This is a genomic window from Mesomycoplasma ovipneumoniae (assembly GCF_033343935.1).
Classification (GTDB): domain Bacteria; phylum Bacillota_I; class Bacilli_A; order Mycoplasmatales; family Metamycoplasmataceae; genus Mesomycoplasma; species Mesomycoplasma ovipneumoniae_G.
Genome location: NZ_JAWPGQ010000007.1, coordinates 1 through 56,111, shown reverse-complemented (window position 1 = coordinate 56,111; position 56,111 = coordinate 1). Strand labels below are relative to the sequence as shown.

Sequence of the window (56,111 nt, the reverse complement as noted above, 5' to 3'; positions counted from 1 at the left end):
GTTTTCTATTTGCATTGAGTTTAAATAGTAGTTGTATTTTTTATGATTTTTGTTAGTGTTTTAAACTAAAAAAGTAGTTTAAAAATTCCATAATTTTACTTTTTAAGCAAAATTTTAGCTTTTTTAGTTTGATTAATAAGTAGATTTTGTATTCATGAGTGTTAGATTTAGAATTCAGTGTTTTTCTTTGATAGTTATTTTTCCTGGGTTTGTCAGTTTGATAGCAAAAATTAAGACAAAGTGTTGAATTTAACAGTTCAAATTTAAAGAAAAGCACTCCAAGTCAGAGTGCTTTTCTTTAAATTATTTATAATTAAATTAATAATATGAGAGGTATACTATATTTGGTGGCTCATATCGGACTCGAACCGATACGCATTGCTGCAGCAGGTTTTGAGTCTGCCGTGTCTACCATTCCACCAATGAGCCGTAAAAAGTTTTTAAAATTTATTGTTTTAAAGATAATTATAATATAATTATATCAATCATGGCAAAAAAACAAAATAAATCTTTGAAAAAAATACTAATTAAAATTCTCCCGCTAGTTGGAATTTCAACTACATTTTTTATCGCATCTTGCACACCACTTGGTGCGGTTGAAAGAGTTCTTAAGGGTACACTGGAAATAGGCCAACCAAACCCTTGAGATCAAGAACTTAATCTAAAGACCCCTTTAGATTCAATAATTTCAGGTAAAGTGGCTTTAGGTAGCAAACTTAAGGCATCTGATTTTTTAAAAGAGTATTCAACCTTAGATTTAGATGATAATTTGAATGGAATAACTCGTCGCGTGTTTAACAATAGAAGTTCATTTTTAAATTCAGCAATTCTTTGAACTTTTATTCCAGGCGTTGATAATCATGACTTAAATTCAAAATTTGACTTAAAAATTACCCCAGTTACAAATTCTGCTAATGATTTTTACGGTTCAATTAAAGTTAAGATTGATTCCTATAATAAAGACTCAAAAACTTTGGTTCAATCAAAAGAGTTTGTTATTACCGGCTTTGAAACCAATCAAACCGGAATTTATGCTTATAAAGAAAGAATTCAAACCGCTTTTGAAAAAATAGAAACTTTACAACTAAAAAATCAAGAAACTTTTGATATTGACTCATTAAAATCTGACTCAGATATTTGAGACCATATAAATTTACCATCAAATTTTGAAAAAATTGACATAACTAAGCTTAGAAATTCAGATCAATTTGATGTTTCAAGCGAACAACAGTCAGTCCCAAACATTCAAGATATTGCCAAAAATCCTTATCGTTTAAAGGTTAAAAATTTCTATTATTTAAAAGCAACAATTTTAAAGGACTCATATGATGCCCAAACTGGAACTGTTGATGTTGTCTTGTCAATTTATCATGATACATACCATAATTTTGTTTCAAAAATTGTAAAATTAAAAGTTAAGTCAAATCACAATCTAAAAAAATTAACTGAAATTAAAAGTTTCAAACTTAAAGATGAGTATTCTAACTTTTTGCCATCTTTTTTAATAAATTCCTCTGAAAATTCAGGTGAGACATTATCTAAATATATCGATTTTGGTGATTTAAATCACTCAATGTATCACATCAAAAAAGTTCCCTCACTTTCAAATGATCAAAATGGTGATTTTTACCTAATTTTAACTCCAAAAGAAAACGACTTAACTTCAGGCCCAACAAGCCCTGGTCAAATTATTAAAGTTGAAGGGTTTAACTCATATAATAAGATATTTGCCTCAAGCGAATTTACAAGTCAAATAAATTTTAACTTTATTGATTCTTGATATAAATTACCTACTACAACAAATATTTCAGAAAAATTAAAAAATATTTCTCAAAGTTTAAACTCCTCAAGTGATGCACTTTTATGGCCACTTTTTGGTCAAGCAATCAAAAAAACACTATTAGAACCAACACTTTTTAAAAATACTGGTGAATTAAGCAATTTTGAAAAATTAAATTATAGTTTTGCTTCATTAGCTGATTTTAAAATTGATAAGTCAGGAGTTTCATTTCACTTTGGTAATTCAGTTCAAGACTATTACAAAATCAACGTAAAATTTACCAACACTAATGAAAGTAAAAATATTATTGAAGATTTTGGCGCAAAAGTTCTTGAAAAAAATATAATTAATGACTCATTGCGTTCAAGATCAATGGTAATTCAGTTACGTTCAAATGCTTTTGACCCAAGAACTAATTCAAATACAACCCGAATTACCTCAGGAACAGCTTGAGTTTTTGATCGAAAATTAAAACCTGACCCTGATAATGAAGGAAAATTTTTACCTACTAACACTTATTATCTTGCCACAAATTTACACGTTGTTTCAGATTTGATTAACAAGCCGGATCAAATTTATTCATTTTCCTATTTACTTGATGGAAATTTGGAAAAATTAAATGACATTAGTTTTGATGATACTAATTTATTCCGTCGTTTTGATCGAATTTCAAAAACTGAAGCAAACAGAGATTTTTTACCTCCTGAAGGATTTCAGTATATAAACTCTGAGTCAAAAAAATTCTGAAATAATTTAAAAATTAATCCAATTGGCCTAGATACGCCTGTAAAGGGAGAATTTCGCGATATTGCAATAATTGAAGTAACTTTTCCTGATGATGAACAGATAAAAAATCCATTTAATATTGGCATTCCTTTTCTAGATTTTAACCCTTTTGGTGAAGAACAATACATAAAAAATATTCCCGATGCTGTTCGACATTACAATGAGGCTCCACTTGATGTTTTAGTAACAAATAAATTTCTCCCTACTTTTACAAAAGGAAGCCAACTTAAGACCTCAAAAATTGAATCAGCTTTACCACTGCATGCTTATTTAGGTGGTTTTTTAGGTGGATTTGACTGAATTACTGACGATAAAAATTCATTTGTTACAGTGGACGAGCTAAAAAAAGACAATCAATTCAAGCAAGATAATTCGCCTAAATCTTTCCAAGGTGCAACTTCAATTTCACTTCCCGGACTTCGTGGTGGACGTGGAATGTCTGGTTCGCTCGTTGTAAATGAATATAACCAAGTTATCGGTATTTTTTGGGGAGGATATTTCCCGCAGACCACTCCGGGGAGAAGTCAACTTGTTAAAGGAATTGGCCAATTTGACCCAATTGGTGTAAAAATTGATAATAATCCAACAGTTTTAGCAAAATGACTTGCTCAAACAAAAGACATTCAAACTGATTTGGACAAAACTTCAGAAAAAGTTTTTTCCCTTGAGGATCCAGCCCAAATTGAAAGACTAGCTCACTCAGCGCGTTGGCTTAAATTTTCTAGCAATCAAAATCCTCAAGCAACCGCCGATATTTAACTTTTATTTTTAAAATTTATAAAAAAAATTTAAAATTTTAAAAATAAAAACGTAGGTTGAACTAACAATGGAAAAAAAATTTTTAGACTCTTTAGAAAAAATTCACAAAAAATATCAAGACTTAAGTCAGCTTTTGCTAACTGATGAAGTAATCAATAATCAAAAAAAATATTTAGAAATCGCAAAAGAAATTTCTTCAATTGAAGAAATTTCTTTGACATTTGATTTACTTTTAAAAAATCAGCAAACACTTGAAGATGCAAAAATACTTCTTAGTCAAGAAAAAGACCCAGAATTACAACATTTAGCAAAATCTGAAATTGCAACCGCCAACAAAAATATTGAAGCACTTGAGGAAAAACTCTTAATTTTAATGCTTCCAAAAGATGAAAATGACGATAAAGACGTAATTGTTGAAATTCGCGGAGCTGCTGGGGGTGACGAGGCTAACATTTTTGTTGGCGATCTTTTTCGTATGTACCAAAAATGAGCCGATTCCCAAAGGGCAAAAGTTAAAGTTCTTAGCTCATCACTTGCACTTGCTGGCGGTTTTTCACAGATTTTTTTCCAAATTTCTGGTCAAAATATATACTCAAAACTTAAATTTGAATCAGGTGTCCATCGTGTTCAACGAGTTCCTGAGACTGAAACAATGGGCAGAATTCACACCTCAACTGCCACAGTTACCGTGATGCCAAAAATTGACAGCAAAATTGAAGTCGAAATTAACCCTTCTGATCTTAAAATTGACACTTATCGCTCTTCAGGGGCAGGCGGTCAGTCTGTAAATACCACTGATTCGGCTGTTAGAATTACCCATATTCCCACTGGAATTGTCGTAACTTCTCAAGATGAAAGATCCCAAATTGGTAACAAAGAAATAGCCATGGGAATTTTGAGGTCAAAAATTTATAACTTGGAAGTTCAAAAAAGACTTGAAACACAAGCTAATTTTCGCAAACTCGCGGGATCAGGGGCTCGTTCTGAAAAAATTAGAACTTATAACTACCCTCAAGACAGGCTCACCGACCACCGAATAGGATTTTCTTGTTCTTTAAAACCGGTCATCCAAGGAAGTCTAAATCCAATAATTGAAGCCTTATTATCTCAAGAAAGAGCTGAGTTAATCTTGCAAAGCTATGGAGATAAATAGTCGAAAATTGGAACTTTTAAAGGAAAAACAACGTTATAATTTACCCTTAGAAGTCTCCAAACTTGAACTTTTAAAGTTGGAAATGAACTATCCAGTCCAAAAAATCATCGGATTTATCGAAATGGAAAATGTCCGAATTTTTTTAGATCAAAAAGTTTTTATTCCCCGTTATGAAACACAGGAATTACTGCAAAAAGTAAAAAAAGTCATAAAAAAAGACAGTTTTGTTCTTGATTTGTGTTGTGGCTCAGGATTTATTGGCCTTGCTCTTGCCAAATTTAGCGGAGCAAAAATTACCTTAGTTGACATTAGTGACGAGGCAATTTTGCAAACAAAATTAAACGCAAAATACAACAATTTAGATGTAAAAGTTGTAAAATCTGACCTTTTTAGCAAAATTATTGGCCAAAAATTTGATATCATTGTCTCAAATCCTCCCTATCTTAAAAGGCAAAAACTTGATGAGTCAGTTATTAATTTTGAACCTGAGGCTGCATTATTTTCTGAACCTGAGCCTTTTTCATTTTATCAAAAAATAATGGACCAAATCGATAATTTTCTGAATGATAAAGGTTGAATTTTTTTTGAAATTGACAAAGATAGTGTCAATTTTTTCAAAAAAAATTTTCCTGAATTCAAAATTGAAAATGATATAAATCAAAAACCAAGATTTGCCTATTGGCAAAAAAACTCAAATTATCCTATAAATTTATAGGATAATTTGAGTTTTGCAATCTAAAAATTGAAAGGAAAAAATGAAAATTAGAACACGCTATGCCCCTTCGCCAACTGGATTTTTGCACATTGGCGGAGCTCGGACTGCGCTTATTAATTATCTTTTTGCAAAACATCACGGTGGTGATTTTATTTTACGAATCGAAGACACTGATACTCAAAGAAATATCAAAGACGGTGAGCGCTCCCAGATTGAAAATTTAGAATGGCTTGGAATTTTTCCAGAAGAAAAACCAGGCACAATTTCAGAATATGGCCCATACCGTCAGTCAGAAAAAATTGACCGCTATCAAAAATTAGCCCAAGAACTTGTTCAAAAAGGTTTTGCATATTATGCCTTTGACAATGCCAGCGAACTTGAAGAGCAAAAAAAAGAGCAAGAAAAACAAGGTATTTTTAGTTTTCGCTATGACAAAAACTGACTTAAAATTTCTGACCAAGAAAAACAAAAACGTCTAGAAAATAACGAATTTGTTATCAGATTTGCTGTTGATAAAAACAAAAATTATTGCTGAAATGATTTAGTTCGCGGAAAAATTTGCTTTGAAGGTTCAGCCATTAGTGATTGAGTTATTATAAAATCTGACGGATTTCCAACATATAATTTTGCTGTTGTTGTGGATGACTATGACATGAAAATCACTCATATTTTCCGTGGAGAAGAGCATATTTCAAACACTCCGAAACAAATTGCACTTTATGAGGCCTTTTCATTTGAAAAACCAGAATTTGGTCACCTTACAATAATTACCGATAAAAATGGTAAAAAACTGTCAAAAAGAGACTCATCACTTTTCCAATTTATTGAGGACTATAAAAATCAAGGTTATCATAGTCATGCTGTTTTTAATTTTTTAGCACTTTTAGGTTGAACTAGCGCTGATTCTCGCGAATTTTTTGAGCACGAAGAATTAATTAAGGCATTTGATTTTAAAAGACTTTCAAAAGCCCCTTCATATTTTGACACTGAAAAATTAAACTGGTTTTCAAAATCTTACATTTCAAAAATGGAAACAGACCAAATTTTACCGCATTTAAATCTTGAAACAAACTCCGAATGAAATCGCTTTTTTGTTGAAACATTTCAAAAAAGTGCTGTAAAATACAGTGACTTTTTTGAAAATCTAGATTTTTTCACAAAACCCCAAGAATCAATGAGCCAAAAAATAATCGATTTACTTGAGCAGTCAAATCAGCAACCAATTCAACTTTTTGCACAAAAAATTGACTATGATGACTGACAATTTTCAAAAATTGAAAATTTAATCAAGGAAATTGGCCAAACCTTAAATATAAAAGGTAAAAATTTATTGTTACCTTTACGACTGGCAACAACATGAGCTGAATCTGGCCCTGAATTAGCAAGAGCAATTTGACTTTTAGGTCCACAAATAATTCAAAAAAGGCTTAAAAAATGAAAGTAAGATTTTCTCTTAGAACTATTATTGACGACCAAGACAAAAAAATGGTCGAATTTATCAACACAATTTACATTTCAAAGCAAATAATTAATAACACTGAAACTGATGTTTATGAAACGCAAAATCCTGAAAATAACATGATGATAAGATTTGAAATTTTTGACAAAAATTTAACAGTATTTTCTGGCGAAAACACATTATTTTTTGAATTAAATAACTATGTTGAAAATATGTTTATTACTAACGGAATGGAACTTATAGTCAATACTCTTTTAACAAAATTAGAAATAAATTCAGAATTTATTAAGATTGAATATGACCTTTTTCTCAAAAATAACGGCTCAGAAGATGCAAAAATTTCAACATATCTTACCACTTTGGAGTTTATAAATGATTAACATTGTGCTATTTCAGCCCGAAATAGGCCCGAATACAGGCAATATTATCCGTTCATGCTTTGTTTTAAATATGAAATTGCATATAATAAAGCCTATCGCATTTGATCTAGACCCAAAACACTTAAAAAGGCCAGCGGCTGGAATTCTTTTGTCAGAAATTGAGCACGAAATTCACAGTGATTGGCAAAATTTTGAAAAAAAATATAGCACAAAAAATTTTTATTTTATAACCCGTTATGGCCAAAAAGTTTATTCGCAAATAGATTTTAAAACCGAATTTAACAATAATAATGGCGAGATTTTCCTCATTTTTGGTAGAGAATCAACCGGAATTCCAATTGAAATTCTGAAATCAAACAAGGAAAAATGCTTGCGAATTCCAATGTCGCCTCATGCTAGATCGCTCAATTTAGCAAATTCTGTTGTTATCGTGGCATACGAAATTTATCGTCAACTTGATTTTAGCGGACTGTCTTGCTTTGAGGTTCAAAAAGGTAAAAATTATCTTGATTAATTGCCTTTCCTATATCTTTTAAAAAAATTCTAGATCTTTTATCAAAAGTTTAGAATTTTTGCCATTTTTTTTATTTTTCTTGAGTTTGGCAGTTTATGGCTAAAATTCACTTTTTAGCGAAAATAAATATGCAAAAATACCTGTAAATCCGGGTTTTTTTACGTTAAAATCTTAATTTTTATTATTTTAAAATTAAGATTTTGAAAAAAAAAAAAAAAAAAATGCTTGGTCAAAAATAAAATTATGTTATAATAGACATCAATTAAGAATAGTTAATAAATTTAGAAATTAGAATTAAGGGGGAATTACTTATGTTTTTGCCATAAAAAAATCAGAAAATTCGAATTATCCATTATGTTTTTAAATATAATGGAATGCCTTAAATTTACCCGTTTAGAAATCTTTAAATTTAGGGCTTTTGGTTATTGTTCTTTCAAAACTTCATATGTTTTTTAGGCTCGCTGCAAATAAAAACGAGTTTTCTATTTGCATTGAGTTTAAATAGTAGTTGTATTTTTTTTATGATTTTTGTCTGTGTTTTAAACTAAAAAAGTAGTTTAGAAATTTCATAATTTTGCTTTTTAAGCTAAATTTTAGCTTTTTTAGTTTGATAAATAAATAGATTTTTCTTTCGTGATGATTAGATTTAAAATTTAGTGTTTTTGCTTTGATAGTTATTTTCCCTGAGTTTGCCAAAAAAGTTAAAAAAGTTGCCAAAATTGGACACTTTTAAGATTATCTCATCAAACTGCGAAACTCGACTATCTTTTAAAAAAATTTTAAATCTTTTATCCAAAGTTTAGAATTTATTGCCATTTTTTTTACATTTTAATTTAAAAAATAAAAAAAATGGCAGAGGTGACAGGAGTCGAACCTGCAACATACGGGGTTGAAGCCCGTTGTTCTACCATTGAACTACACCTCTAGGCCGATTTAATTATACCACATTTTTAAAAAATAATATATTATTTTATAAAGTATGAATACAAAAAATATTAAAAATATGAAAATGAGAGATTTTTTAACACTTTTATGGTTTGTGGTAAAAATTTCTTTAATTTCTTTTGGCGGAGGAAATTCTTTAATGCCTATTATTTTTAGTCAGGCAGTTGTCAAAAAAGGATGAATTTCGAAAAGCGATTTTGATCAAGGTTTAATTTTGACCAATTTGCTCCCCGGACCTTCATCGCTTCAAATGATGGCATTAGTTTGCATTAAAAAATTAGGCGCTTTTTGGGGTGTTATAGCAACAGTTTTGGGAATTTTCCCGCATATTTTATTGTTTTTTACTTTATTTATTTTAGTAAAAAATTTACCTTCAAGATATTTAGTCACTTTTAACTTAGCAATTTTTTCAACAATTATCGGAATTTTACTTGGATTTTGTTATATTTATTGAAAAAAAGACAAAAATTCAATGAATAAATTAGTTTATTACACCGTTTTATTATTAAGTTTTGCATATTGTTTTTTTGTTCCAAGCCCGTATAATTTAGCGATTGTCCCAATTTTAGTAATTATCTTTATATATTCAGTTTTATTTTTGTTTAAAAAATGAAAGAAAAAACGTGATTTTACTAATTAGTTTAACAATTTTGGGGATAGCAGTTATTAGTTTAATTGTCTTTGGTGGCGGGCAAGTTTTTATGCCTGTTTTTAATTGGTTTTGATTACAACTTGGAGAGCTAGGTCTTGAAATTGATCAAGAACAAATTAATCAAATTTTCACTGTCGCAAATTCAACACCAGGTGTTTTTTCAATTAAATTGGCCGCAGTTACTGGATTTTTAATTGCAGATTTTGGAGTTTTAGGTTGATTTCTTTCATTTATTTTTTTAATGGCATTTATACTGCCAGCAATTTTTTTAGTTGTAATTTGACTAAAGGCTCTAAATAGAGTTTCGCAAAAAAATGGCTCAAATTTTATAAAAAAAGCACAAATTTTTCGGCCAGCAATTATTGGAATTATTTTAGCACTTGCTTTTCAACTTTTTATCAATTTAGTGCTTGTAAATTATGCTTTTAATTCTAATAATGGATATTTTGTCACAAAAGAAGTAAGTGATTTTATAAGCGGTTGAAGACTTTGAGTTTTTATTTTATTTGCAATTTTTTGGTCTATAACAGTTTTTATTTTGTATTTGCGAAAAGTAAATGTGTTTCTGATAATTATTATCGGAATTTCGCTCGCACTTATTAGTTTACAACCTTGACTTTAGGACACATATGTATACAAATCGTAAATTTTATAATAAAAAAGAATATTTTATTGACCATGAAAAACGGGTTTTAATTCTTAATCCTGCTTTTCATGAGAAATTACTTAACAAAAAGTTTGGTTTTAACACCGGTTTTAAAAAAATTGGTGGAACTTTAATTGGAGAAGTGCTCGGACTTGATAGTTTTAGCTCCCCTTTTCGAGCTTTTGTCAAAATTTCAAAATTGGATATGCCAATTTTAGACACTAAATATATTGACGCCGGAGTTGCAATTGAACCTCTTGTCATTAAAGCCATTTCTGAAAAATTAGATCTAGAAATTGAAACTTTTCCTCCCGAAAAATATAATTATGATTATTTTAGAGATGATCCAATTATTGGCGGAATTCCTGATGGTTTTATCAAAAAAACTAATATAATAATCGAAATTAAAACAACCGGCTTGAAAAATTTTGAAAGGTGAGGTAAAAAAGGGGAAAATTTACCGCAAAAATACATAAAACAAGCCCAATTATATGCATTTTTAAAAAATGCTGAAAAATATGCAATTGTAGCAACATTTTTAGAAGAAGATGACTACGAAAATCCCAAAGAATTTCCTATAAAAAAAAGACATATAAAATCTTATACTTTTGATGTTAATGAATCTCAAGTTATGGATGATATAGAAAAAATTAAAAAATGGTATAATTTTTATACAAAGTTAGGTATTTCGCCAAGTTTTGACCCTATAGTTGATGCTCAAATTCTTGAGTATTTAAGTTGTGAAAATGAACAAGAGTGAAAACAACTTTGAGAAAAATGAACAAATTCAATATCTAAACAAAATAAAAAAATATAATCATGCCATCATATTCTAAGATTTATTTGCACAAAAATATTCTGATAGTTGCCTCAGAAATGACTGAAATTGTTAATAAAGCGATTAATATTCACAAGTTAAGTAATATTAGTTCGCTTATTTTAGCAAGTTTTATTAATGTTTTTGGTCCACTCCCAACTTTGATTAAGGAAAAAACAACTGGATTTTCTGTTAAAATTAATTCTGAAACTGTTGAGTCATTAGTTCTTGAAACAAATAAGAAAGGTCAAATTCGTGCTAGTTTTTCAGCAAATAATTTTGAAATTCCGGCTCATGTTTTCAAAAATTACAGCACAAACCTACTTGTAAGTTCATATATTGGAACTTCTGGTTTTTTAAAAATTAACCAATTTACAAAAAAAACTAATTATTCAGGACAAGTTAAGCTTCAAAAAGGTGATTTTATCACTGATTTAGCGTATTATTTTCACCAATCTCAGCAAATTAATTCAGTAGTAAAAAATTTAATTGAACTTGATGAAAATACAAAAATAACAAAAGCCCAATCCTTAATTATTCAGCTTTTACCTAATCATTCTGAAGAAGAAATACAAGAGGTAGAAGGCTGACTAGAAAATGAAAAAATGACGGATTTCATGAGCTTTTTTTCAAATTTTAATCAGGTTGACTTCCAAAATTGGGATTATATTTGTAACTGTAAAAAGGCAAATTTTGAAGCAAATTTGAAACTTTTAAGTCAAGAAGATGTTTATTTTTTAATTGAAAAATATAAAAAAATTGAATTTAAATGTAATTTTTGCTCAACTAGCAAAACATTTAATAAAAAGGACTGATTAATGGCCAATAAACCATTTAGCATTGCTACGGTTGAATCTTTAACTGGAGGTGCTCTTGCTGCTGAAATTGTAAAAAAACCCGGTGCAAGTAAATTTTTTGCCGGCGGACTTGTTTGTTATCAAAATGAAATTAAGGAAAAAATCGGTATTGATACAAAAAACGGTGTAACTAATGCCAAAACAGCCCTAAAAATGGCTAAATACGGTCTTGATTTTTTTCAAACCAAATATGCAATTGCTTTGACCGGAAATGCTGGCCCTACAGTTCAAGATGGCAAACTCGGACAAGTATTTATTGCGATTAACGATGAAGTCTGAGAACTGAATTTTACCGGAAGTAGATCTGAAATTATACAAGCAAGTTTAGATTTTGCCATTGAAAAAATAAAAGAAATTTCAAAAAACAGCATAAAAATTTTTTAAATTTTGCAATAATAAATTATAATTTAAGTAAAAATAAAAACCTAGATAATAATAAATTATTACCCTTAGTTTTTAAATAAATAGATTTGCCTAAAAATCTAGGAGAAAAAGCTAAGTTTTTTATTATTTTTTTAAATTTTAAACAAATTTATATAATTTAAATTATAATTAGTTTTATTTTACTTTTATATAACAATTTAAGGATTATTATTAATGATAACACGTGAATTTTTACCTAATAGTGCCGAACTTAAAATTAAGTTAGTAGCTGATCCGCAAAAATGAGTTGAATATTACGATAAAGCTGAAAAAAGACAAGTTGCAAAAGTGTCATTACGCGGTTTTAGAAAAGGGAAAGTGCCATTAGAAAAAGCCCGCCCATATTTAAATCCACAGGCAGTTTTTGAATTAGCGCTTAGAATGTACTTACCAGAACTTGAAAAACAAGCTTTTTCTAATGTAATGGATAGTGATAATGTTATTGAATCGCCAGTCTTTAATATTGTTCAAATGGACAAAAACACCTTAGAAATCGAGTTTCTCTACCCTGTTTATCCTGAAATTAAGCTTCCTGAATACCAAAATCTTAAGACAAAATACGCTGTAAAACAAGTGACAAAAGATGACATTGAAATCCAAAAGCAAAAACTTTTAGAATCAAAAGGGAAATTTGTTAATGTAAATCGTCCTGTAAAAATGGGAGATATTATTAATTTTGATTTTAAAGGCTTTATTGATGATGAACCTTTTGAAGGTGGAGAAGCCCAAGACTTTGAGCTTCGAATTGGTTCAAATAGCTTTATTTCCGGTTTTGAAGAACAACTAGTTGGGTTAGAAATTGAAAAAGAAGCCGATATTCATGTGGTTTTTCCTGAAGATTACCACGTTCCAGCTTATGCAAGTAAAAAGGCAAGATTTCATGTAAAAATCAACAGAATCAAAGAAAGTCAACCTGCTAAATTGACTAATGATTTTGTTGCTTCATTAAAAATTCCAAATGTTGAAACAATTAGCCAACTTGAAGTTTATCTTGAAGATCTTACAAAACGTGAAAATACTGAAAAAGCACGAATTGAGTTTCAAAAAAATGCACTTATCGAAATTGTTGATCAAGTTGAAATTCCACTTGCAACTAAATTAGTTAATGCTGAAGTTAGTCGTTTAAATGAAACTTTTAATTCAACTTTAAAACAACAAGGATTTACTCTTGAGGAATATTGCCGAATTACAAAATTCACTGAGCAAGATATTCATAATCAGCTTGAGGCCGAAGCGAGAAAATTACTTAAAAATTCCTTTATTTTTGCCGAAATTGCAAAACTTGAGGGATTAGTTCCAACTCAGCAAGATTATGACGAGCAAATTGCTCTCTTGTCAAAATTCACAGGTAAATCTGTCGAAGAACTGAACGAAACAATTCCGCATAGCGAAATTCAAATTAACATAACAAACAAAAAAGTTGTTGACAAGTTAATTGAATATAACAGCGAAAAAACAGAAGAAAAAACAGAAGAAAAAACAGAAGAAAAAATTGAAGAAAAAGTTGAAACAACAGAGAAACAAAATGAAACTAATGAAGAATCAAAAAAAGAACTAAATGAAAATAAGGATGGTGAATCATAGAAAAAGAGTAAAAATTAAAATTTAATTCACAAATTTATGGAGGAATAAGTGAGTAAAATCGGAAGATTTATATCGACAGTCTTGGCTGTTATTGTTGGAAATATTCTCCTGTTTGCAATAATAATTGCTACTTTATACTTTTTATTTAAAAAGCAAATTGAAAATTTCGAAATTGATAAAATCAAGGCGTCATTTGAAGAATTTCAAAAAACTTTTTCAAAATTGGACTCAGAGCAAATCAAAAAATTCCAAGAAGGTTTTGATAAACTTGCAAATTTAGATCTAGATTCTCTTAAAACACAAATTGATGCATTAAAAGATGCGCCAGAAAAATTGCAAAAAGCGCTAGCATCTGTTGAAGAACTTTCAAAAGCATTAAAAAATATACAAACTGCACAGTCAGCTGGTACAACCGCTACTGTTGCTACTTCTCAAGTAGTAATGAATCTAGGATCAAGTCCAAGTTTATTTAATTTTTTAAATGTTGCTCCTTTTATTAAAGTTTAATTTAAAAATTATTTATTCAATTAAATTTTAAATTAAATAAAAAACTACCAATCGGTAGTTTTTTTGTTGCAAATTCTTCCCGAGTTTCCCAGTTTGATGGCAAAAATTAATTTTTATTGGATACAAATAAGCAAAAATACCCATAAATCCAGGTTTTTTGATGCTAAAATCTTAATCTTTATTATTTTAAAATTAACCTTTTGCAAAAAAAAAAAAAAAATGTTTGGTCTAAAAAAAATTTCTGCTATAATTACACTCACTAAGAATAATTAATAAATTTTGATATTGAATTAAGGGGGAATTAGATATGTTTTTTATCATAAAAAAATCAGAAAATGCGAATTATCCATTATATTTTTAAATATGATGGTATGCCTTAAATTTACCCGTTTAGAAATCTATAAATTTAGGGCTTTTGGTTATTGTTCTTTCAAAACTTCATATATTTTTTTAGGCTCAATGTAAGTAAAAACGAGTTTTCTATTTACATTGAGTTTAAATAGCAGATGTATTTTTTTGTGGTTTTGCTTTTTTAGTTTGCTTTATTTGATTAATAAGTAGATTTTTCTTTTGTGAGTGTTAGATTTAAAATTTAGTGTTTTTGCTTTGATAGTTATTTTCCCCGAGTTTTCCAGTTTGATGGTGAAAATTGCTTTTTTAGTGAATATTAGTACGCAAAAAATTCCCGTAATTCTGTCTTTCTTGATCGTAATACCTTAATTACAATTAATTACTATTTTAAATTAATTTTTATGGTATAATTATACACTATGAAAAAGGAAAATTTGATTTTATTTAATGTTTGAGGATCTTCAAAAGATAAACCATATAAATATGTTGGCTGAGCACAAGGTTATGGCAAAGGTCCAAAACGTTGATTTAGTTTAGGAAATCTGCAGACTTTGGAAAAAATTAATCCAAATGCTATTCAAATTATCAAAGAAAAATTGAAATTGTTTTCAAATTTAGATGACAAGGATAAAGTCAAGACTGTTTTACTTGATTCTATTAAAAATTCCACCATAATCGAAGGTTCGGTTTCTGTTGGCGGGGAATTAATTGAAAAATTTATTGAAAAGCACAATATTTTTGAATCACTTCCTAAAAGTAGACATAAAAATATGAAAGAAATTTTTAACTACTTAATTTTAAAGCGGAACACTGATCCTGGCAGCATTATTAATGCTTTTGATAAAAAGGATGATTATTCAAATCAAATAAATACTTCCAAAAATAGCTTTTATAAACTCTTAGATCTTGTCTTTGAGTCACAAAATCAACTTTTAAATAGTGTCAACAAAATGGTTATAAGCGAACTTGGAGAAAGAGGCGATGAATTTTATTTTGATTCATCAACAATCTATTTTGAGACTTTTGAAAGAAATGGATTAAGAATTCCTGGTTACTCTAAAGATGCTAAATTCAAAGAAGATCAAATTGTCATTGGCTTAGCGTGTGATAAAAATGGTATTCCTTTTCATATTAAAGTTTTTAAAGCAAATACCGGCGATTCTAGTACATTAATCCCCTTTGTATTAGATGTTGAATCCAAATATAATATCAAAAATATGACAATAATCGCTGATCGTGGCATGTTGACTGCTGCAAATATTCGATTTCTTGAATCAAAAGAATATAATTTCATTATTTCTTATCGTGCAAAGGTAGCCAGTCAAACGTTCAAAAATTATTTACTAGATCCAAGCGATTATGTTGATGTAAATGCGGATTTTAAGTATAAAAAGGAAGAATTTTATTCATCTTATAAAAATAAAAGATACAACGAAAATATTAGAAGAAGAATTATTACTTACAGTACAAAAAGAGCAATAAAAGACAGCAAACCTCGCCAAGAGCAAATCCAAAGTTTTATTAAAAAACAAAATAAAGACGGTTTTATTGAACTAAACAAATTGTTTGGTAAAAAACCTAAATATTTTAAGCAAATTTCAAACATGAAATTTGAATTAGATCAAAGTAAAATTGACAAGGACAAACAATTTGATGGTTACTATGTTTATGAAACAAATCTGCTAAATTCGAATGTCTTAGAGATAGTTGAAAAATACCAAAAACAGTCAAATATTCAACCTAATTTTAGAAGTCTAAAAGGTTTATTGAATATTCGTCCTGTATTTTTAAGTATTGACGAGCATATCCTAGCTCATACGCTTTTGTGTTTTATCTCACTAGTTATTTTAAAAACTATAGTTTTTAAAATCAACAAACATATTAGCGATAACAAGTTATTTGCAAACAGTCAATTAACTGAAGTTGGTTTAATAACGATGTTGCAAAAATTAAGACACAGGGTTGAATTTAACACTTTAGATCAGCAAATGGTATTTAAAAATCGTGATGGTGTTCCTAGTGATCCAGATATTTGAAATAGGTATGATTTTTACTTTGATATCTTAATAAATCGGTAAAAAAAATTGTAATTAACTTTTGCCAAAAAAGTGAAAAAAGTCCCCAAAACCGGACACTTTTTAAGATTATCTCATCAAACTGGGAAACTCGGGATTAACTTTACCTGAGTTTCCCAGTTTGATGGCAAAAATTCACTTTTTATTGAATACAAATATGCAAAAATACCGGTAAATCCGTGTTTTTTGACGTTAAAATCTTAATTTTTATTACTTTAAACTTAACCTTTTTCAAAAAAAAAAAAAAAAAATGCTTGCTCAAAAATAAAGTTATGTTATAATAAACAACACTTAAGAATAATTAATAATTTTGATATTGAATTAAGGAGGGATCAGTTATGTTTTTTGCATAAAAAAATCAGACAGTGCGAATTATCCATTATATTTTTAAATATGATGGAATGCCTTAAATTTACCCGTTTAGAAATCTACAAATTTATGGCTTTTAATTATTGTTCTTTCAAAACTTCATATATTTTTTTAGGCTCAATTTAAATAAAAATGAGTTTTCTATTTGCATTGAGTTTAAATAGTAGTTGTATTTTTTTATGATTTTTTTAGTGTTTTAAACTAAAAAAGTAGTTTAAAAATTCATAATTTGGCTTTTTTAGTTAGAATTTTAACTTTTTTAGATTGCTTTATTTTATTAATAAGTAGATTTTGCATTCATGAGTGTTAGATTTAAAATTCATGTTTTTGCTTTGATAGTTATTTATCCTGATTTTGCCAAAAAAATTAAAAAGGTGCCCAGTTTTGGCACCTTTTTAAGATTATCTTATCAAACAGGGAAAATCGGGAATAACTTTTAGTCGTCAGATTTGATTGCCCGTTGTTTAACAATTACATCAGAAATATTTTTTGGAACAACTTCATAGTGATCAAATTGCATTTGGTAAGTTCCACGCCCTGATGTCATTGAACGTAATTGGGTTGAATATCCAAACATTTCTGCTAAAGGAACATGTCCACGAATAACATTTGCTCCATCAGATCTAGTTTCTTGTTCACGAACAAGTCCACGACGACGTGATAAGTCACCCATAACGTCTCCGGCATATTCGGCAGGGGCAAAAACAGAAACGTCCATAATTGGCTCAAGTAAAACAGTTCCAACGGCATCACGAGCACGTGAAAGCGCTTTTGAAGCGGCAATTTTAAAGGCCATTTCTGAAGAGTCAACTTCGTGGAAAGAACCATCAAATAAAGTTGCTCTTACATTAATTAAAGGATATCCGGCCAAAATTCCGGCTTGCATTTTTTCTTCAAGACCTTTTTGAATTGATTTTATATACTCTTTTGGAATTTTTCCACCGACAATTTTATCAATAAAGTCAAAGCCTTCTTCTGGATTAGGTTCAAATTTAATTCAAACATGACCATATTGTCCACGTCCACCTGATTGTTTGATGTATTTTCCTTCAACTTCAGCAGATTTTGTAATTGTTTCACGGTAAGAAACTTGTGGTTTTCCAACACGTGCTTGCACGTTAAATTCACGTTTTAGCCGGTCAACAATAATATCAAGGTGTAATTCTCCCATTCCGGCAATAATTGTTTGTCCAGTTTCAGTGTCGGTTCAAGTTTTGAAAGTTGGATCTTCGTTTGCAAGTTTTTGGAGGGCATTAGCTAGTTTTTCAACTTCAGCTTTTGAAAATGGTTCAAGTGACTGGGAAATAACAGGTTCAGGAAAACTCATTTTTTCAAGCACAAAAGTTTTGGACTTTTCAGAAATTAGTGTATCACCTGTTGTTGTGTCTTTGAGTCCAACAAACGCACCAATATCACCAGTACGAACTTCGTTAATTTCTTCACGTGAATTAGCATGCATTGCTAAAATACGGCCAACACGTTCTTTTTTCCCTTTAGTTGAGTTAATTATGTAAGTTCCTTTTGTCAGACTTCCTGAATAAACACGGAAGAAAGTTAGTGAACCAACAAAAGGGTCGTTCATAATTTTGAAAGCTAAGGCAGAAAATTCTTCATTGTCATCGGCTTGAATTGTAATTTCTTGATCATCGCGAAAAGCTTTAACTGGCGGAACATCAAGTGGTGAAGGTAAATAATCAATAACAGCATCGATCATTTTCTTTACACCTTTGTTTTTAAAAGATGAACCACAAACAACCGGGAAAAAATTACCGCTAATTGTTGCTTTACGAATTGCTGCTTTTAATTGATCAACTGAAATTTCTTTTTCTTCAAGAAGATCATTAAATAAATTTTCATCATAGTCAGCAACTGCTTCTGCTAGTGCAAGACGCATTAGGGCAGCTTTGTCTTGTAATTCACTTGGAATTGGAATTTCGTATTCAACTTCTTCTTTTTGACCATCGTAGTTATAAGCTTTCATTTCAACAAGGTCAATAATTCCGCTAAAATCAGCTTCAGCACCAATATTTAGCTGAATTGCCACGGCATTACCGTTTAATTTAGTGCGCACAGATTCAATTGAAGCCTCAAAATTAGCACCAGCTTTATCCATTTTATTAACATAAACAACACGGGGAACACCATAAGTTGTTGCTTGTCTTCAAACAGTTTCAGTTTGGGGTTCAACACCTGATTGGGCATCAAGAACAGCAACTGCTCCATCAAGAACCCGGAGTGAACGTTCAACCTCAACGGTAAAATCAACGTGTCCTGGGGTGTCAATTATGTTAATTCTTTTACCTTTTCAAAAAGCGGTTGTTGCCGCAGAAGTTATTGTAATTCCACGTTCTTTTTCTTGTTCCATTCAGTCCATTTGGCTAACTCCGTCATGAGTTTCACCAATTTTGTGAATTTTACCAGTGTGGAATAAAATTCTTTCGGTTGTTGTTGTTTTTCCGGCATCAATATGGGCCATAATTCCGATATTACGGTAATCTTTTAGTTCAAATTTTCGTGACATATTTCTAAATTCCTACCATTTAAAGTGTGCAAAAGCACGGTTTGCTTCAGCCATTTTGTGAGTGTCTTCTTTTTTCTTGAAGGCCCCACCTGTTTTATTATAAGCATCAATTATTTCATTTGCAAGACGAACAACCATTGTTTTTTCGTTACGTTTTCTGGCAAAAAGAATTAATCAACGCAAAGCAAGAGTCTGTTGACGTTTTAGGCGAACTTCCATTGGAACTTGATAGTTTGTTCCCCCGATTCGACGTGAGCGAACTTCTGTCAAGGGAGTCACATTTTTTACAGCTTGTTGAAAAACTTCAAGAGCATCTTTTTGAGTTTTTTCTTCAACTAATTTAAATGATGAATAAAGAATGTTTTGGGCAGTAGTTTTTTTCCCGTCTAACATAACGCTATTTATTGCTTTTGTGATCAGTTTTGAGTTAAAAACTGGATCAGCAAGCACGTCGCGCACTGGGGCTTGTTTTTTTCGTGACATGATTGTCTCCTTTTAAAAAATGTCGTATTTTATAGCTTTTTTCAGATTTTTACTTTGAAGTTTTAGGTTTTTTTGCTCCATATTTGGAACGACCTTGGGCTCTTTTTGCAACACCGGTAGTATCTTGAGTTCCACGGACAATGTGATAACGAATCCCAGGTAAGTCTTTAACTTTTCCACCACGAATTAAAACAATTGAGTGTTCTTGTAAATTGTGACCTTCACCGGGAATATAGGCATTAACTTCAATTCCATTTGAAAGTTTTACCCTTGCAAATTTACGTAATGCTGAGTTAGGTTTTTTAGGAGTCATAGTTGCAACTCTTGTGCAAACTCCACGTTTAAAGGGCGAGCTAATTTTTAGTTCTTTTTTGTGCAAAGAATTATATAACATATTCAATGCAGGAACTTTTGACTTTCAAGTTTTCTTAACTCGGCACCCTTTTGCTAATTGAGAAATTGTTGGCATTTTTTCCTTTAAATGAATGTTTTTTTCGGGTTATAACAACGGTATCAGTGTTATAAAAAAAATTGTTAAAATAAAATTTAAGTTAAATTATAGATACATTTTAACATTTTTTAAAAATAATACAAACTAATTTTCAATTTTTATGTTTCCTAACTGTTTTGCTATCTCATCAATGTTTGCATCTTGAGATAAAAGCTCATTTTTCTTTTCTTCATAAAAATTAATTTTTTCTGTTGCCTTTTTATAAACATTTTCAAAAACAAAAAAAGAAGAAAGTGAACTCACAAAACTAATAATTGCATTAATAAAAGCAATTGCAACAAATAACTTAACCGCAGTTGGATTAGGATTTTTAGTAATTGCATAGGCTGATAAAATACCATTAAAAGCTGACATTAAAATTAAGGCAATACTAGCAAATAAAAAAATACCCTTAGAAACACGTGCTTTTGCCGTTAATTTTATAACATCAAGTTCAATTTTTGAAAGCAATTTTTCTTTATCCATTAGTTTGTTCCTTTTTATCAATGTTAGTTTTTTGCTCTTTTTGTTTATTTTCAAGAGCTTTGAGAATTCCTAAAAATTTACAAATTGAATTAAAAAGTTCAATTTGTAAATTTTCTGAATTTGCATATTTTCCTGTTTTTGTTTCAAATAAAATTATTTCAATTTTTAAAAAGTCATTAATTTCTTGGTTGCGAATTCAGCGTGGTTTTATTAGAAAAAGGGCAAAAAGACTGTTAATAATTGAGATTGACAGGTTAATTCATAAGACAAAAATTGGTCATTGGTCAACTTTTGCGCCATTTTCGTCAGTTGAAATAAAAAAATTGGCAAAAGGTTCAAATTCACTTAATTTTGGTGAAGCTAATTTAAAAATACCCATTAAAGTCGAAAAAAATCCAAAAAAAATACTAAAAATCGAAACTGTTCAAAATAAAATTTGAAAAACCCTTGCTTTTACAAGCGTTTTTCTGTATAAAAATTTAGCAAATTCATAAGAATCTGAATCAAGTCGGACATTTTTTATAACCATTTTTTACCACCAAAAACTATTTTTTTAAGAATTTTTATTTTTGAAACATCTTTTTTTTGAAAATAAAAATCAGAGATCGCTTGATAGTCCTGTTCAAATTTTTCAAAACTATAATTTGGATCATTTTGAATTTGAAAATACAAATAACTTAGCTCTCTTTGGGCTTTTTTATATTCTTTAAACTTCATAACTTCACGAAAAACAGCAAGAAATAAATTAATAAAAAAAGTAAGACAAATAAAACTAGCCAAAACAATAGTTAGTCCAAGGTCATTAAAAACTGATTTATTTTCAGATTGAATTAATTGATAACGATTAATTTCTGTTATAATTACCCAAATCGCCAAGGAAATTACTATAATATTTGCGAAAAAAGTTATCCATTTAACAGCATTAGCGCCATAATAAGCAATTTTTTGATTTCTTTTTAGTCTAGCTTGTTTTATTTGGATAAATTTTATAAGTTGATCAACTGCTTCATTTTTACTCATTTTATTCTCACTAACTTAATTGTTTTTAATCACAAAAATTAATAATTATATCACTTATTCCATTTATATTTTGAAAAACATGCCAAAAAGTTAAAAAATGACTAGAAATTAAACAAAGTTAGCATAAAAACGCTAACTTTGTCCCAAATTAAAAATATAAATGCAACATATACGTATTTTTAAAATCGCCGTTTGGCGATTTTTTTTAAATCTTAAATCACCAAGTTATCATTAAATACCTCCAACGCGGATTTTCAATTAAAAATTTCCCTAGGCATTGAGTTAATTTGACTGATTGTATTTTGTAAATCATCATCGCTGATTAGGTTGAAATCAAAACCTTTTGGATAAAACCTTCTAATTAATCCGTTGGCATGCTCATTAGAACCTCTCTGAAATGAAGCATATGGTTCTGCTTTATAAATTATTACTTTTAATCAATATGCCAATATCGCAATTTCCTCAAATTCAATTCCATTATCGCAAGTGATAGTTTTGATATGCAAATTATTTTCATTTGCAAGATCTTTGATGGCTTTATTGATGGTTTTGGGATTTTTGTTTCGCACTTTTTTAGCAAATAATTTTCTAGTTTTTCTTTCTACTAAAGTTAGGATATTATCATGTCCGCTAGCCTTTTTGCCAACTATTAAATCTAGCTCTCAATGTCCAAAATCTTGCCTAGAATCTATGGATTTATCACGTGCTCAAATGGGTTTTACATAACCTTTTGGAACTAATCTTTGCACGGCATTTCTGGTTCTTTTTCCACCTTTTTTGTAATATTTTCTGAGCCTGTTACTCCTAACTATTACCCATTTATTAGTTTTAATTCAGTTAAAAACAGTCTTTAAAGATGGTCTTTCAATATTCGGAAAATTTTCTGCTATATAAAAATATGTCGCCTTAACTCCATGGACTTTTTTGTCATATTTTATTGCAAAAATTTTGCTAAATTCCTCATATTTTCCTAACACAACAAATCTAAAATAATACCTATGATAATATCTTTTTCGCCTTTTTGTTATTGCTAAATTAGCTTCATAAATTCCATATTCATTTAGGTTTCTTTTAATTTCTCTTGAGACAGTTGAGGGCGAAACATTAAGTTGTCTAGCGATATATCTAATACTTTTATTGTTCTGCAATAAAAACTCAATTTTTACTAAATCTTCAAAACTAAAATGCTTAAATTTTCTTTTTTCCATGATGCTCCTAAATAAAAAAAATGCAACAATAATATTATTATATCATACGTTGCATTTTTATCTTCTATTTAGGACAAAGTTAGCATAAAAACGCTAACTTTGTTTATTATTGTGCAATGTTAATGTTGAGACAAAATCACAAATTTTATTTGGGTATTAGCTAGGTAGGTAACCAAAAAGCTGAAATTTTTCAATTAGGTTAATTTACTAATTTATTTTCAATTAGTTTATATTTTTTTTCTTTTCTTATTTTTAAAAAATGAGTAGTGACTCTAAAAATAATTGTTGAAAATAGAATATATAACAATGAGATTCAAATAAGATCTAAACTAATGCGACCAATTATGTAACCTGCTGATCTATTGGCAAGAAAATCCCTAAAAAATGGCAATTTAATTGAAATAAGAAACAGTATAAAGCTAACAATAAGAATGAATAATGATATAAAAATTCAATATAAATTTAATTTTTTACTTATATCAACGTCAAAACTTTGAATAGTTCCATTGTTTATTTTGAAATTTCTTAAGGCAAAAGCAAAAACAATAACAGTAGTTAAAAGTAAAATTAGAATTACTACACTTGATGCAATTATTAGTCAAATATCAGCAACGCCTCTATTAATTGGATAACCAATTTTTGGTGCCAATTCAAATCCTTTTTCTTTGAGATTTGACAATAAATTTTGCTCGCTTTTATCATAAAAAACACTTAGTCTTAAAGGTTTGTTTTCATTTATTGAATCAGCGAAAAGTTGAGCTACATTTTTGTTAAATTCTATTTTATTAGCTTCATCAGATTTAAGAATTCCACTAATTTTAAAAGCAAAGGGATGATCTCTGAAAAATGAAAAATTAATATCTTCCACTTCCATTTTAAAAGTTATTTCATCACCTACATTTAAATTTAAATTGGAATTTTTACTTAAATGATTGATTAGACCTTGACTAACAAGAATTTCGTTTTTATTTTCAGTAAAACGACCTGTTTTAAGCTTTTTATCTTTTTTATCAAGACTAAAATTTTTATTAGAATGTAAATCAGAAAATGTAGAAACTTTAAAATCAACAGCATTTTCTGTATTTGAAATTTTTACATTATAATATACTAAATTTTTAAATAAAGATTTAAAAAACCCATTTTGACCTTGGATTTGATTGAGAAATATTTTTGACTTATCAAAAATATTTTCATCTAAATTTTTATAGCCTTTATCGGATATTAAAACAAAATAATCTGGATAACTATTAGCAAATCCTACTGTTCCTACAATTTTAAATTTTTTAGTATAAATTAATTGATTTTCATTAGTTGAAGGATGTTTTATTCAATATTTATAATCAATATAATCGCCAATTTTAACTTCTTTTAAATTAGCATAATCTTGTGAAACTATTATTTCATCATTATTTTCTAAAAATTTACCTTGAAAATTAGTATAGTTTTTCATATCATTTTTAAAAAAATCATTGATTTCAACTGGCAAAATTTTAGTTCATAAACCAGAACTAAATGAGTTTTTATTGCTAAAATCGCCAAAATCTAATTCTGATTCACCATTTGAAATATATTTAACAGATTTTAAGTTTTTTATCTCTGAAATTTCGTTATTTCCAAACTCTTCGCCATTTTTTTTGACAATAGTTATTCGTTGATTTTGCGAATTATAAATAGGTAAATCAAAATTTTTATCAGCTTCTCATAAAAACAAAATAAGTAAAATTGAAAAAATTGAAAAAACTATAAGAAAAAATGATAAAAATCAATTCTTTCGAAGATTAGTTTTTAAATATTTTGAAAAAATTCATAAATTTGTGAATTTCTTTTCTTTTGTTTTTTTCATTAAAAAACACCTTAATTTAGCTATATTAATAAATGTCGTTATCTATAGTTAGAATACCATTTTTATCAATTACAAGTTCTTCTTCAAAAATTTCTGGATATGAATAAATCTTACCATTTGCACTTAATAATTTTTGTTTAGGTGAGTGATTTTTTATATAATCATCATCTATTTTAAATGCTCATCAATAACCCATTGATCAAAAACTTCAAATATCTCATTTAGAAATAAGTAAATTGGAATTACCTGGCCATCCAAAATTTACAAGATATTTTTCTGTATCTGGATCATATCCATATAAAACAATGTTGTGTCCAGTAGCAATATTAGCAAAAGATACCATAACTGGCATATTATTTTTAAACAAAAAAGTTTCAGGGTTACTTGAATGCATAAAATTGGCAGAATAATCAGTTGTTATGTATTTTTTTATTTCCTTTCCCTTTAGAAATTTTTCTAATGTACTAGTAAAGTAAGAAGCATACTTAACATGTTGATATCGCCCATTGAGTTCAAACAATTGATATGGAAGTGAATTATATGTAGTAGTTCCATCATCAATATTTTTATATATATAATATTTATGTTCTGCAACGCCTTTGCTTAGGTTATTAGAATAATTTTTTTTCATATCAAAATATCTAGCAATTTCTTCATTGCTAAATATTCCGGATGCAATGAATGTTTCGGCATATTCTAACATCAAAGACATAGCAATATATTCACAAAGCCCAGGTTTCTTAGAATTGTCTTGATATTCTATATAACCAAGTTTTGAAACTGAATCTTTTGCCTTAAATCATAAGGAATTGCTAATACCGACATTAAAATAAAAAAGATTGCTAACTTTTCCAGCTTTTGCTTTTATTTCGCCAGCACTTGCAGTTCCACGTTTTGTACGAAATTTATAATTAAAATATTCTTCTTTTTTAGCCTTGTTTTTTTCTGTATTCAGCTTAGTTACACTTAAATATATATGTTTTTGATTCTTAATAACTTCAACTATTTTTTCATCTAATTTCTGTTTAGAAACTAACCCAAAATAGTCGCCATCAACTTGATAATGTAATGAAAATCCGGGTATATAAACGACATTATTTTTATCAAATAATTCCTTATCAAAACTAGAATTTGCAATTTCATTAGTTTCATAATTTTCGGGAGTTATTATTAGATAATGATTAGTAAATTGTAAAAATAACAGTGGTTGATCGAAAATGTTTCGTAGAACTCTATGATATAAAAAATCCTGAGATGTATTAGTTTTTTTAAATAATTCTGCTTTTGATGCTTTAATAAAAAAATCTAATTGTTGTTGATTTAAAATAGTTTTATTTTGATCTGCTTTTATAACAATGTGTTCAAATAAGCCTATCATTTTTAATTTTCCTATTTTGTAGTATTAAATTTTAAAAGAGCAATTAACAATTTAAAACAAAAAGTATATAAATATATTTTTTTGGGAGTGCTCACAATTTGTGAGTCAAATTTTTTTCGTTATTTTACAAACTAAATTATACATCAAGTTTTTTAGAAATATAAAAAAAACTTGGTTTTTAAAATTTTTGTGGTATAATGCTAAAACAAATAAGAATTAATAATTTGGCTCTTTCAAAACTTAATATTTGCTTGCATCGAAAGTATTTTTTTTGTTTTTGTCTTTAAATTTGCTTCACTTTTTAATATTTTTTTGATTAAAAATATTAAAAAGTGCTATAATTTTAAAGCATTAAGCGCCATCATAGCTCAGTCGGTAGAGCACATCCATGGTAAGGATGGGGTCGCAGGTTCGATTCCTGTTGTTGGCACCATATCTTTTTGACCAATGATGCTAAAATAAAAGCATCTTTTTTAATTTTTTTTCAAATAAAATATTTGAAAAATTTAAAGGAATTGAATGAAATCTGCTACTGTCTTATTTGTTGGTGATATTTTTGGCGCGCCTGGTATAGAAATGTTTAAAAATCAACTTAATATTTTGAGAAAAAACTATAATTTTGACTTAATAATAGTTCAGGCTGAAAATATAACCGGCAGAAAAGGACTAAATAAAAGGGATTATTTATATTTAAAAGAGCTTGGTGTTGATATTTTTACTATTGGCAATCATGTTTGATCTAATCCTGAAATTGCTTTAATTATTGATAATCCAGATATCGTTAGGCCGCTAAACATTGACAAAGAATATAGTGGCAAAGGTACTACTACAATTTTAAAAAATGGAAAAACATTCAGAATAACTTCGCTTTTAGGTGTGGCGTTTAATAAGTTAGTCAAACCTTGAAATCACCAATTTGCTGATAATTTTTTTGATGCAATTGACAAAGTTATCGCCGAAGATGATGCTGATTTTCACATAGTTGATTTTCATGCTGAGACAACAAGTGAAAAAAATGTGCTTGGAATTTATCTAAATGGTAAAATTAATGCACTTTTAGGAACGCACACCCACGTTCAGACTTCTGATGCTAGAGAATTATCGCTTGGAACACTTTTTATAACTGATGTTGGAATGACAGGTCCTGCAAATGATGCAATTGGTGTAAAATTCCTTGATGTTTATAATAGAATTCGCTATAATAAAAGCACAAAATTTCAAACTTCGGACAATGATTGCCAATTTAATGCTGTTATTTTAGAAATAACTGATAATTTAAAAAACCAAAAAATTATACCAATCAATATTTATAAATAAATTTTTTGATGTATAATTTTTTGGTTTTTTAAAAATTTTATTTGAACTAATTACTTATGCGGAAATGGCATATTTCTGCGTCTTTAATCAAGTATTCTTTTCCCTCAAGACGAATTTTGCCTTTTTCTTTAAGTGCTTTTTCGCTTTTGAACTCAATAAAATCCTCATATGAAATAATTTCAACTCTTATGAATTTTTTAACAAAATCTGAGTGAATAATTCCGCTGCAATCAACTGCGGCTGTATTTTTCCTAAATATTCATGAGCGAACTTCTTTTTTTCCAACAGTAAAAAAAGTTCCTAAGTCAAGCAGTTTAAAACTATTAAGAACAAGAAAATCAAGAGATGACTTCTCAAGTCCAAATTCTTGTAAAAATAGTTGTTTTTCTTCCTGATCAAGTTGGGAAATTTCGTGTTCTAAGGCAACACAAATTGGGATTAAAATTGCATTTTCCTTTTCAAGATATTCTTTAAGCTCAGAAAAATATGGATTTTTTAAGGGATCGCTAACAGATTTTTGGTCAATGTTAGCAACATATAAAATTGGCTTTATACTTAAAAGTTGCCAATTTTTGATTATTTGACGCTCTTCATTATCTAAAGCCAAATCGCGTAAAGATTTGTCTTTTTGCAAATGATCTTTTGCTTTTTTAGCAAGTTCAAATTCAACTTTTGCTTGCTTGTCGCTTGTATTGTTGATTTTTTTACTAAGTCGGGCAATAATTGACTCAATTGAACTTAAATCGGCAAGAATTAGCTCTAAATTTATTGTTTGGATGTCAAAAATAGGATTTACTTGATTATTAACGTGAATTATTTTTGAATCATCAAAACAGCGCACAACATGAACTAGACAGTCAACATTTCGAATATTTTCAAGAAATTTATTACCTAATCCTTCGCCCAGTGAAGCTCCTTTTATTAAACCAGCAATATCGACAAAAGAGTAAGTCGAAAATACAATTTTATTTGGCTTAACAATATCGGCTAAATTAATTAGTCTTGGATCACGGATTTCGACAGTTGCAATGTTTGAGTCTATTGTTGCAAAAGGATAATTAGCAATTTCAACATTCATTTTTGTCAGTGCTGAAAAAAGCGACGATTTTCCGACATTAGGAAGTCCAATAAGACCTGCTTTTAGATTCATATTATATTTTTATAATTAAACTCGAGTTTTATCGTAGCTTCCACGGATTCTATCACCAACAAACGGAAGTAAAGCGACAAAACGCGCTCTTTTAATTGCTAGTGATAATTTACGTTGGTGTTTTGCGCAATTACCTGTAATTCTTGAAGGTTGAATTTTTCCAAAAGAGTTAATATAACGTTGAAGCACTTCAGTTGACTTATAGTCAATGTAAAAAAGTTTAGCTTCACAAAATTGGCACACCTTTTTCTTGAATTTTTTAGCGTATTTTTTGTTCATTTTTGCATTCCTTTTTAATTTTATTTGTTAGGATCAAGATCATCAATATCTCAGTCAGCAAATGGATCATTATCTTCACCAGTAATTTCAACATTAGTGTCATTAAAATTTACTGAAGGTTCTGAGGGTTCTGTCTGAAAAATAGTATCGTCATGAAATGATCTTTTATCATTTTGGGGAAGTTGAAAATCATCAAATAAAGGTTCAAAAGTAGGTTCACTAACTTTTTGAGCTAATTTTTGACGACGCTTTTCTAGCTGTTCTTTAGTTTCTAATAAATGAAAGTTATCAACATTTACCTCATAAGTAGTAAAATAATTTGTTGTATTTGACGTACTACGATAAGATTGTAAAGAACCTTCGATTGCTATCAAACTTCCTATGGTAATTAGTTTGTCGAGCGCTGTTGCATTTTGTCGTCAAGCAACTACGGGAATAAAATCAGTAATTGTAGGCGAATCTTGGCTATATTTTCGTCTATCAATTGCTAAATTAAATCGAATAAAATTAACATTTGACTTTGCTGTCATAAGTACAGGTTTAGATGAAACGCGTCCAATTAAAAAAATTCGATTCATAATTTTTTATAGTTTTTGCCTATTCTTTTTATTAATTAAAATAGGCAAAAACTATTGGGATTCCTGTGTTTTTTTAGCATTATCAACACCAGTTTCTACCTGTGCTGAAGAAGATGAAGTTTTTCCGCGTTGAGGTGAGTTAGCCTTATCTGATGACTGTTGGGCAAAACCTTGTTTTGCACCGCCTTGAGCATTAGGTCTAAAATTTCGACGTTGAAAAGGTTTATCAGTTTTTTCTGTCTGATTAGGTGAGTTTTGGTCTTGACGAGTTCGTGGAGCTGATTTAAAATTAGGTCGATCTGAATGATCACGTCTTGGATTTGTTCTTTTATGGCGATCGGAATTTTTTGGTTTTTGATTAAAACCTTTTTCAGAATCAAGATTAATTATTAAGTATCGTCAAATTGATTTGGTAATATTCGCACGGCGAACAAATTCTTCAATTAAATTAGCTGGCGAATCAAGATTAATTAAAAAATATTGTGCTGTTTTTGATTTTTTAATAGGGTAAGCAAGACTTGAATTTTCAAGTTTAACAAGTTTGTATGACGAATTTTGACTAAAAATGGCAGAAAGCAAATTTTCTAATATTGTTGCTTCTGCTTTTGGGTCTAAAATTGTCATAATTTCATATTTTGGCATATTAATTCTCCTTATGGGCTTGTGGGTTATAAAAATAACCAAGGATGTTTTACTAAATTTAAAACTAGTTTGAAATTATAGCATAAAAAACTGAAAAAATAAAAAAATTAACTAAAATAATTTAGTTAATTTTCCTTGGTCTAATTATATTATATATGGCGCGCCCGGAAGGAGTCGAACCCTCAACCTCTTGGGCCGTAACCAAACACTCTGTCCAATTGAGCTACGGGCGCATTACATTTTGGAGGCACCAACCGGACTCGAACCGGTACATCAAGGTGTTGCAGACCTATGCCTTACCATTTGGCTATGGTGCCATTGCCTAAAAACCATTAAATATAATTATAACATATTTTAGTTTTAAACAAAGAAATTTTTGATTTTTTTGTTTTTCTGAAAAATAGTTAGACTTAAAATATCAAACTATTTTTCAGAGTCTTGTTGTGCAAGAATTTGAGTTAAAAGCTTAATTAATTCTTGTTTTTTTAACTGTTCAAAACCAGAAATTTCTAATTTTTGGGCAATTTCATGTAATTGTGTTAAATTTAATTTTTCAAGTGCAATTTTTATTCTTTCTTCTTTTGTTTTAGGTTTGTTTTGAGCTTCTTGAGTTTGTGTGTTTTCAGGGTTATTTGCTTGCTGTGTATTCATTGGATTTTGGTGGCCTAAGTCAAAAACATTCATAAATTCAGAATATGCCTTAGGATCTTTTTTCATCTCATCAATACGTTTTTCAATAATGAATAATGTTCGTGAAAGCTTGAATATTGACTTAATTTTAAGAACTTTTGTCAAGAAAAATGGAATTAAAACAAAAATTAGGCCAATAAGAATTATTTGAATAGTTAATATTGCGACAAAATTTTGATTATTAAGGCTTAAATTTCCAATCATTACTATTGTTGAATTTATAATTGAAAGAGCAGCGGTAGAAAATGAAATGAACGTGAAAAAGAAGGAACGATCGCCAAGAGGTGCAAAATCTTTCGCTTTATATGATGTAAAAACAGAATATACATAAAAAAATAAGCTTGTAACAGTAAATAAAATTGACAAAATCGAAAAAATTCGACCAATATTTCTAATATCTAAGTCTAAAAAAAGTTGAACACTTAAAAAAACACCTAGCAAAAGGAGTAACAGCGGATAAGAAAAAATTCAAATTCGGTATTGCTTTTTTTCATTTTTTCACAACTCAGCAACTGATGGAACTTTATTTTTTCCAAATGGATTTTCTCAAACCATACACCCTCCAATATAAATTACTATAATATAATTATAAAATAATTTAGAATAATATTATAAAAAAGATGACATATTTAACTAAGTTTGGAATATTGATCTATATCCTTGTTTTGATAATTGTACCAAATTCGGTCAATTTTTGAAATTTTATCAATTTTTTTTGCAGTATCACTAATTTCTTTTGAGGTTAAAAGCGCGGTAAAAAAGGAGCAAAAGTCAGTGGCATATTTTTTAGTTCCCTGAAATTTATTAAGACCAACTATCATTGTGTAATTTTTGTTTTTTCAAAGCAGCCCACGAAAAAAATGTAAATTTTTAGTGTATGAAACTTCTTCCATAATTCAAGTTTTGAAATAATTTCCTTCAAGAAAAGATAAATAATAGTCTCAAACTAACAATTTAGCTTTGATTTGATTAAATAAGCTTCGATTTGTATGAATATTTCATTTTTGAAAACTAGTGAATTTTTCTGTTAATTTTCCGTTGTTAATAAGAGTTATTATTTTTCTTGTTGGTCAGTTTTTTAAAAATGGTATTTTTTTAAGCCCAATTCCGTGCGGAAAATCAAGTAAATTTGGCTTAATTGCAAAAACTTTTTCAATTTGGTTACACCAAATTGCTATTGTTCGATATTGTTCAACAACCTTTTGGTATCTTTGCAGATTTTCTTGAATTTTATTAACTCAATGATTAATTGGATCCATTTTACCCTTTTATTAAAATTTTAATAGTGCTTTTTTCAATAAAATTAAGTAAAAAAGAAATTTTGGGCATAAAAAGTAAAAAAATAATTATTTTTTTTACTTTTTATTAGCTTAGTCTGTTGTTGTAATTGTTTTTGTTTCAACAGGTAGACCTAAACCTGAAAGTTGACTTTGAAGTGCAGTGTTTTCGACATAAATTTTGTTAAAAGTGGCACTTTTCCTTGCAACATCAACAAATTTGGATAATTGACTAAAAGCATCACCAGAAAATGAAGTACCTGTTATATAAAGTGGAATATTTGAAAGGGTTTTTCCATTTTCATCTTTTATATAAATTCCCGGTTGTTGGATAGGTCCATTAACAAGTCTTGAAGTAAATTGGGAATTTTGAAAGTCGCTTGTGTCGACTTTATACACATAATTTGAACCTGTTGAGCCAGAATCGCTTATTTTTGAGGCACCAAAATATAAATATTGGAAAAGCAAATTTACATGACCAGGATTTTTTTGCGATTCAGCTTCAACTTCTCAACTTTGGAGTTTTTGGTTAAAAAGTCTCTCTGTTTTAGCAAAGTCAATGCCTTTTAGTGTCTTAATATTTTTAGATGAAGAAAAGTCAAGATGTAACGGATATCCACCTCGACCACCAAAAGTTCCTTGGAAAACACGTTGATTAATTTTTGAACTAAAAGCAATTTCAAGTCCCTCGTTAACTTTGTTAGTATCATCTCCTTCATCTCAACGGAGAGTATCAAAAATAATTGATCCAGCAACTTTTTCTCCATCTTGGAGATGCATATCACCTTTATTTATATAATCAAAAGAAATAAAGTCGACATTTTTTAGGGCATTAGGATTGATTGCTCAATTGCTTTCGTTGGTTCGTGAATTACTATAGAGTTCTAGTTCGCTTAGTTTGGTGAATTTTTCAAGTCCGCGAAGGCCATTAATTGCTTGGTGGTCATCTAAAAAGAGCGAAACTTTTTGCATTTGCGGTGGCAAAAGCTCTAAAATTTGTTTTATATTTTGGGTTTTATGCTTTGCTCCGACATTTTTAAGAACAATTGCCTTGATTGAATTGTCTTTATTAGCAGCATTTTTCATAATCTCAGCAAAAGCTTGAAAGGCTTTATCATCATCGGCATTTAGAACTAAAGTTTTAAATTCTGAAAGGCTACCAGCGGTATTTCCAGGCGCTCGAGTATATTTTATCAGTGAAATGCTACCGTTAGAAAATCCCTTATCTTTGGTAAGATTATTAATTTCCGAACTTACATCAGTGTCATTTCATCCTTCATATTTTAGAGAACCAATTTTAGTTCCATCATATCTTGTTCATTTTGAATCAACGGCGTTTAATCTTTTTTTATTATTTGCCCTAATTCCATTTACGACAATATTGACTTTTGGTTCTCATCCGTCGGTTGAAGGATCAGGAGTATAACCATCTTTTATCCATTGTAATTCTTGTTCTGTAAAAGGTTGGTCAAGTTGTCTTCGTTGCTCAATTACTTTTAAGTAATTTTGCTCGCGCTCAAGATAATTATTTGCAACTCAGCGAGTGTATTTATACCCCTCAAGATAGGATTGTAGGCTAACTTTTGGCTTACCATCTTCTCCAGTTGGCGCGTATTTTTTTCAATGCTCCTCAATAATTGAAATAACACGGTCTGCCTCAGCAACTTCGGCTTGATATTTATCTCTTTCACGCGTAACTTCAGCAATTTTTCGGTCTTGTTGTTGTCTTCACAAACCAAGGGCGCGTTGATAAGCTGCATCACCAAAATTAACAGAGCGTGAATTATTTCTATTTTGAACTTGTGGTTGACTTATTGGTCTTGAAGTTGAAATTGTTGGCCGTGAAGATATAGTCCTAGTTGGACTTTGGCGTGCAGGTGTTGTTCGAATAGGAATAGTTGATTCAACTGCTTGAATTCTTCTTATCGGTTTAGGGGCTACTTTTTCAGGTAAGGGGTTTATTTTTTCTACTTTTGGTGTTACGATTTGTGGTTTAACCGGATTTTCAATTTTCTCTTTAGGCGTTTCTATTTTTGGCGGAACAAAAACAGTATTTGCTACTGGTGAATTAAATCCAGTATCATTTGGCTGATTTTTTGAAATTATTGAAGGCACTTGAGTTGAATAACTAACTTCATTGGACAAAAAATCAAAATTAACTAATGATTGATTAATTGAATACAAACTTAAAGATAAGAATGTTGTTGCCATTGCTAAAATTACAACTTTTCGACGACGGGAAAAATATAGTTTCATACTTGCCTCCAAATTTTCCTATTTATTATAAATGTTTGAATTTAATAATACTTATAATAAATTTTACCAACTAAGTCTGACTTTAGTAGTAAATTTACACTTTTAGGAACAAAAAATCATATTAGCCACCCCTGAATTCGTTTTTAAATTTAGATATTATACACTAAAAAAACTAAAGTCCAAATTATTTTCCCGAGTTTTCCAGTTTGATGAAATAATCCTAAAAAAGCCTCCGGTTTTGGAAACTTTTTTAGCTTTTTTGGCAAACTCAAGAAAAATAACTATCAAGGCAAAAACACTAAATTTTAAATCTGACCATCACGAAAGAAAAATCTACTTATTAATCAAATAAAGCAAACTAAAAAAGCTAAAATTTTACCTTAAAAGCAAAATTATGAAATTTTTAAACTACTTTTCCCGAGTTTCCCAGTTTGATAAGGTAATTTTAAAAAGGTATCTGGTTTTAGGGGCTTTTTTAAGTTTTTTGGTAAAAGTTAATTACAATTTTTTTACTGATTAATTAACACATCATAGTAAAAATCATACCTATTTCAAATATTCGGATCACTAGGCACACCATCGCAATTTTTAAATATCATTTGCTAATCTAAAGTGTTAAATTTAACCCTTTGTCTTAATTTTTGCAACATCATTACTAAACCAACTTAGTTAATTTTTGTTTTTCATAATTTATAATTATACCATAAAATTACTTAAAATGCAATTAAATGATATTGATAAAAATTAAGGTTTCACGTTCAAAAAAGACTGATTTACGGGTGTTTTTTCATATTTTTATTTACTAAAAAGTGAATTTTTGTCTTAAAACTGGGAAACTCGGGATCTACTTATTAATCAAATAAAGCAAACTAAAAAAGCTAAAATTTTACCTTAAAAGCAAAATTATGAAATTTTTAAACTACTTTTTTAGTTTGAAACACTAACAAAAATCATAAAAAACAACTACTATTTAAACTCAATGTAAATAGAAAACTCGTTTTTACTTACATTGAGCCTAAAAAAATATATGAAGTTTTGAAAGAACAATAACTAAAAGCCCTAAATTTAAAGATTTCTAAACGGTTAAATTTAAGGCATTCCATCATATTTAAAAATATAATGGATAATTCGCGTTTTCTGATTTTCTAGACAAAAAACATAACCAATTCCTCCTTAATTCAATATCAAAATTTCTTAATTCATTCTTAGTGACTCTATTATAACAGAAATTTTTTTTAGACCAAGCATTTTTTTTTTTTTTGAAAAGGCTTAAACTTAAAATACTAAAAATTAAGATTTTAGGTTGATAAACCCGGATTTTTCGGTATCTTTTTGTATTTATATTCACTAAAAAGTCAATTTTAAAATAAAAAAAAAAAAAAAACTTTAGGGCAGGCCCTAAAGTTTGTATTAGATAAAAGATTTTTTATTTAATAATTTCAGTTACTGTTCCGGCACCAACAGTTCTTCCACCTTCGCGAATTGAGAATTTTGTTCCTTGCTCAACAGCGATAGGGGCAATAAGTTCAACAGTAAGGTCAACATTATCCCCAGGAATTACCATTTCACGGCCAGCTTCAAATTCAATTCCACCAGTAACATCAGTTGTACGGAAATAAAATTGAGGTTTGTAATTTTTGAAAAATGGAGTATGTCTTCCACCTTCTTCTTTTTTGAGCGCGTAAATTGCTGCTTTAAATTTAGTGTGGGGAATAATTGTTTTTGGTTTGGCAATAACCTGTCCACGTTCAATATCTTTACGGTCAACACCACGAAGAAGAACTCCAGCATTATCTCCAGCCATTGCAGATTGAAGGTTTTTGTTAAACATTTCAATTCCGGTTACAACTGTTTTTTTAGGTTCAGGACGGTAACCGACAATTTCAACCTCTTCATTTAGTTTAACTTGTCCTCTTTCAACTTTACCAGTAGCAACAGTTCCACGACCTGTAATGGTAAAGACGTCTTCAACTGCCATTAAGAATGGTTTGTCCATTTCACGAACTGGCGAGTCAATGTATGAGTCAACCGCATCCATTAGTTCAAGAACTTTAGCTTCTCATTCAGGTTTTCCTTCAAGAGCACCACGAGCTGAACCACGGATTATTGGAGTGTTGTCTCCGTCAAAATCATATGAAGAAAGAAGTTCACGAATTTCAACCTCAACAAGGTCAACCATTTCTTCTTCACCTTCAAGTAAGTCAATTTTGTTTAGGAAAACAACCATTTTTGGCACACCAACTTGTTTTGAAAGAAGAATGTGCTCACGAGTTTGTGGCATTGGACCATCTGTTGCAGCAACAACAAGAATGGCACCATCCATTTGCGCTGCTCCTGTGATCATATTTTTAATATAATCGGCGTGACCAGGGCAATCAACATGGGCATAGTGACGCTTGTCTGTGCTATATTCGATGTGGGCTGTATTGATTGTAATTCCACGCGCTTTTTCTTCAGGGGCTGCGTCAATAGAAGCATAATCTTTTGCTTCAGCTAGACCTTTTTTTGATAATACAGTTGAAATTGCCGCTGTTAGAGTGGTTTTTCCGTGGTCAACATGACCAATTGTCCCAATATTGATATGCTCTTTTGAACGGTCAAAATCTTTTTTTGCACCAGTTTTAACAACTGCCATATTTTTCCTTTCTTTTACTTGTTTTAAAACAAACTAAAAACCACCACTGAATAGCCTTGCAACTATTTCCTATCCTATTTAGTTAGTTTTAAGTGCTAGAAATTTTCAAAAATTCTCAATTTAATTTTCAAGGTTAATTATACCAAAAAATCGAAAATTATTTTGAGAATTTTTTATGTTTTTCATTTTATACCTTTTTGACAAATAATAACCTGAAATACAAAGAATAATTATATCACAAAAGTTAAATTATTTGAAAATAAAGTCATAAATTTGTTGGTAAGTCTCAACCGGAATAAATTTGATTGAATTTTTAACCTCATCAGGTAGATCAACAAGATTTTTCTCGTTTGACTGCGGGATAAAAATTGTTTTAATTCCGCTTTTATAGGCCCCAAGTGATTTTTCCTTTAGGCCGCCAATTCCAAGCACTTTTCCCCGCAGTGTGATTTCGCCTGTCATTGCAATATCGTGTGAAACTGGTTTTTGGCTTAGTGCTGAAATTATCGCGGTTGTAAAAGTTATTCCTGCAGACGGCCCGTCTTTTGGAACAGCACCTTCTGGAACGTGAATGTGAATTAGTGTGTTTTCAAAATCAAAGTCAATTCCAAAATCTTTAGCTTTAGATTGAACATATGACAGGGCAATTCGGGCTGACTCTTGCATTACATCTTTGAGCGAACCAGTTAGTTTAATATCACCTCGCCCCGGAATTGTGCTAACTTCAATTTGTAGAGTTGAACCACCAAGCGGAGAGTATCCTAGTCCATTGACAGTTCCAATTTGCGGACTGGCATCAACAGGATCGGGGTCAAATTTTTCAATTCCTAAAAGTTCACGGGCAAATTTGACATCAATTTTAAAGTTCTCAGCCAATGTGTTTTCAAGCAGTCTGACAATAATTTTTCTTGCAATTTTGTCAAAAACCCGTTTAAGCCCCCGGACACCAGCCTCGCGAGTATAGTAGCGAATGAGGTAGTCGATTGTCTCATCATCAATTGGGAAATATTTTGGGTCTAAGGAGTTTTCTTTTAGAACTGCAGGAATTAGGTGTGATTTTGCAATTTGTAGTTTTTCTAAAAATGTGTAAGATGAGAGCTCAATTATTTCAACCCGGTCAAGTAAAGGCTCAGGAATGTCATGAATTTCATTAGCTGTGGCAACAAAGAGAATTTGCGACAGGTCATATTCAAGTTCTAAGTAATGATCTTGGAAAAAACGGTTTTGTTCTGGATCTAAAACCTCAAGCATCGCAGCGGCCGGATCGCCTTTAAAATCTGAACCCATTTTGTCAATTTCATCAAGTAAAATCAACGGATTTGAAACGCCAGCTTTTTTGAGAGCCTGAATAATTTTTCCAGGGAGAGCTCCAACATATGTCCGACGGTGGCCTCTTATTTCAGCCTCGTCCCGGACACCTCCAAGCGAAATTTTAACAAATTCTTTGCCAATTGATTCAGCAATTGCCATTGCAATTGAAGTTTTTCCGGTTCCTGGAGGCCCGACAAGTGTTAAAATTGGAATTGAGTTAGTTCTTCCTTTTTGAACTTTAGAGCTGACAAAAAGATTTGAATCACAATAATCACCGTCAATTTTCTCAAGGGTTGGCTCTTGATTTGACTGTGAACGCCGGTGAATTAGGGCAGCAAGATATTCAATTATTCTTTTTTTAATTTCATCAAGTCCATAATGTGCTTCTTCAAGTTTTTGGCGAACATTTTGAATATCTAAAATGTCTTTTCTTACACGTCTTCAAGGTAGGGCAACTAGTAAATCAAGGTAATTTTTGGTGATATTAGACTCAGGTGAAGTCGCCATCATTGATTTTAAACGGTTAGCTTCACGTTTTATTGTTTTTGCAACTTCTTTCGGGAAAATTAATTTTCCAATTTCTGAGTGTAAAAGCTCTTCAATTTCATCTTCATAACGGGAATCTTCACCTAATTTTTTACGGATTGCCTTAATTTTTTCTTTGAGGATAAATTCTGTTTGTTGTTTGTCAAGGTTAGATTTGAGAATAACATTAATTTCATCCTCGAGGCGAATTTGTTCATTAAAGGTATGAACGTGCTCGTATAGTTTTTTAATTTTTGAGGCATAAGAATTTAGTGAAAATAAATGGTATTTTTGTTGATAATTAAGACTAACTGATGAAGATAAAGTGTTTGTCACACCTTTGATGAATTCATTTTTTTCAACTTCAGTGTTACTATTTTGAAATTTGTCAACAACCAAAAGAAGTTCACCTGGCATCTTAAAGTTTTTTGTTTTTCGCCCAAATTCAAGTAAATCATTAATTAAAGTTACGTGAATTTCACGATTTTTTATAATTTCGCGAGTTGATTTAATAGTTATTTGGTCAGCTTTTGTACTATTTGGATCAGTTATTAAATCGACAACTTGAACTTTTTCAAGAACAGTAAAATCTAAAATTACGGTTTGCCAATCGCTTTTATCAGGTCTAGTTTTTGCGCGATAACTTTGAACTCTAATTAGAGAAGCATATCTAGAAAGTTCATCAATGTCAACAATTTTTGGCGAAAAGTCATTTTCGATTTTGGGATCTACAGTTAGCTTTTCGTTTTCTGAAGTTTTAGACTTAGCAGCACCAGCAGCCCCTGACTTGTTTTGTTCAGCGGCTTTTTTGTCGAGTTGTTCATCGATAATTTCTTCTTCAAATAAATCTACTTCTTCATTTTCTTTACGGTAAACAATTAACAACTCTTTGTTTGTTAAAGTTGTCCGTGAAGTTGAATGGTAAATTTCCCTGAGAATCTTAATTGATTCAGGGTCGCTAAAACTAATAGTTTGCTGAGCGGTGTTTGGGAAATAAATATCCTCTGATGCAACTAAAAATCGGTATGAATGAACTGGCATAGTAAAAACTCCTCAAATGTCCTTTGATTGTTTATTTCAATTTTTTCTAGATAATTATATCACAAAAACTAAAAAAATTTTAACAACTCAAAAAAATTAGCAAAATTATAAATAAATATTTTTATTATAAGGAAGTTTGCTTATAAATTGCTTAGTTTAGCCTCTTATTTTTGTGAAAATGTTCAATAATCATGTAAATAGGAGAGGCTAAAACTGATTGGAAAGCAAAATTTGCAAGATTAAAGGGAATAAAAACACTAAAAATAAAAGACCAATAAGAAAAATTTTCGGTTCCTAAAAACTTTTTTTGAATATCATCCCACCCCTTATAAACTAGGTCAAGAGATACTGAACTTATTGCTTTAAAAAGTTTTAAATAAACTGGAAGAATCAAAACTCCGTTTAAAAAAGTCATCATCAAACTGGTTGTAAGGGTTGAGACAATTAGTGATAAAATAATGAACCTTTTTATTTTAGCGAAATTTTTAAAAATTTTGATAAAAAGATAACGAAAACCAAAAAATGAAAAAATGTATATAACTGAAGCTAAAAATAGTACAAAATGGCCAAAATAGATAATGTCAATCCCGCCAAAATGGTTAAAAATAAGTCAAGGACCGATTGCAAACCTAACCAAAAGGCATAAAAAACCCAACCAAAAACTACCCAGCAAGAATATTGGCACTAAAAAAAGGGTGGATAAGTCAAATTTTAGTCCAAGATTTTGAAAAAACGGTCAGGAAAAATAATTGTGTGAAAAAATAAAAAAAAGTAACGAAAGGCTAAATAAAATTCCAGTAATTGCAATTTTGAAATTATAGTTAGAATTTCACGAAATTGAAGTTTTCAACTCTAATCCCCAAAGAAACGATCACCGGCATCACCAATTCCAGGAATAATGTAACCTTTTTCATTAAGTTTTTCATCTTTCTGGCCAAAAAAGATACTTACTTGCGGGTATTTCTTGGCAATTTTATCAAGACCTTCTTGAACAGTTAAAATTGTGGCAATAATTATTTTGTCAAACCCTTTTTCAATAAGGTAATCAATCGTGCTAATTATCGAATTCCCTGTTGCTAAAATAGGATCTAAAATAATTGCAACTGAATTTTGGGTAGCTTTTGGCAAATTTAGATAGTAAGTTGTATTTGAAAGATCTAAGTTTCGCTTCATTCCTACGGGCGCAACTTTTGCATCAGGAACTAGATTCAAAAAAGGATCTAACATTGCAAATCCAGCGCGTAAAATTGGCACAAAAACAACAGAGTCGCTAATTTTTGTTCCTAAAAAAGGTTCATTAAAAATAGATGTGCCATTAAAATCTGTTGAATTAAGTTTGGCTAAAACAGGGAAGGCAAGTAAATAAGAAATTTTCTCAATTGCTGCCCGGAAATCAACTAAAGAAATATTTTGCCTTATTTTAGCAATTTCGCTAGCAATTATAGGATGACTAACATTTACTTGCATAATTTTTTCCTTTAAATTTAAATTTAAAATTAAAATTAACTTTGAAATTTGAATTTTTTAAATTATAACATAATTTAAAAAATTCAAAAACTAATATTCAGATTTTTTATCGTCTAAATTTTCGACAATACTTACAGACTTAGAAGTCCCAAAACGAGTAGCACCTAATTTATAATATGTTTTAATATCTTCAATTGAGGAAATCCCGCCTGCTGCTTTTATTTGTAAGTTTTTACTTTTATTAGCACTCATTATTTCAATGTCTTGAACAGTCGCGCCGCGGTAAGAAAATCCTGTTGAGGTTTTAATAAAATCTGCATTTGATTTGCTTACAATTTTAGTAGCCTCGGCAATTTCATTTGCTGATAAAAGTGCAGTTTCGACTATAACTTTCAGAATTTTTGTTCCAATTTCTTTTTTTATTAGGTTAATTTCATTGATAACAAAGTCAAATTCTTTTTCCTTAAATTTGCCAATATTCATTACCATATCAATTTCATCAGCCCCGTGCATTATTGCAAGACTGGCTTCTTTTTGCTTTACAGCGCTAACTTGATTTCCAAGCGGGAAGCCAATTACAGTGACAATTTTAATATCAGTGTCTTTTAGTTCTTGTTTTGCTAACTTAACTCAAGTAGGTGCGATGCAAATAGCACCAAAATTGTATTTTTTTGCCTCAGCAATTAGGTTTTTGATATCTTGAGAAGTTGTCTGGGCTTTTAAAATTGTGTGATCGATTAATTTATTGAAATTCATAAATCTCCTTTTAAAATAAAAAATATGTTTTTAAATTAGGTTAATTTAAAAACATATTTTCAACTTCTGGCTCAGGTTTAATTGAGAAAGTTTTTGCAATTAAATCCTGAATTTTGCTCAAGTCAATCGGATTAGAAGAATAAAGGCTAAAAATTAACTGATCGTCTTGAACATATGTTCCAGATTCAACTTCTAGACAAATTCCGGCTTCATAGTCGATTTTTTGGTTTAATTTAGTACGACCTCCGCCTAAAAATGCAACAATTTTTCCAAAATTTATTGCATTTTCCCATTTTATATATCCACTTTGTGGTGCAAAAATTTGTTCCTTATATGCTGGAATTCAAAAGTTTGAAGACTGAATTGTTGCCGGATTTCCACCTTGGGCTACTACCATTTTTAAGAAAATTTCATTTGGAAGTTCAGACTCAATAATTTTGGTAACTTTTTCACGGGCTTTTTCAATTTTTAGCTTTTCAATTTCAGAAAGTGTTTGGGCCACTAATTCTTTTGCAAAATCAGCAAGTTGGGACTGTTGACCTTGAAGAATCGCCAATGATTCAATAATTTCATTTTTGTTCCCGATCATTCGTCCAAGTGGGGCATCCATGTTGGTAATTTTAACAATAGTTTTTTTCCCAAATCTTTTTCCGAGCATTTTGATTTTACTTGCTAATTTTTTTGCCTGTCCAAGATCAGTCATAAAAGCGCCACTTCCACATTTTACATCAATTAAAATAACATCTGTGTCAGTAGCAATTTTTTTTGACATTATCGAGCTTGCAATTAACGGAATTGACGAAACTGTTCCACTAACATCACGAAGCGCGTAAATTTTTTTATCAGCAGGAACAATTGCATTTGACTGTGCGGTAATTGCTATTCCAATTTTTTGAACTTGATCTAAAAAACTAGCTTCAGTTAGTTGAGTTTGAAATCCAGGAATTGACTCAAGTTTGTCGATTGTTCCACCAGTAAATCCAAGACCTCTTCCAGACATTTTGGCCACTTTGTAGCCAAGAGCGGCAAAAATTGGTCCTATTATTAGTGATATTTTATCACCAACACCGCCTGTTGAGTGCTTGTCAATTTTAACTCCGTTAATTTTTCTGAGATTTATTGTCTTACCTGATGCAATAATTTCGCGAGTAAAGAAATAAAGCTCATCATCATCAAGGCCGTTAATTAAAATTGCCATTAAAAAAGAAGAAAACTGGTAGTCGGCAATTAGCCCAGACAGAAATCCATTAATCATGAAATGAATTTCTTCTTCGCTTAAATGTTCTTTTTTGACTTTTTTTTCAATAATTTCAAATAAATTCATATTTTATAGTGCTCCAAGGGCAATTTCAATCATTTCTTCAAATTTTTCTTGTCTTGCTAAAGGATCAAGTGAAGTTTTGGTAATTAAACTATCAGAAATTGTAAGAATTGAAGCTGCCTTTTTTTGCAAGTGATTAGCTATTGTAAAAAGAGCAAAAGATTCCATTTCTACTGCTTGTGCTCTTGAAAGTTGGATTGTTTTTGATAAATCGCGGGTAGAGTAAAAAACATCAGTTGAGTGAATATTTGTATAAACCGGACTCAAACCTAATTTTTCAGCACTATGAAATAAATTAGCCACAAGTTCCAAATCAGGGTAGGTTAAATGAGATTGACCTTGTCCTAAAAGTGCCGGAAATGAACAAGAATCTGATCAGGCTGATTTTGCAATAACAAGGTCAAAAATTTCAAGATCCTTATCATAAGAGCCAGCTGATCCAATCCGAATTATTTTCTCAACATCATAAAACTTAAACAGTTCATAGGCATAAATACCAATAGAACCAGAACCCATCCCTGAGGCAGCGATAGTTACTTCTTTGTCTTTATATTTGCCGGTAAAAATTAAGTTATTACGGACTTTTGAAACAAGTTTTGCGTCGGTTAAGAAATTTTTAGCAATAAACTCTGCTCGAAGTGGATCTCCGGGCATTAATACAACTGGCGCAATTTCATGTTTCTTAGCTTCAATATGTGGTGTCATGATTCTCCTCTTAGGCATATTATAATATAAAAAAGCATTTTGGCTATTAAATTTTTGCAAATGTTAAAAATGATTTCTAAACAGCATAACATTTTGCGCAAATTCGAAACTTAATTCAAAAAAGACTAAAGCATGAACCAAAAACTAATGAAAAACTATAATAAATAATCCCGTACAACAAGAAATTAACCAAATTGAAAATAATTAAAAATGAAAAAGCTAAAGAAACTGCAATTAAAAAGGGTTTACCTTTTTTCTGCGAAAAATTGCACAAATCTTTTTGAAATCTTTTGTCATTAAATATACTATTTTTTCAATAAATTGGACTAATTTTTGGCAAAAACAGCAAAAAAAGCAACAAAAAAAACAAAAAACTAGCAAGACCACTAAGGCCTACAAAAATCGCAAAGGTGAAGTTTTGAAAGAACCAAAAGTAGAAAAAATTTTCTACAACAGAAAGGACCAAACCTAAAAGAGACAAAAAGTAGCTAATTTTCGCCAATAAAAGCAAAACATTAGTATTTTTTAACATCCTTTGACTTATCCTCTCTGCCAATTTTAGCATCTTTTAGTAAAAAACCAAGAAAAAAGTAAAAACAAGCAAGTTTTCTTATTTCCTTTGGATTTTAAAGTTTTTCTTTAATTTTAGGGGGGCCTTTAGTTGCTTGAATTTTGCAAGTTAGAAGCCTGATCTGCGGCCGGTTTTTCTGTATTTTCCAGATTTTCTGACTCTTGTTGGTCGCTTGAATTTTGCAAGTCAGAAATCTGATCTAGGCCGGGTTTTTCTGTATTTTCCAGATTTTCTGACTCTTGTTGGTTGCCCTGCTCAGCTCTGGCCATTTCTTTTTGCCTGTCAAGTTCTAACATTTTCATGATCACATCAGGATCGTCTTTTACATCAAAAAAGAAGTTTGAAGGTAAAAAGTCATCTTGATTATTTTGGTTGGTTTGGTTTTGCTCACTAGTTTCAAAAAAGCTCTCAGCATTTTGGCCTGGCTCAGGTGCTGGCATTTCAGAGTCAATTTTGAGTTCTTTTTGACCCAGAAGTTCAAGTTGTTCTTGGTTCATTCTTAGCAAAATATTACGTTTTTCGTCAAGGGGCATATCTTCTTTGAGATTAACAAGTTTATTGTTGGCAATTTGTCAGAGTTCAAATCCGCCGCTAGCATCGAGTCTTTGAATGTTATTATTTTTGAGTTGTTCGTAAATAAATTCAGGCTGGGATTCTTTTTCAATTTGTTTTGCATAAGCAATTCGGTCTTCATTAGTTGCAATTAGCTGGGCAACAATGTGATCTGGGGTGTCAGATGGATAAGAAATTGCACTACCATCAGAAAGAATTGCCTGGACATATTCGATTTTTTCGGCATTAGAATTATTAAAAAGGCCAACAATTGCCTGATAAGCTGACTCGGAAATTAAAATGTTAAATTTAGAAGTAGCCTGTTCGGTAAAAATTTGGTAAGGATTTTTTTGGGAATACTGGACTAAATTTGCCGAAGAGCGAAGTTTGTCGATTGTGTCAATATGATTTTGTCATTGATTATCAAGGACAGATAAAATTATGTGCCGCTCGGAGTCAAAATAGTTTTGGCCAATATTTTCTTTTAAGGTTGGCTGGAGAGTTTCAAAATAAATTTTATTTAGTTCCTGGACTAAAAAGTTGCTGAGTTCTTCAAAAGGGTATTTTTCAAGTCCGCTTTGGCCAAAGTCATAGCGAGTTATTCTTGAAAGGTTGTCGTTTAAAAAATCAACTAAATTTTTATAGTGAATTTCTTGGTTTGGCAGCAAAATAAAGTCATAACCTAAAATAACTTCAACAGTTCTAATGATCATCTTTTTAATATAGTGATCAAAATTATCAATTTGGAGCAAAATATCACGCTGAGTATAAATTAAATCACGTTGCTGGCGAATAACATCATCATAACTCAGCACGGTTTTTCGCATATCAAAGTTAAAGCCTTCAATTTTTTTCTGGGCTGCTAGTAAAACTGAGTGAATATATTTTCCTTTGATTGCTCCTGCAGTTAGGCCGTATGTGTCAAAAATTTGTTCAAAATTGGAAAAACGGCGCAATAACTGGTCTTGAAGGGAAATAAAAAACCTTGAGACACCAATATCACCTTGACGACCTGCCCGACCACGAAGTTGGTTGTCAATTCTTCTTGATTCAGCCTTGTCCGTTCCTAAAATATAAAGTCCGCCAAGGTCAATAACTCCAGGTTCAAGAATAATATCTGTTCCCCGCCCGGCCATATTTGTTGCGATTGTTATTGCATTTTTACGGCCAGCTTTTGCGATAATTTCAGCCTCAAGTTGGTTTTGTTTTGCATTTAAAACTGTATGAAACAGCCCTTTTTGGTTAAGCATTTCTGATAAGGTCTCAGAGTCAACAACTTGGGAGGTTCCAATTAAGATTGGCTGGCCAGTTTTATGAACTCTTTGGACTTCGGCAATAATTGCTTTATTTTTTTGTTCAATTGTGGCAAAAATTTCATCTTTTTCATCGCGGCGCGCCAGTGGTTTATTTGTTGGAATAACATTGACACGCATATTGTAAACATCGATAAATTCTTGTTCTTCGGTTTTTGCAGTTCCGGTCATTCCTGAGAGTTTTTTAAAAAGACGAAAAAAATTTTGGTAAGTAATTGTTGCTAAGGTTTTTGTCTCAGGTTCAATTTCGATTCCTTCTTTTGCCTGAAGGGCTTGCTGGAGACCTTCAGAATAAGATCTTCCGGCCATAATTCGCCCGGTAAATTGGTCAACAAGCTCGATTTTACCGTCTTGGACAATATACTCAACGTCTTTTTTCATTACCTTATTGGCACGAAGAGCATTTTGAATTCGGTGAACAAGCTCAGAGTTTTCAATTTCATAAAGGTTGCGCAAACCAAAAAAAGCATTAGCTTTGTCAATACCTTTGTCATTCAATTTAATACCTTTTGTTTCTTGGTCGATATAAAAATCTTCATTTACAAGTGTATTTACAAATTGGTTGGCAGATAAATATTGCGCTGGAAGGTTGGATTTTCCACCACTAATAATCAAAGGAGTTTTAGCCTCGTCAATTAAAATTGAGTCAATTTCATCAATAAGGCAAAAATTTAGTCCCCTTTGAACTTTTTCAGCAGCACTATAGACCATGTTATCACGCAAATAGTCAAATCCTAATTCTGAATGAATTGAGTAGGTAATATCTGCAGCGTACATCATTCTTTTAGTTTCAGGATCCATTTGGGCTTTATTAATTCCAACAGAAAGACCTAAAAAATTATAGACTTTACCATTATCTTCAGCGTCCCGCTCAGATAGATATTCATTGACAGTTGAGACAATAACTCCTTGGCCTGAGAGTGCATTAAGATAAACTGGCGCAATTGAGGCAATTGTCTTACCTTCTCCAGTTTTCATTTCAGCAACTGAACCCATGTCAAGAATTAGTCCACCAAGAATTTGGACATCATATGGCGTTTTTCCAAGGATTCTTTTTGTTGCCTCGCGAGCTACGGCAAAAGCATCAACCCGAATATCTTTGAGTTTTTCACCATTTGCAAGCCGCTTTTTTAGAACATTTGTCTGATTAGCAAGATCCTGATCGGTCATTGAACCATAATAACCGCGCTTTTGGTTAATCTGCTTTAAAAGACGGTATGCAAGCCGTAGTTCTGAAGAAGTCTTAAAAAAATTGATAACCTTTTTCATTAGATTAGTTTCCTTCCTTAATTTATTAACTCATTCTTTTTAACCGTTAAATATTATACCACTTTTTTAATATAATATATAATTTATTTTTATTTTATTTATTAGGAGCGTTTTTGGCTTGGTCAGTCTTGGTTTTGGTCTTACTAATGGCGCAGAAAATGCCTTAATTTTAGCATATTTTTGAATAAAAAGGAAAAAATAATTTTCTTTTTGGTATAATTTTACTATTTATGAAAATTATAGTTTAAAAAAATAGGAGAAATTCATTTATTAGTCAAAAAAATAATTTATAATATATTTGGAAATTCAAACAACCTGCAAAAAAAAAAAAAAAAGGATAATTAAGTATTTCAAAAATAAAAAAAATTAATTTTTTTTGGTATAATTTTTTACATTATGAAAAAAGAAATTCGCAACAAAGTATTAATAGTTTTAGCGGGACTTAGTTTCATCGGAATTACAGCCGGAGTTGGTATTGGTCTGCAACGATCAGCTCTTAGCTCGTCTTACCTTTCACAATTTGATAATGATAAGTCCGAAACGAAATTAAACCCGCCAATAAACGATGCTGATTTGGTCGCTGCCATCAGCAATTTTAGTCTAAAACCCGAATGAAGCAAAATTTCAGCTTCACAGGCATTTAAATTACACAACGATAAATTATATGCCTTTAAATTAAGTCAAGCAGTTGATTTTTCAAAAGTTGATAATAAATTTTCTAATTTATTTTTCGATATTCAAGTAACTGAAGAAACAAAGGTTGAGTCAAATTCAATTAAGAACTTGACTGTTTTTGTTTTTGATAAAAAAACAAAAAAAGAAGTAGCAAGTCGTGCTTTTACTGCTAATCTTTCTGGCTTTAGTGCAATTGCCAAAGAAGATTTTCTTGAAAATTTCATTGCTGAGTCTTCAAAATATAATCTTGACAAGTCACAACTAACTAAAAAGTTTGCTTCAGATTCAATTTTTCCTTCAGCTTTTGCCCTTAAATTTCAAGATCAATTACTAACTAATCTTCGTAAGATTTCTCCTGAAATTTTTGAAGCTATAACTAAAACTCCAGATGGCGTTGCTGCTGGAGTAGCAACTCAGTTTCAGCAAGATTCTTCAGGCGGAGGAGGAAATGGTCAAGGATCAGGTGGAGCAGGCGGAGCATCTGGTGACGGCGCTTCAGCCGGAGCAGGTACTGGAGCCCAAAATGGATCAGCACAACCAGACGCAGATGGTTCTTCTCCTGAAGCCCCTAAAGTTGAAGCAACCCCTGAGACCCCTGAAGTTCCTTTAGTTTCTAAATTAAAACCAACAAATCCTAATCTTGAACTTGCACTTAAACAAACTTTAGAATCATTTGGTGGACTTGAATTAATTGCCGCTTCTGGTCTTCAGAGTTTAATTCCAAATGAGTATACTTTATTACCAGTTACTTCTGAAAAATCACTAGTTAAAATTGATATTGACGATGCAAAAGGTACTGCAAAAATTTGACTAAAATTATTGGATAAATCAAACAAAGAAAAATTAATTGGACTAGAAATTACCGGTCTTAGTTCAGTTGAGTCAATTAAAGATAAAATATTTGCAAAAATAAATAAAAATCAAAATAAATATATTAGTCTAAAACCACAAGTTGCGGAATATTTTAGAAAAAATCCTAATCAAAGTATTGCTAAATTAATTTCAGATTATCAAACCAAAAGTTCAGCTGCAGATTCAAAAGTAGCTGAGGTTCTTAAAAAATATCTAGAAAGTCCTGATTTAATTAAAAAAGCAATCAAGAGTGAGTCTTCTGGAACTGAAACTAAGCCTGCTGAAACTGCACCAGCAGCTCCAGCACAACCTGAGGTTCAAGCTGAAGAAGGAACTAAAAGCGAATTTGAAAAAAAATTAGTTGAACTTAGCACAAAAGATTCAAAAGCAACCGAAGCAATTAAAACTTATCTAAAAGACGAATATAACATTGATCTTAAGACAGATTCAGCTTCAACCCAACCTACCGCTGTTCAGGCAAGTGTTGCTGCAGTTTCATCTGCTGACCAAGTTCAAGTACAAGAACAACAACCTCAACAGCAGCAACCTCAACAACAGATGCAACAAGAAACTCAGTCTCAAGAACAACCTAAACAAGACACTCCTGAGGACATAGCTAAAAAAGATAAAGACTTTTACGCTCCTTATTTTGAAATTTATAATTATCAATTGCCAACTACTCAGTCTGAAGGTATATCTGCTTTAGTTACCCCAGATCAATTAGATTTTTGATTTGAAACTAAAGATAACCTTAAAGTTGATGATTATAATTTTGATTTTTCATTAGATCAAAATCAAGATGAGAAAAGCACAGATAAAACTCTAAAACTTAATGTTAATTTTGAAGCTGATTCTAATTTCAAATTAGAAGTTAGTCCTGAAAATGTTCCATTTTTAGATGTGTCTAAAGATATTGTTAAAGAGTCGGAAGTTCAAAGTACTGAGTCTAAAATGGTAAAGGTTGCTATTGAAGTAACTCCTAGTGCTCCAGAAAAAGATCATTCTTCATTTAGATTTACTGGTTGAACATTCCCAATTACAATTAACACAGAAGGATCAAAAGTTCAAAATGAACTTGAAAAACTAGTTGGTAATAACCACCAAGGAACTTTAAATAATACACTTCCTTATCTATTGTTCCAAAGTGATCTTGATTCTATTTTCAAAACTGCAAAGCTTGATTCATGATTTAGTATTTCAGATACTGAAAAAAATAATGCCAAGGCTTATTTAAAATCAACACTAAATCCAATTACTAACGAAATCAGTTTGCAAAAACCTAAAGTTGAAGCTACCCCAGCTCCGGCACCGGCTAATCCAGCTCCGGCACCGGCTCCGGCAAATCCAGGTACAGGTACAGCTGCAACTCCAGCACCAGGCACATCTACAACCCCAGGTTCAGACACATCAGGTTCAACTTCTGGCTCAACTTCAGATAATTCTTCTAGCTCAAGCTCAACTTCATCTTCTAGTTCAAGTTCATCTTCAAGCTCAGGTTCAAGCTCAGCTGCAACAGCTGCCGCAGCAACTTCTTCATCTTCAGTAACAAATGCAGCAACAGCTTTCCAAGATCCAGCAACTCCAGCTCCGAAAAAAGAACAAACTTTTGCTTTTGGTGATTATTTAATTAATTATCTTGATAAGTTTGAAAAATTCAATAAAGCTCAAGGGCAAAAATTAGCAATATCAAGTCAATATGACGAAAAAAATCGTTCATATAACTTTGTTTTTGAAGTTCTTGACAGTGATAATGACACAATAGCTTCATCAACATTCGGACTTGTTGGTGTTAATAAAAATAATACTGCTCTTAAAACATCACTTGCTTATGGTCCAGATGTCTTTATTGACGGAAGTTCTGGTCTTGATTTTCATGCCCATGAAGGTCAGACAAAATCAATTTTAACTAATGTTAGTTCAACAAAAACATCCTTCCAATATAAAGTAAATAATTTTACTGACAATCCTGAACTTGATAAGTTACTTAAAGAAAATGGATTTTACAACCAAAGAGCAACTGACGGAAAAGGTATAACAATTAAGCAACCGCTTGTTTATGATTTTGACAACCAAGGTTCTGTTTATGAATTTGATGGTAACACCAAAGGATTTATTAAAACACGTGGACGTCAGGTTGAAAAATCAACTCTGCAAGAAGGTGTAATGTATTTTGTCTTCAAACCTGAAAACATTATTGCTAAAACAGATCAACTAGTAGATCAATCATATAAATTATTATCAACCGCCCCAGAAGCGCGAAATGGTTCTTTTGGAGCAAGTTATCTTGAATTATTTAGAACTCATCATGATAATAGTAGCAACAGAATTTCACAACCACTAAACATAGGTTGAAGAATTGAAAAAGCTCGTTCATTAGCAATTGATAAAAATCAAATATCAACAACCGAACATAATTACCAAACAAAAGGGTTGGTTGTTTTCCGTGATGCCGATCCAGTAAGTAAACAAGATCCATCTAAACTTTATGATTATACAAAAGAAAAAACTGAAAATTTAAATGGTGACGGTGAAGATACTACTGACAAAATCACTGAGTCTAAGGCATTGTTTGGAACTGATAGCTCAACTGGAACTGGTGGTGTAGCCGCTACAGGTGCCCAACAACCAGACATTAAACCTGAAGTCGTAAATGAAGTATTTAAAAAATTCATTGAGTCTAAAGGTGTCGACTCTTCTACCCAAGGTCAAGGTCAAATTTATCAAGATGGTATTTGATTTAATCACACAAGACCAAGTCAAAATGTTTCACTTGAGTCATTCCTAAATAAAACTTGAATTTTAGAAGTTCGTATTGATAAATCATCCGTTACATTTAGTCTAATTGCCCAAAGAGAGCCAAATCAAGAGCCATATGTTTGAACAAGTCAACTACAGTCAATTTATAAAGACGCTAAACAGAATATTAATCCTGATACCCCAATTGGTGTAATGTTTGGTCGTGGAATTGATTATTCCCAAATTGGTGATCGAATAATTAGTGAGCTTGATTCTTCAGGCAAAGATCGTGAAGGAATAACATTTAAAGCTCTTGCAGTCTTTAAAGGTGAAAAAATGGCCAAAGATGACAAAGCTCGTCTTGAAATCCGTAAAGCCTTTATTGATCAATATTTTAAATAATCAATAATTAATTAACATTTGTTAATAATAAATATTAATATATTTAAATTAAGTCTTTAGTTATTTAAATAGCTAACTTAAATTAAAAAAGTATACTAAAAAAACCTGGAGGGGTTTTATGCAAAAGAATAAGGCAAAAATATTAATTGGTAGTGCCGCTGCAATTGTACTAATGTCGACGGTCTTTGGAACTGTCGCCGGACTTGCTGCTAAAACCAGATACCGTGGAGTTAATCCTACCCAAGGTGTTGTTAGTCAGCTCGGCCTAATTGATTCAGTAAGTTTTAAACCAAGCGTTGCTCACTTTACGAGCGATTATAAAACTGTTAAACAAGCACTTTTAGGGGACAAAACTTTTAATGCCAGTAGTAGCGAATTTAGCGATTTTGCTTCAAAATTCAATTTTTTAACTAACAATGGCCGTAGTGTCTTAGCAATTCCTAACAAATACAAAGTTGTTATTGAAAAATTTGAAGCCCAAGATGAACAACAACGCTTTTTCCTTTCATTTCATTTGGAAGAAACTCTTGAAGACAAAAATGTTGCCCGCTCAGCAACAAAATCAATTTACCTTTCGGTAGTTGATGCCCCAAAAGCTGCTTTGGCTCAATTTAGCGATATTGTTGACTCAAATTTTGCTAATTTGACTCCTAGTCCTCTTTCTCATTTTTCATCAACCTCAGTTAGACCTTTAGCCCTAACTCGTGCTGATGATTTTGCAAAAACATTGAATCAATTTGAGACATTAGAGGAATTTGAGTCTCATTTAAGTAAATTTTTTGATATTCAGGCAATTAAGGCAAAAATTCGTCTTGAAGCCCAAGGTTTTGGCTTTGCTAAAGGTGACTTAGAAGAACCTTTTGTATTTAGTTTTGTTAAAAATCCACAAAACACCAATGAATGAGCTACAAGTCTAAATCAACAAGTCCCTGCGGTGCGTTTATATTTAAAAACTGAATTCGGGTCTCAGGCAAAAGCTACTTTAGCTGACTATAAACATAAAGATGACTCACTGTTAACTTCAATTGATTTAATGGCAAGTGATAAGTCTACTTTATTTGCTAATACAAAAGACCTAAGCGATCAACTCGATGTTAATTTACTTGATGCTTCTGATTATTATATTGATCCAGATAAGCCTCAGGTTGACTCAACAACCGGAGTTTTACTTCCTTCTCAACTTAGTTTGTTCGATCGTGATTTATTAAGACAACCTTCTAATAAGCCAGTTGATAAATTTTCTTTGTTTCGTTATGATGCAATTAATTTTTACAAACAACTTCAAGAACTTGTAAGTAAGCCATCTGCAATTAAAGATATAGTTGATGCTAGCTTAACTCGCGGACTAACTTTTTCTTTTGGTAAATATGATTTACTTTTTGATAATTTACGCGAGCATCTTGATTATGACTTTTTAGTTTCCAGTGCTAAAATCCGTCAAAATTCCGTTTCAAAAAAATTATTTATTGAACTGCCAATCAAAATTAAGCTTAAGTCTTCAATTTTAGGCGACACAGAGCAAAATATTAAAACTATTTTGGAAAAAACTGTAAGTTTTAAACTTGATAATTTCCGTGATCAAAGTATCGAGGATGCCCTAAGCAGCCTTTATCCTGAACTTAGTCAGCAACTAAAAGACTTAAAAGATGCCCAAAGCACCCAAGATGCCGCCCAACAACTAGCTGCTACTTCGCCAATTCAGTCTCAGTGGACTAGTCAAACCCTAGGTGCAACCAAAGAAAATCCCTATGATATTAGGCAAGGTGCTCCAAAGTCTTATTTACTTTCAAAATACGAAATTAAGCAACTAATCGACCAAGGAGACTATAAAAAACTAATTAGTCTCTTGAGTGATCCAAATTCTTACAATATTGACTTTAAATTAGGTTCAACTCTACAAGCCCAAAATATTCAAGTTCCAAGCGAAACAGAAATAGCCAATTTAAATGCAACAATTGACTCAGCTCAGGCTTTAAAAAATGCTGATATTTATTCAGTTTCAACTTCGGCATTTAAAAATCGTGCTTCTTTATTTGCTTATTTCCGTTACCTTTTATCATTAGAACCTAAAGAGGCAATCAAAAAACTTGTTAATATTGGAACCCAAATGGGTCTTGAATTTGAAGGTTATCAAGACTTACCGTTAAATCCAACCTTAGAGGACCTAGCAAAAGTAAAAATTAAAACTAAATTTGACAACTTCCACCACGACCAAGATTTTCTAAGTGAGCAAGATGCCGAAGAAAACCAAGACGGATCTGTGGGAACAAAATTTGGTCTCAAACTTCTTGATTTTAATGGTTATTTTGCTAATGACATTACAAGTCCAAATCAAGGAATGGCTTTATTTTTACCAGCAAGTTTAGATTCTAGTTCAGTTCAGTCAACTACAGGTGCTGGTTCAACTACAACCCAAACCTCTCAAGACTGAAAAGAAGAAATTGCTAAAAAACTTGCTAGTGATAAAAATCAGTTAGCAAGTCTACCTTTTGCAATTTGAGACAGAATTATTGGCCAAGAAAAACAACAAGAAAAAGATCAAAAACTAACATACAAAATTCTTAAAAATTACCAAGAAGCAATTAAAATTGCTAAACAACCAGCTTTTTGAAATACTTTAGATTCTGACAATAAATCTCAAGTTCCTTTTAAAGATCAGAATTTTAGTAAAATCTCAAGTCTTAGTGATTTAGTTTTTGCCTTTTATACTCAGGCAGCCTTAGCTAATAATTGAAATGAATATCAAGACTCAGGAGCACGCCCTTCAATTAAATTTGAAATTGAAGAAGATGGTGCAACCTCTAAAGATCAAGGTAATATACTTGGTCTAAAAATTAAATATGTTGTTGGCTTTGATGATAATGCTGGTAAATTTGTTGATGATGTAATTTCTTCAAGCCCGCAGACAATTTTTGTCCGCACTTCAGGTAAGTCGGAAGCAGAAGTAAAACAAAAAAATAATTTAGACCAAATGGTTGAAGATGCCCCACTTTCAAGTCAGTCCTTAATTCTTGATGCTGAAAAATTTGGTCATTTACAAATTCTTGCTAATTCAATTTATGACAAGAAAAAACCAGCTCCAGAGCCAGAAGCTCCAAAAAATCCAGATAATATCCGCTGAATTGACGACAAAGTTCCAGGCCTACCTCGTCCAGAGGTAAAAAGACCTGAGATCAATCAAGATGAATTTTTCAAAGGCAAACTAAGACCAGTTGCCGTTGAGGTCTCAACCTTCTCTTCTCTAGACGAGAGTCCTTATTTTGCGACTCCTTTCCAAGACAGTCCCCAGACTAGTCAAGGTTCAGATTCAACATCTGAGAGTTCAAATCAAGACTTACAGACTCTAAAACAAAAACTCGAAATTCTTTTAGGACAGCAATTTAGTAATTATTTTAATAATCTTGATCCAAACATTAGTTTTGAAATTGAATCAGTAAAGCAAATCTCACCGGAGGTCTACAGCGTTAGTCTTTCATTAGTAAAAAATGTTGTTGACGGAAATACAACAACACGGGTAAAATCAGATAAAAGCCTAAGTCTAATAGTCCACAAACAACAAGACAACATTCCTGAACTAGCAAAGACTCCGG

General features: G+C 30.7%; 40 protein-coding genes and 5 tRNA genes. 17 read left to right on the top strand and 28 right to left on the bottom strand.

The genetic code is table 4. The features are described from left to right. Window positions 1-345 precede the first annotated feature (345 nt). Window positions 346-429 (bottom strand) — tRNA-Leu (locus R7X45_RS02525). A 58-nt stretch (window positions 430-487) separates the two neighbouring features. On the opposite strand from R7X45_RS02525, the gene R7X45_RS02520 reads away from it, so the two are divergent. The 6 genes from R7X45_RS02520 (at window position 488) to R7X45_RS02495 (ending at window position 7,546) form a co-directional block, all read left to right on the top strand. Continuing rightward, complete coding sequence (locus R7X45_RS02520; RefSeq protein ID WP_318055795.1) at window positions 488-3,325, top strand: DUF31 family putative serine protease; 2,838 nt, start codon at window positions 488-490, stop codon at window positions 3,323-3,325. 67 nt (window positions 3,326-3,392) lie between these two features. After that, window positions 3,393-4,478, top strand: coding sequence for a peptide chain release factor 1 (gene prfA, locus R7X45_RS02515; protein WP_318055794.1), 1,086 nt, complete (start codon window positions 3,393-3,395; stop codon window positions 4,476-4,478). Continuing rightward, window positions 4,465-5,193: a peptide chain release factor N(5)-glutamine methyltransferase gene (locus R7X45_RS02510; RefSeq protein ID WP_318055793.1), complete on the top strand. Its 729-nt coding sequence runs from the start codon at window positions 4,465-4,467 to the stop codon at window positions 5,191-5,193. Before prfA ends, R7X45_RS02510 begins: the two co-directional genes overlap by 14 nt. A gap of 40 nt (window positions 5,194-5,233) precedes the next feature. After that, window positions 5,234-6,637 carry a glutamate--tRNA ligase gene (gltX, locus tag R7X45_RS02505; protein WP_318055792.1) on the top strand — a complete coding sequence of 468 codons (1,404 nt, stop codon included), beginning with the start codon at window positions 5,234-5,236 and terminating at the stop codon, window positions 6,635-6,637. Further along, window positions 6,628-7,032 (top strand): hypothetical protein, encoded by a 405-nt coding sequence (locus tag R7X45_RS02500; RefSeq protein ID WP_318055791.1) that lies wholly within the window; start codon window positions 6,628-6,630, stop codon window positions 7,030-7,032. The genes gltX and R7X45_RS02500 overlap by 10 nt, the downstream gene beginning before the upstream one ends. Continuing rightward, a complete protein-coding gene (locus R7X45_RS02495) occupies window positions 7,025-7,546 on the top strand; it encodes a tRNA (cytidine(34)-2'-O)-methyltransferase (RefSeq protein WP_318055790.1) in 522 nt (173 codons plus the stop codon). The genes R7X45_RS02500 and R7X45_RS02495 overlap by 8 nt, the downstream gene beginning before the upstream one ends. Window positions 7,547-8,396: 850 nt before the next feature. Here R7X45_RS02495 and R7X45_RS02490 read toward each other — a convergent pair. After that, window positions 8,397-8,471, bottom strand: a tRNA-Trp gene (locus R7X45_RS02490). A gap of 78 nt (window positions 8,472-8,549) precedes the next feature. Here R7X45_RS02490 and R7X45_RS02485 point away from each other — a divergent pair. The 7 genes from R7X45_RS02485 to R7X45_RS02455 all read left to right on the top strand — a co-directional run bounded on the left by R7X45_RS02485 (window position 8,550) and on the right by R7X45_RS02455 (window position 16,406). Continuing rightward, the gene (locus R7X45_RS02485) at window positions 8,550-9,131 is read left to right on the top strand and encodes a chromate transporter (protein ID WP_318055789.1); all 582 of its coding nucleotides are present in this window, start codon (window positions 8,550-8,552) and stop codon (window positions 9,129-9,131) included. Continuing rightward, the gene (locus R7X45_RS02480; RefSeq protein WP_318055788.1) at window positions 9,115-9,765 is read left to right on the top strand and encodes a chromate transporter; all 651 of its coding nucleotides are present in this window, start codon (window positions 9,115-9,117) and stop codon (window positions 9,763-9,765) included. The genes R7X45_RS02485 and R7X45_RS02480 overlap by 17 nt, the downstream gene beginning before the upstream one ends. A gap of 7 nt (window positions 9,766-9,772) precedes the next feature. Then, entirely contained in the window at window positions 9,773-10,606 is an 834-nt protein-coding gene (locus tag R7X45_RS02475; protein WP_318055787.1) for an MAGa7180 family putative nuclease, read from the top strand. Window positions 10,607-10,608: 2 nt separating this feature from the next. Further along, entirely contained in the window at window positions 10,609-11,847 is a 1,239-nt protein-coding gene (locus R7X45_RS02470) for an Hsp33 family molecular chaperone HslO (RefSeq protein ID WP_318055786.1), read from the top strand. A gap of 213 nt (window positions 11,848-12,060) precedes the next feature. Then, window positions 12,061-13,470, top strand: coding sequence for a trigger factor (gene tig, locus R7X45_RS02465; RefSeq protein ID WP_313359423.1), 1,410 nt, complete (start codon window positions 12,061-12,063; stop codon window positions 13,468-13,470). A 48-nt stretch (window positions 13,471-13,518) separates the two neighbouring features. Continuing rightward, entirely contained in the window at window positions 13,519-13,977 is a 459-nt protein-coding gene (locus R7X45_RS02460; protein ID WP_318055785.1) for a hypothetical protein, read from the top strand. A gap of 770 nt (window positions 13,978-14,747) precedes the next feature. Continuing rightward, window positions 14,748-16,406, top strand: coding sequence for an IS1634 family transposase (locus R7X45_RS02455; protein WP_318055784.1), 1,659 nt, complete (start codon window positions 14,748-14,750; stop codon window positions 16,404-16,406). 802 nt (window positions 16,407-17,208) lie between these two features. On the opposite strand, the gene fusA is transcribed toward R7X45_RS02455, so the two are convergent. The 9 genes from fusA to R7X45_RS02410 all read right to left on the bottom strand — a co-directional run bounded on the left by fusA (window position 17,209) and on the right by R7X45_RS02410 (window position 26,201). Beyond that, the gene (gene fusA / locus R7X45_RS02450; protein ID WP_313359426.1) at window positions 17,209-19,293 is read right to left on the bottom strand and encodes an elongation factor G; all 2,085 of its coding nucleotides are present in this window, start codon (window positions 19,291-19,293) and stop codon (window positions 17,209-17,211) included. Between the two features lie 12 nt (window positions 19,294-19,305). After that, window positions 19,306-19,776 (bottom strand): 30S ribosomal protein S7, encoded by a 471-nt coding sequence (rpsG, locus tag R7X45_RS02445; protein ID WP_252262931.1) that lies wholly within the window; start codon window positions 19,774-19,776, stop codon window positions 19,306-19,308. Window positions 19,777-19,825: 49 nt separating this feature from the next. Beyond that, window positions 19,826-20,245: a 30S ribosomal protein S12 gene (gene rpsL, locus R7X45_RS02440; protein ID WP_010321104.1), complete on the bottom strand. Its 420-nt coding sequence runs from the start codon at window positions 20,243-20,245 to the stop codon at window positions 19,826-19,828. Between the two features lie 126 nt (window positions 20,246-20,371). Next, on the bottom strand, window positions 20,372-20,752 hold the full coding sequence (locus tag R7X45_RS02435; RefSeq protein ID WP_303466058.1) for a DUF4231 domain-containing protein: 381 nt from the start codon (window positions 20,750-20,752) through the stop codon (window positions 20,372-20,374). Then, entirely contained in the window at window positions 20,745-21,281 is a 537-nt protein-coding gene (locus tag R7X45_RS02430) for a DUF4231 domain-containing protein (protein WP_313359427.1), read from the bottom strand. Before R7X45_RS02430 ends, R7X45_RS02435 begins: the two co-directional genes overlap by 8 nt. Continuing rightward, entirely contained in the window at window positions 21,272-21,772 is a 501-nt protein-coding gene (locus R7X45_RS02425; RefSeq protein ID WP_318055783.1) for a hypothetical protein, read from the bottom strand. The genes R7X45_RS02430 and R7X45_RS02425 overlap by 10 nt, the downstream gene beginning before the upstream one ends. A 212-nt stretch (window positions 21,773-21,984) precedes the next feature. Next, the gene (locus R7X45_RS02420) at window positions 21,985-22,980 is read right to left on the bottom strand and encodes an IS30 family transposase (protein ID WP_318055782.1); all 996 of its coding nucleotides are present in this window, start codon (window positions 22,978-22,980) and stop codon (window positions 21,985-21,987) included. Window positions 22,981-23,179: 199 nt separating this feature from the next. Beyond that, on the bottom strand, window positions 23,180-24,823 hold the full coding sequence (locus tag R7X45_RS02415; protein ID WP_318055781.1) for a hypothetical protein: 1,644 nt from the start codon (window positions 24,821-24,823) through the stop codon (window positions 23,180-23,182). 25 nt (window positions 24,824-24,848) lie between these two features. Further along, window positions 24,849-26,201: a putative cysteine peptidase gene (locus tag R7X45_RS02410; RefSeq protein ID WP_318055780.1), complete on the bottom strand. Its 1,353-nt coding sequence runs from the start codon at window positions 26,199-26,201 to the stop codon at window positions 24,849-24,851. A 357-nt stretch (window positions 26,202-26,558) separates the two neighbouring features. On the opposite strand from R7X45_RS02410, the gene R7X45_RS02405 reads away from it, so the two are divergent. Both R7X45_RS02405 and R7X45_RS02400 read left to right on the top strand, forming a co-directional pair. Then, window positions 26,559-26,634, top strand: a tRNA-Thr gene (locus R7X45_RS02405). An 86-nt stretch (window positions 26,635-26,720) separates the two neighbouring features. Next, window positions 26,721-27,518 carry a TIGR00282 family metallophosphoesterase gene (locus R7X45_RS02400; RefSeq protein ID WP_010321111.1) on the top strand — a complete coding sequence of 266 codons (798 nt, stop codon included), beginning with the start codon at window positions 26,721-26,723 and terminating at the stop codon, window positions 27,516-27,518. Window positions 27,519-27,564: 46 nt separating this feature from the next. On the opposite strand, the gene ychF is transcribed toward R7X45_RS02400, so the two are convergent. The 17 genes from ychF to secA form a co-directional block, all read right to left on the bottom strand. Continuing rightward, window positions 27,565-28,668 (bottom strand): redox-regulated ATPase YchF, encoded by a 1,104-nt coding sequence (gene ychF, locus R7X45_RS02395; protein ID WP_318055779.1) that lies wholly within the window; start codon window positions 28,666-28,668, stop codon window positions 27,565-27,567. 15 nt (window positions 28,669-28,683) lie between these two features. Beyond that, window positions 28,684-28,947, bottom strand: a complete 264-nt coding sequence (gene rpsR, locus R7X45_RS02390) for a 30S ribosomal protein S18 (protein WP_044284513.1) — start codon at window positions 28,945-28,947, stop codon at window positions 28,684-28,686. A 20-nt stretch (window positions 28,948-28,967) separates the two neighbouring features. Next, entirely contained in the window at window positions 28,968-29,525 is a 558-nt protein-coding gene (locus R7X45_RS02385; protein WP_318055778.1) for a single-stranded DNA-binding protein, read from the bottom strand. Window positions 29,526-29,576: 51 nt separating this feature from the next. Next, window positions 29,577-30,167, bottom strand: a complete 591-nt coding sequence (gene rpsF, locus R7X45_RS02380; RefSeq protein WP_318055777.1) for a 30S ribosomal protein S6 — start codon at window positions 30,165-30,167, stop codon at window positions 29,577-29,579. Between the two features lie 156 nt (window positions 30,168-30,323). Continuing rightward, window positions 30,324-30,400, bottom strand: a tRNA-Arg gene (locus R7X45_RS02375). Window positions 30,401-30,409: 9 nt separating this feature from the next. Beyond that, window positions 30,410-30,484 (bottom strand) — tRNA-Cys (locus R7X45_RS02370). Between the two features lie 106 nt (window positions 30,485-30,590). Continuing rightward, window positions 30,591-31,412 carry a Rho termination factor N-terminal domain-containing protein gene (locus tag R7X45_RS02365; protein WP_318055776.1) on the bottom strand — a complete coding sequence of 274 codons (822 nt, stop codon included), beginning with the start codon at window positions 31,410-31,412 and terminating at the stop codon, window positions 30,591-30,593. A gap of 74 nt (window positions 31,413-31,486) precedes the next feature. Continuing rightward, complete coding sequence (locus R7X45_RS02360; RefSeq protein WP_318055775.1) at window positions 31,487-32,116, bottom strand: hypothetical protein; 630 nt, start codon at window positions 32,114-32,116, stop codon at window positions 31,487-31,489. Window positions 32,117-32,227: 111 nt separating this feature from the next. Next, window positions 32,228-34,390, bottom strand: a complete 2,163-nt coding sequence (locus R7X45_RS02355; RefSeq protein ID WP_318055774.1) for a putative immunoglobulin-blocking virulence protein — start codon at window positions 34,388-34,390, stop codon at window positions 32,228-32,230. A gap of 1,426 nt (window positions 34,391-35,816) precedes the next feature. Continuing rightward, window positions 35,817-37,025, bottom strand: a complete 1,209-nt coding sequence (gene tuf / locus R7X45_RS02345) for an elongation factor Tu (RefSeq protein WP_010321121.1) — start codon at window positions 37,023-37,025, stop codon at window positions 35,817-35,819. Window positions 37,026-37,274: 249 nt separating this feature from the next. Next, a complete protein-coding gene (gene lon, locus R7X45_RS02340; protein WP_318055773.1) occupies window positions 37,275-39,902 on the bottom strand; it encodes an endopeptidase La in 2,628 nt (875 codons plus the stop codon). A gap of 151 nt (window positions 39,903-40,053) precedes the next feature. Beyond that, window positions 40,054-40,752, bottom strand: a complete 699-nt coding sequence (locus R7X45_RS02335) for an MPN527 family putative ECF transporter permease subunit (protein ID WP_334308705.1) — start codon at window positions 40,750-40,752, stop codon at window positions 40,054-40,056. Between the two features lie 2 nt (window positions 40,753-40,754). Then, on the bottom strand, window positions 40,755-41,369 hold the full coding sequence (upp, locus tag R7X45_RS02330; protein ID WP_318055771.1) for a uracil phosphoribosyltransferase: 615 nt from the start codon (window positions 41,367-41,369) through the stop codon (window positions 40,755-40,757). 90 nt (window positions 41,370-41,459) lie between these two features. Further along, window positions 41,460-42,125, bottom strand: a complete 666-nt coding sequence (gene deoC / locus R7X45_RS02325) for a deoxyribose-phosphate aldolase (protein WP_318055770.1) — start codon at window positions 42,123-42,125, stop codon at window positions 41,460-41,462. Window positions 42,126-42,165: 40 nt separating this feature from the next. Then, complete coding sequence (locus R7X45_RS02320; RefSeq protein WP_044285915.1) at window positions 42,166-43,449, bottom strand: thymidine phosphorylase; 1,284 nt, start codon at window positions 43,447-43,449, stop codon at window positions 42,166-42,168. A 3-nt stretch (window positions 43,450-43,452) separates the two neighbouring features. Then, entirely contained in the window at window positions 43,453-44,151 is a 699-nt protein-coding gene (gene deoD, locus R7X45_RS02315) for a purine-nucleoside phosphorylase (RefSeq protein WP_318055769.1), read from the bottom strand. A gap of 657 nt (window positions 44,152-44,808) precedes the next feature. Continuing rightward, window positions 44,809-47,856: a preprotein translocase subunit SecA gene (secA, locus tag R7X45_RS02310; RefSeq protein WP_318055768.1), complete on the bottom strand. Its 3,048-nt coding sequence runs from the start codon at window positions 47,854-47,856 to the stop codon at window positions 44,809-44,811. A 396-nt stretch (window positions 47,857-48,252) separates the two neighbouring features. On the opposite strand from secA, the gene R7X45_RS02305 reads away from it, so the two are divergent. Further along, the gene (locus tag R7X45_RS02305) at window positions 48,253-52,521 is read left to right on the top strand and encodes a P110/LppT family adhesin N-terminal domain (protein WP_318055767.1); all 4,269 of its coding nucleotides are present in this window, start codon (window positions 48,253-48,255) and stop codon (window positions 52,519-52,521) included. A gap of 118 nt (window positions 52,522-52,639) precedes the next feature. Further along, on the top strand, window positions 52,640-56,111 hold a 3,472-nt coding region (locus tag R7X45_RS02300; RefSeq protein ID WP_420372469.1), incomplete at its 3' end, for a P97 family adhesin.